Source organism: Robertmurraya siralis (genome assembly GCF_005502275.1).
Taxonomy (GTDB): domain Bacteria; phylum Bacillota; class Bacilli; order Bacillales; family Cytobacillaceae; genus Robertmurraya; species Robertmurraya siralis.
The window spans coordinates 1-57671 of record NZ_SWLZ01000011.1 but is presented as its reverse complement, the minus strand read 5'-3'; the positions used below and the strand labels follow the sequence as shown (position 1 = coordinate 57671).

At 39.3% G+C, this 57671-nt stretch carries 50 protein-coding genes, 1 tRNA gene, 1 riboswitch and 1 other annotated feature (1 of these 53 running past the window's edge); of the genes, 47 read left to right on the top strand and 4 right to left on the bottom strand.

The features are described from left to right. Positions 1–833 carry the 3' portion of a phenylalanine--tRNA ligase subunit alpha gene (pheS, locus tag FCJ93_RS13885; RefSeq protein WP_095307782.1) on the top strand. 202 nt of this gene lie to the left of the window's left edge, so 833 of the gene's 1035 nt are visible here — the last part of the coding sequence; its start codon lies beyond the left edge, outside the window; it ends in the stop codon at positions 831–833. Between the two features lie 166 nt (positions 834–999). Further along, positions 1000–3414 carry a phenylalanine--tRNA ligase subunit beta gene (gene pheT / locus FCJ93_RS13880; protein ID WP_137743962.1) on the top strand — a complete coding sequence of 805 codons (2415 nt, stop codon included), beginning with the start codon at positions 1000–1002 and terminating at the stop codon, positions 3412–3414. Positions 3415–3643: 229 nt separating this feature from the next. On the opposite strand, the gene FCJ93_RS13875 is transcribed toward pheT, so the two are convergent. Continuing rightward, positions 3644–4498: an aldo/keto reductase gene (locus FCJ93_RS13875; RefSeq protein ID WP_137743961.1), complete on the bottom strand. Its 855-nt coding sequence runs from the start codon at positions 4496–4498 to the stop codon at positions 3644–3646. Between the two features lie 57 nt (positions 4499–4555). After that, positions 4556–5479 (bottom strand): ribonuclease HIII, encoded by a 924-nt coding sequence (gene rnhC, locus FCJ93_RS13870; RefSeq protein ID WP_137743960.1) that lies wholly within the window; start codon positions 5477–5479, stop codon positions 4556–4558. Between the two features lie 173 nt (positions 5480–5652). Between rnhC and zapA the strand changes: the two genes are divergently transcribed. The 14 genes from zapA (at position 5653) to FCJ93_RS13805 (ending at position 22157) form a co-directional block, all read left to right on the top strand. Continuing rightward, positions 5653–5913: a cell division protein ZapA gene (gene zapA / locus FCJ93_RS13865; RefSeq protein ID WP_095307774.1), complete on the top strand. Its 261-nt coding sequence runs from the start codon at positions 5653–5655 to the stop codon at positions 5911–5913. A gap of 7 nt (positions 5914–5920) precedes the next feature. Continuing rightward, positions 5921–6463, top strand: coding sequence for a CvpA family protein (locus FCJ93_RS13860; protein WP_095307772.1), 543 nt, complete (start codon positions 5921–5923; stop codon positions 6461–6463). Between the two features lie 283 nt (positions 6464–6746). Then, positions 6747–8462, top strand: a complete 1716-nt coding sequence (gene polX, locus FCJ93_RS13855; RefSeq protein ID WP_137743959.1) for a DNA polymerase/3'-5' exonuclease PolX — start codon at positions 6747–6749, stop codon at positions 8460–8462. Between the two features lie 217 nt (positions 8463–8679). Beyond that, positions 8680–11037, top strand: coding sequence for an endonuclease MutS2 (locus tag FCJ93_RS13850; RefSeq protein ID WP_137743958.1), 2358 nt, complete (start codon positions 8680–8682; stop codon positions 11035–11037). A gap of 47 nt (positions 11038–11084) precedes the next feature. Then, positions 11085–11492 (top strand): DUF350 domain-containing protein, encoded by a 408-nt coding sequence (locus FCJ93_RS13845; protein WP_095307766.1) that lies wholly within the window; start codon positions 11085–11087, stop codon positions 11490–11492. A gap of 491 nt (positions 11493–11983) precedes the next feature. Beyond that, the gene (locus FCJ93_RS25680) at positions 11984–12118 is read left to right on the top strand and encodes a hypothetical protein (protein ID WP_268951593.1); all 135 of its coding nucleotides are present in this window, start codon (positions 11984–11986) and stop codon (positions 12116–12118) included. A gap of 268 nt (positions 12119–12386) precedes the next feature. Continuing rightward, positions 12387–14090, top strand: coding sequence for a long-chain-fatty-acid--CoA ligase (locus FCJ93_RS13840; RefSeq protein WP_095307742.1), 1704 nt, complete (start codon positions 12387–12389; stop codon positions 14088–14090). Positions 14091–14408: 318 nt separating this feature from the next. Then, positions 14409–14996, top strand: a complete 588-nt coding sequence (locus FCJ93_RS13835; RefSeq protein WP_095307740.1) for a TetR/AcrR family transcriptional regulator — start codon at positions 14409–14411, stop codon at positions 14994–14996. Positions 14997–15021: 25 nt separating this feature from the next. Next, positions 15022–15795 (top strand): enoyl-CoA hydratase, encoded by a 774-nt coding sequence (locus FCJ93_RS13830; protein WP_095307737.1) that lies wholly within the window; start codon positions 15022–15024, stop codon positions 15793–15795. Positions 15796–15960: 165 nt separating this feature from the next. Continuing rightward, on the top strand, positions 15961–16734 hold the full coding sequence (locus FCJ93_RS13825; protein ID WP_095307734.1) for an electron transfer flavoprotein subunit beta/FixA family protein: 774 nt from the start codon (positions 15961–15963) through the stop codon (positions 16732–16734). An 87-nt stretch (positions 16735–16821) separates the two neighbouring features. Further along, positions 16822–17799, top strand: coding sequence for an electron transfer flavoprotein subunit alpha/FixB family protein (locus FCJ93_RS13820; protein ID WP_095307728.1), 978 nt, complete (start codon positions 16822–16824; stop codon positions 17797–17799). A 229-nt stretch (positions 17800–18028) separates the two neighbouring features. Next, a complete protein-coding gene (gene trxA / locus FCJ93_RS13815) occupies positions 18029–18343 on the top strand; it encodes a thioredoxin (RefSeq protein WP_095307719.1) in 315 nt (104 codons plus the stop codon). Positions 18344–18646: 303 nt separating this feature from the next. Next, positions 18647–20419: an excinuclease ABC subunit UvrC gene (uvrC, locus tag FCJ93_RS13810; protein ID WP_095307764.1), complete on the top strand. Its 1773-nt coding sequence runs from the start codon at positions 18647–18649 to the stop codon at positions 20417–20419. A gap of 206 nt (positions 20420–20625) precedes the next feature. Next, positions 20626–20805: riboswitch (Lysine riboswitch) on the top strand. Between the two features lie 122 nt (positions 20806–20927). After that, on the top strand, positions 20928–22157 hold the full coding sequence (locus FCJ93_RS13805) for an aspartate kinase (RefSeq protein WP_095307712.1): 1230 nt from the start codon (positions 20928–20930) through the stop codon (positions 22155–22157). A gap of 77 nt (positions 22158–22234) precedes the next feature. Here the strand turns inward: FCJ93_RS13805 and FCJ93_RS13800 are convergent, their stop codons facing one another. Next, positions 22235–22678, bottom strand: a complete 444-nt coding sequence (locus FCJ93_RS13800) for a YslB family protein (protein WP_095307762.1) — start codon at positions 22676–22678, stop codon at positions 22235–22237. A 359-nt stretch (positions 22679–23037) separates the two neighbouring features. On the opposite strand from FCJ93_RS13800, the gene FCJ93_RS13795 reads away from it, so the two are divergent. The 31 genes from FCJ93_RS13795 (at position 23038) to FCJ93_RS13645 (ending at position 56386) form a co-directional block, all read left to right on the top strand. After that, positions 23038–23649 (top strand): succinate dehydrogenase cytochrome b558 subunit, encoded by a 612-nt coding sequence (locus FCJ93_RS13795; RefSeq protein ID WP_095307704.1) that lies wholly within the window; start codon positions 23038–23040, stop codon positions 23647–23649. A 43-nt stretch (positions 23650–23692) separates the two neighbouring features. After that, positions 23693–25453: a succinate dehydrogenase flavoprotein subunit gene (gene sdhA, locus FCJ93_RS13790; protein ID WP_095307697.1), complete on the top strand. Its 1761-nt coding sequence runs from the start codon at positions 23693–23695 to the stop codon at positions 25451–25453. A 3-nt stretch (positions 25454–25456) separates the two neighbouring features. Beyond that, the gene (gene sdhB / locus FCJ93_RS13785) at positions 25457–26218 is read left to right on the top strand and encodes a succinate dehydrogenase iron-sulfur subunit (protein ID WP_095307689.1); all 762 of its coding nucleotides are present in this window, start codon (positions 25457–25459) and stop codon (positions 26216–26218) included. A 190-nt stretch (positions 26219–26408) separates the two neighbouring features. Next, the gene (locus FCJ93_RS13780; RefSeq protein WP_095307683.1) at positions 26409–26870 is read left to right on the top strand and encodes an acyl-CoA thioesterase; all 462 of its coding nucleotides are present in this window, start codon (positions 26409–26411) and stop codon (positions 26868–26870) included. Between the two features lie 146 nt (positions 26871–27016). Beyond that, a complete protein-coding gene (gene gerE / locus FCJ93_RS13775) occupies positions 27017–27241 on the top strand; it encodes a spore germination transcription factor GerE (protein WP_019154738.1) in 225 nt (74 codons plus the stop codon). Between the two features lie 273 nt (positions 27242–27514). Then, positions 27515–27970, top strand: coding sequence for a MarR family winged helix-turn-helix transcriptional regulator (locus tag FCJ93_RS13770; RefSeq protein ID WP_095307760.1), 456 nt, complete (start codon positions 27515–27517; stop codon positions 27968–27970). Positions 27971–27980: 10 nt separating this feature from the next. Continuing rightward, entirely contained in the window at positions 27981–28799 is an 819-nt protein-coding gene (gene racE / locus FCJ93_RS13765) for a glutamate racemase (protein WP_095307674.1), read from the top strand. Positions 28800–29076: 277 nt separating this feature from the next. Beyond that, entirely contained in the window at positions 29077–29277 is a 201-nt protein-coding gene (locus FCJ93_RS13760) for a helix-turn-helix transcriptional regulator (RefSeq protein WP_095307666.1), read from the top strand. Beyond that, positions 29277–29666 carry a hypothetical protein gene (locus FCJ93_RS13755; protein ID WP_137743957.1) on the top strand — a complete coding sequence of 130 codons (390 nt, stop codon included), beginning with the start codon at positions 29277–29279 and terminating at the stop codon, positions 29664–29666. Before FCJ93_RS13760 ends, FCJ93_RS13755 begins: the two co-directional genes overlap by 1 nt. A gap of 378 nt (positions 29667–30044) precedes the next feature. Then, positions 30045–31094 (top strand): GerMN domain-containing protein, encoded by a 1050-nt coding sequence (locus tag FCJ93_RS13750; RefSeq protein ID WP_137743956.1) that lies wholly within the window; start codon positions 30045–30047, stop codon positions 31092–31094. A gap of 133 nt (positions 31095–31227) precedes the next feature. Continuing rightward, positions 31228–31983, top strand: coding sequence for a ribonuclease PH (gene rph / locus FCJ93_RS13745; RefSeq protein ID WP_095307658.1), 756 nt, complete (start codon positions 31228–31230; stop codon positions 31981–31983). After that, positions 31980–32582 carry an XTP/dITP diphosphatase gene (locus FCJ93_RS13740; RefSeq protein ID WP_137743955.1) on the top strand — a complete coding sequence of 201 codons (603 nt, stop codon included), beginning with the start codon at positions 31980–31982 and terminating at the stop codon, positions 32580–32582. The genes rph and FCJ93_RS13740 overlap by 4 nt, the downstream gene beginning before the upstream one ends. Before the next feature lie 18 nt (positions 32583–32600). Then, complete coding sequence (locus tag FCJ93_RS13735) at positions 32601–33119, top strand: metallophosphoesterase family protein (RefSeq protein WP_137743954.1); 519 nt, start codon at positions 32601–32603, stop codon at positions 33117–33119. A 335-nt stretch (positions 33120–33454) separates the two neighbouring features. After that, positions 33455–33531: transfer RNA gene (locus tag FCJ93_RS13730), tRNA-Arg, on the top strand. A 570-nt stretch (positions 33532–34101) separates the two neighbouring features. Beyond that, a complete protein-coding gene (gene ilvE, locus FCJ93_RS13725) occupies positions 34102–35004 on the top strand; it encodes a branched-chain-amino-acid transaminase (RefSeq protein WP_095307655.1) in 903 nt (300 codons plus the stop codon). Positions 35005–35021: 17 nt separating this feature from the next. Then, positions 35022–35271, top strand: a binding site (T-box leader). A 245-nt stretch (positions 35272–35516) separates the two neighbouring features. Continuing rightward, positions 35517–37238 (top strand): acetolactate synthase large subunit, encoded by a 1722-nt coding sequence (ilvB, locus tag FCJ93_RS13720; RefSeq protein ID WP_095307652.1) that lies wholly within the window; start codon positions 35517–35519, stop codon positions 37236–37238. Beyond that, entirely contained in the window at positions 37235–37753 is a 519-nt protein-coding gene (ilvN, locus tag FCJ93_RS13715; RefSeq protein ID WP_095307651.1) for an acetolactate synthase small subunit, read from the top strand. The genes ilvB and ilvN overlap by 4 nt, the downstream gene beginning before the upstream one ends. Before the next feature lie 64 nt (positions 37754–37817). Continuing rightward, positions 37818–38831, top strand: a complete 1014-nt coding sequence (ilvC, locus tag FCJ93_RS13710) for a ketol-acid reductoisomerase (RefSeq protein ID WP_137743953.1) — start codon at positions 37818–37820, stop codon at positions 38829–38831. 38 nt (positions 38832–38869) lie between these two features. Continuing rightward, positions 38870–39982 (top strand): 3-isopropylmalate dehydrogenase, encoded by a 1113-nt coding sequence (leuB, locus tag FCJ93_RS13705; protein ID WP_095307642.1) that lies wholly within the window; start codon positions 38870–38872, stop codon positions 39980–39982. A gap of 119 nt (positions 39983–40101) precedes the next feature. Beyond that, positions 40102–41514, top strand: coding sequence for a 3-isopropylmalate dehydratase large subunit (leuC, locus tag FCJ93_RS13700; RefSeq protein ID WP_137743952.1), 1413 nt, complete (start codon positions 40102–40104; stop codon positions 41512–41514). Positions 41515–41527: 13 nt separating this feature from the next. After that, positions 41528–42115 carry a 3-isopropylmalate dehydratase small subunit gene (leuD, locus tag FCJ93_RS13695; RefSeq protein WP_095307637.1) on the top strand — a complete coding sequence of 196 codons (588 nt, stop codon included), beginning with the start codon at positions 41528–41530 and terminating at the stop codon, positions 42113–42115. A 606-nt stretch (positions 42116–42721) separates the two neighbouring features. Beyond that, positions 42722–43354 carry a DUF1349 domain-containing protein gene (locus FCJ93_RS13690; protein WP_095307636.1) on the top strand — a complete coding sequence of 211 codons (633 nt, stop codon included), beginning with the start codon at positions 42722–42724 and terminating at the stop codon, positions 43352–43354. Positions 43355–43940: 586 nt separating this feature from the next. Further along, the gene (locus tag FCJ93_RS13685; RefSeq protein WP_137743951.1) at positions 43941–44963 is read left to right on the top strand and encodes a tetratricopeptide repeat protein; all 1023 of its coding nucleotides are present in this window, start codon (positions 43941–43943) and stop codon (positions 44961–44963) included. A gap of 296 nt (positions 44964–45259) precedes the next feature. Then, positions 45260–46543 carry a trigger factor gene (gene tig / locus FCJ93_RS13680; protein ID WP_137743950.1) on the top strand — a complete coding sequence of 428 codons (1284 nt, stop codon included), beginning with the start codon at positions 45260–45262 and terminating at the stop codon, positions 46541–46543. Positions 46544–47184: 641 nt separating this feature from the next. Further along, positions 47185–48450 (top strand): ATP-dependent protease ATP-binding subunit ClpX, encoded by a 1266-nt coding sequence (clpX, locus tag FCJ93_RS13675; RefSeq protein ID WP_095307604.1) that lies wholly within the window; start codon positions 47185–47187, stop codon positions 48448–48450. A 499-nt stretch (positions 48451–48949) separates the two neighbouring features. Continuing rightward, the gene (gene lonB / locus FCJ93_RS13670; protein ID WP_095307591.1) at positions 48950–50617 is read left to right on the top strand and encodes an ATP-dependent protease LonB; all 1668 of its coding nucleotides are present in this window, start codon (positions 48950–48952) and stop codon (positions 50615–50617) included. Positions 50618–50978: 361 nt separating this feature from the next. Next, positions 50979–53306 carry an endopeptidase La gene (gene lon / locus FCJ93_RS13665; protein WP_137743949.1) on the top strand — a complete coding sequence of 776 codons (2328 nt, stop codon included), beginning with the start codon at positions 50979–50981 and terminating at the stop codon, positions 53304–53306. Beyond that, the gene (yihA, locus tag FCJ93_RS13660; protein ID WP_137743948.1) at positions 53303–53887 is read left to right on the top strand and encodes a ribosome biogenesis GTP-binding protein YihA/YsxC; all 585 of its coding nucleotides are present in this window, start codon (positions 53303–53305) and stop codon (positions 53885–53887) included. The genes lon and yihA overlap by 4 nt, the downstream gene beginning before the upstream one ends. Before the next feature lie 259 nt (positions 53888–54146). Further along, a complete protein-coding gene (locus tag FCJ93_RS13655; protein WP_095307565.1) occupies positions 54147–54938 on the top strand; it encodes a transporter substrate-binding domain-containing protein in 792 nt (263 codons plus the stop codon). Positions 54939–54992: 54 nt separating this feature from the next. Beyond that, the gene (locus tag FCJ93_RS13650) at positions 54993–55640 is read left to right on the top strand and encodes an amino acid ABC transporter permease (RefSeq protein ID WP_095307557.1); all 648 of its coding nucleotides are present in this window, start codon (positions 54993–54995) and stop codon (positions 55638–55640) included. A gap of 11 nt (positions 55641–55651) precedes the next feature. Next, on the top strand, positions 55652–56386 hold the full coding sequence (locus FCJ93_RS13645) for an amino acid ABC transporter ATP-binding protein (RefSeq protein WP_095307549.1): 735 nt from the start codon (positions 55652–55654) through the stop codon (positions 56384–56386). A 1196-nt stretch (positions 56387–57582) separates the two neighbouring features. Here FCJ93_RS13645 and FCJ93_RS13640 read toward each other — a convergent pair. After that, positions 57583–57671 (bottom strand): IS3 family transposase (locus FCJ93_RS13640; protein WP_137743979.1); only part of this gene is annotated, 89 nt, incomplete at its 5' end.

The following is a 57671-nucleotide window of genomic DNA, read 5'->3' as shown; positions in this document are numbered from 1 at the left end:
TTTCTTCCAAAATAGAGGAAAAACAGCAAGCTTTAGAAGCAGCTGCTGTTGAAGCGAGGCTTGCATTGGAGACAATCGATGTAACTCTTCCGGGAAGACCTGTTCAGACAGGAAATCATCACCCGCTTACTCGTATTGTGGAAGAGATTGAAGACTTATTTATTGGCATGGGCTATACCGTTGCAGAAGGTCCAGAAGTTGAAAAGGATTATTACAATTTTGAGGCACTAAACCTTCCAAAAAGTCATCCGGCTCGAGATGCACAGGATTCCTTTTATATTACAGAGGAAATATTACTTCGTACGCAAACATCTCCTGTTCAAGCGAGAACAATGGAGAAACATGGTGGAAAAGGTCCAGTAAAAATTATATGTCCTGGTAAAGTATACAGACGCGATAGCGACGACGCGACCCATTCTCACCAATTCATGCAAATTGAAGGCCTTGTCGTTGACGAAAATATTCGCATGAGCGATTTAAAAGGGACACTTGAATTATTTGCGAAAAAATTATTCGGTGAAGACCGTGAAATTCGTTTACGTCCAAGCTTTTTCCCGTTCACAGAGCCGTCAGTAGAGGTTGATGTTTCTTGCTTCAAATGCGGTGGCCACGGATGTAATATTTGTAAGCAAACAGGCTGGATTGAAGTATTAGGATCGGGGATGGTTCATCCAAATGTCCTTGAAATGTCTGGCTTTGATTCGAAGAAGTATTCAGGATTTGCTTTTGGGATGGGAGTAGAACGAATTGCGATGTTGAAATACGGCATCGATGATATACGGCATTTCTACACGAATGATACGCGTTTCATAAAGCAATTCAAACTCAACTAATTTAAAATGGTTCGCTTAATACAAAAAGCGATATTTTTATAACTAGTATAATAAATTTTCTTCTGTAAATAGTTGCTTAGCAAATCAAGTTATTTTTGTCGCTTTTTGGATTGTTTTCAAAGGTTGAGCGATTTATTAGATCAAGGAATAAGAAGGAGGATATAACATGTTTGTTTCATATAAATGGCTACAGGAATATGTAAATTTATCAGGAATTACACCTGATGAACTAGCAGAAAAAATTACGCGCAGTGGGATTGAAGTTGAAGGTGTCGAGGTACTGAATGAGGGATTGAAAGGTGTCGTTATCGGTCATGTCCTTGAGCGTGAACAACATCCAAATGCAGATAAGTTAAACAAGTGCTTAGTCGACATTGGGGAAGAGAACCCTGTGCAAATTATTTGCGGTGCACCAAACGTGGATAAAGGACAAAAGGTAGCAGTTGCTACGGTGGGAGCAGTGTTACCCGGAAATTTTAAAATCAAAAAAGCAAAGCTTCGTGGCGAAGAATCAAACGGTATGATCTGTTCCCTATCTGAATTAGGAATAGATGGGAAGTTAGTCGCAAAGGAATTTTCTGAAGGAATCTTTGTTTTTCCCAATGATGTAACGGTGGGGGAAGATGCCTTAGAAAAATTACAACGGGATGATCAAATTTTGGAGCTTGGCTTAACAGCAAATCGTGGAGACTGCTTAAGCATGCTTGGAGTGGCTTACGAAGTAGCGGCTATTTTAAACCGCGAAGTGAAGCTCCCAAATCCAACAGTGAAACCAATTGCGGAAAAGGCAACTGATTACATTTCTATTAAAGTAGAGGCAAACGAAGATAATCCGTTGTATGTAGCGAAAGTCATAAAAAATGTGAAAATTGCTCCATCTCCATTATGGATGCAGGGAAGATTAATGGCAGCAGGTATTCGTCCGCATAATAATGTCGTTGATATTACGAATTATATTTTGCTTGAATATGGTCAGCCACTTCACGCTTTTGACTATGATCGTTTCGGTTCAAAAGAAATTCTTGTACGTCGGGCAAAAGCCGGTGAAAAAATTGTGACTCTTGATGCTGCGGAGAGAATTTTAACGGAAGATCACCTTGTTATTACTAATGGAATTGAACCAGTCGCTCTTGCAGGCGTTATGGGTGGTGCTAATTCAGAGGTCCAAGCAGATACGACTACCGTTTTGCTTGAATCTGCCTACTTTAAAGGAGAAACTGTTCGTAAAGCTTCAAAAGATCATGGGTTAAGAAGTGAAGCGAGCTCTCGTTTTGAAAAAGGTGTCGATCCAAATCGTGTTCGTGCGGCAGCGGAAAGAGCAGCTGAATTATTAGCATTATATGCGAGCGGTGAAGTACTAGAAGGAGAAGCTGTAGTGGATACCCTCCAGATTGATCCAGCTGTTATTTCGATTACGCTAGAAAAAATTAATCGAGTTCTTGGGACAGATATTTCTATTCAAGAGGTCAAAAGTATTTTTACTCGTCTTCAATTTGAAACAAGCGTCGATCATGAAACAATTACGGTGACCGTTCCTACTCGTCGTGGTGATATTACGATTGCAGAGGATTTAATTGAAGAAGTCGCTCGTCTCTATGGATATGATCATTTGCCGTCCACATTGCCGAGCGGTTCATCGACACCGGGTCATTTAACAGCATACCAGCAAAAGAGACGGGCGGTTCGTCGCTATTTAGAAGGAGCAGGATTGTATCAAGCGCTCACTTATTCCTTAACAAGTGAGGAGAAAGCGACTCAATTTGCACTTGAAATACGGGAGCCGATCAAACTTGCTATGCCGATGAGCGAGGACCGCAGCCACCTTCGATTAAGCATTATTCCACAATTATTGGAAGTAGTGAAATATAATGTGGCTCGTCAAAATGATCGTGTTGCTCTGTATGAGGCTGGCCCTGTTTTCTTAGCAAATGGTACGGAAGAACTTCCTGATGAAAAAGAACGTTTAGCAGGAGCGATTACAGGGGTGTGGGAACAGCATCAGTGGCAAGGAGAAAAGAAAGAAGTCGATTTCTTTGTTTTAAAAGGAATTTTAGAAGGATTGTTTGCAAAGCTTGGATTCGAGCAGAAGATTGAATATCGTCAAGCGATAGTTGAAGGGATGCATCCAGGCAGAACGGCTGAAGTTTATTTGGCTGGAGAGAAAATTGGCTTCGTCGGTCAACTTCATCCGACGCTTCAGAAGGAATACGATTTAAAAGAAACGTATGTGTTTGAGCTTTGCTTAGAAGCGATACTCTCTGAAGAGGTAGCTCCTTTACAGTATCAATCGATCCCACGTTACCCATCGATTACAAGGGATATTGCACTTGTTGTTGAAAAGGAAAAGGTAGCTGGTGAATTAGAAAGCATTATCGTTGAAGCTGGTGGAAAGTTGCTAAAGGATGTTCATGTGTTTGACTTATATGAAGGTGAACATATGGAACCTGGCAAGAAATCGATTGCATACTCTTTAAAATACTTTGATCCAGAGAAAACATTAACAGATGAAGAAGTCACAAAGGTACATGACAAAGTCTTAACAGCAGTGAAAGAAAAAGCTGGAGCTGTGTTGAGAGGATAAAAAAAGGTGGGGCATTCGCAAGTGAATGCTCCACTTTTATATGAAGGGGAGTGCCAGTTCCGGAATTATTCGCATTTTTCCGGAATTATCATCAAAAATTCCGGAATTAATCGTATTTTTTCGGAATTACCGTCAAAATTTCCAGAATTACCATTAAAAATTCCGGAATTAATTGATCCCCAGCACGAATTCCTTATAATAATTCTGCTGCTTTCGCGTTTAATGCAACTTATTCCGGAGTTTTACATCCAGGAATGACCGTTGTGACAGCAGGATTTTCTAAACACCAGGCTAATGCCCAAGAAGCCATCGGCACTCCTTTTGGAACCTCTGTTTTTTGGATTTCTTCCACCTGTTTAAGAAGTTTTGTAGTTTCTTCTTCATTGTGTCTGGACCGCACATCGTTAGCAGTAAAGCTAGCACCTGGTTTGTATTTTCCGCTTAAATAGCCGCTTGCAAGTGGTACTCTTGCTAATACACCTAAATTTTGCTCTTCGGCGGATGGGAATACTTTTTCCTCCGGCACCCTGTCTAAACGGTTGTATACGACTTGGATGGCTCTGATGTTGAGATCGCTTGCTTTTGTTGTTTGAAAAATGTTGTCATTTGTTTTTAAGGATAATCCTAGATGTCTAATTTTCCCTGCTTGTACCTGTTTATCAAGCATCGTCCATAATTGATCATTGTCAAATTCATCATCGCCGGGAGAGTGTGCTTGATATAAATCAATATAATCTGTTTTTAACGATTTCAGTGAAGCATCTAGCTGTTGTAAGACTTCGTTGGCGCTCCAATGTCTTGTTCGTTCAAAATTCCTTTGGAAATGATGGCCAAATTTTGTGGCAATCATCCAATCTTCACGATTGTGACGGTTTATGTAATCTCCGATGAAATTTTCTGAAAGATGATCTCCGTAACATTCTGCAGTATCAATGAAATTAATCCCAACTTCTTGAGCCTTGGCTAAAATGTGATCAACTTCCAATTGGTTAAAATTAATGCCCCATTCTCCGCCAAATTGCCATGTTCCAACTCCAATTACTGATACATTTAGGTCTGTTTTTCCTAAAGCTCTATATTTCACTATAATCACCTCTAAAAAATTTTATCTTACTCCCCCATTTTGTGAGGGGCAAAAATCTTAATTGCGAACGATTTTAAGGGCCTTTTCTGTATTAGCGAAGTGCAATTTGACGAACTTTGGTAATGCTTTTTCTCCTTTGTCCTTTATCAATCTTGCTGCGGCTTTGTCGACTGCCGGTCCGGCTCCTTTTGGAATAGTAAAACCTGCTTCTTTTGACAAGTTTTCAAAGTGTCGTACAAAGGCGTATCGGGCAATGATGGATGCAGCTGCAACGGCAAGGTGGACACCTTCAGCCTTTGTGCTAAAGAAGACATTTTCCTTATGGACGACAGACTGTCCTTTTAAATATTGATAATATATTTCTTTTTTAGCAAACTCATCAATAAGAATCGCTTCTGGTTTTTCAGGAGCTATTTTATCAAGAACATGGCCGATCGCTTGGTTATGTAATAGTGCTTTTATTTTCCCTTGGGACATCCCTTTTTGCTGTAATTGATTGTACTTTTTGTTGTGTAAAGTTAATAAGCTAAAGGGAATGATTTCTTTAATTTGCTTTGCAATTACTTCAATTGCATCGTCCTTCAGATTTTTGGAGTCCTTTACGCCCAATTCCTTAAATAATGGAATTTGCTCTTTCCGAACGTAGGCAGCAACGACGGTTATTGGTCCGAAGTAATCGCCAGTTCCAACTTCATCGGATCCGATTACGGATAAGCTTTCAAAATGAGGTGGAAGAATTCCAGAAGTTTTGGGTTTCGAGGAATCCTGTTTTTCAGCGGGGTTTCCCCATTTGCTTGCTTCTCCTTCACTGTTGCTGCCTTGAAAAAGAACTTTTCCTGACTTATAAGCTGTTATCGTGCACTGGGAAGCTTTGGCACAAAAAACGCTGCCTGGTGGATTTGCAGTGCTTAAGTAAGGCTCATAATGTTTCTTCATGGTAGCAATGTCACTTAAAGTTAATTTTAGTACGACCTGACTCATTTCATTTCTCCTAACTATTTTATAAAATTGGTGTAATGCCCATTAATATGAAATTGGTAAACCGCTTATTCAGCCTTCCAAAATCCGCTATCTTTAGACATGCTTAGACTTTTCACTCTAATAGGTTCATGTTATCATAGTGATTAGGATTCTATGAATAGGGGGCAACTAGCTTGTCAGAAGGACAGAAAACGCGCACAATGGTTGATATTTACGGTCAACAATATGTTATTATCGGCACTGAAGATTCACGCCATGTAAAGCTTATCGCTTCAATGGTTGACGAGAAAATGCGTGAAATTAGCTCCAAGAATCCTTCACTCGATATGAGCAAGCTTGCGGTATTAACAGCTGTCAATGCCGTTAACGACTATCTGAAAATGAAAGAACAGCTTGAACGATTAGAAGGTGAATTAAAAAGAGTAAAGGATTGAAGTATTCATGCTAGATCTCGCCATTTTTATTATATTATTATTTGGTTTTTTAGTAGGTTTAAGAAGAGGGTTTATTCTTCAGCTTATCCACGTAATTGGTTTTATCGTTGCTTTTGTCGTTGCTTATATGTATTATGATCAGCTCGCGCCGAAGCTTACCCTTTGGATTCCATACCCTAATTTTGGGAGTGACTCAGCTTTTCAATTATTACTTGACAACGGAAATTTAGAAGTAGCCTATTATCGTGCCATCTCGTTTGTCGGGATTTTTTTTGCGGCAAAAATTGTCATGCAAATTATCGGAAGTATGTTGGATTTTGTTGCTAACCTCCCTATTTTAAAAATGTTGAATGTTTGGGCTGGTGGACTACTGGGTTTTGTCGAAGTTTATCTTGTGCTATTTATTGTTCTTTATATATCAGCTCTCTTGCCGATTGAAGTTGTGCAAAATGCACTGGGGAACTCTGCACTTGCCAATATGATTGTAGAAAATACTCCATATTTTTCTAGTCAAATTAAAGAGCTATGGATTGACTATATCGCATCTTAAAACTTCTCTGTTTTAGAGAAGTTTTTTTAAGTCAGAGGGTGTATGAAAAGTGTTACAATGTAATAATTTGTTCCTATTGACCGCTACAATATGAAAATGTTTCCATCTGCAAAATAAGGTAACAATAATTGTAACGGATTTAACGATACTTGTAAAACAAGGGCGATATTTTTAGGCTTGATTGTTGTTATAACGATATTTTCCTCAATTCGTGTGTAACCAAAATTTCATACACCATTCAGTATGACCAATATATAAAAATCCATTTTTAAGAGGTGATAAGATGACTGTTAGTAAAAAGGATGTCATTCGATTGCTGGAAACGATCGCGGTTTATATGGAGCTAAAGGGAGAAAATCCTTTTAAAGTTTCAGCGTTTCGCAAGGCAGCGGCAGCGCTTGAAGTAGAGGAACAAACGATCGATGAAATAGAAGATTTTACAAAGCTGCAAGGGATCGGGAAGGGCACCGCCTCTGTAATTGAGGAATTTCTGCAGACAGGACAATCCGTCGTCCTGAAAGAATTGCAAGAGCAAGTGCCGAATGGACTTGTTCTCCTTCTGCAACTACCGGGTTTAGGTGGGAAAAAGATCGCTAAGCTTCATAAGGAGTTAGGGATCGAAAATGTTGACGATTTAAGGAAAGCATGCCTCGAGAAAAAGGTGAGAGTTCTAGCTGGTTTTGGACAGAAAACAGAGGAAAAAATATTGGCTGCCATAGCAAGTGTGGGAAACCAGCCAGACCGTCTTCCGCTCGCTTATATGCTGCCAATTGCCCAGCATCTTGAAGAGGAACTGGAAAAAATGCATGACGTGGAACGTTTTTCAAGAGCGGGGAGTATTCGCCGGGTAAGAGAAACGGTCAAAGATTTAGATTTTATTATATCAACTGCCAAACCATCAGCAGTTAAGGAACAACTACTAAAGTTTGAGAATATAAAGGAGATTGTTTCTGCTGGGGAAACAAAAGTATCGCTCATTCTTGATTACAGCTATGATGTTTCGGTTGATTTCCGTTTAGTCAAACCTGAGGAATTTGCCACCACACTCCATCATTTTACGGGCTCTAAGGCTCATAATGTGCGCATGAGACAGCTGGCAAAAGAGCGTGGCGAAAAAATTAGCGAGTATGGTGTTGAAGTGGCTGAAACAGGTGAAATATTAACATTTAAGTCAGAGGCTGATTTTTATCAACATTTCAATCTGCCGCTAATCCCTCCGGAAATGAGGGAAGATGGGAAGGAAATCGAAAACTACTCTGAAGAACTAAATATTATTTCCATAGAGGACATTCAAGGTGATTTACATATGCATTCAACCTGGAGTGATGGGGCACATTCGATTGAGCAAATGATTAACGAGTGCCGTAAGCTCGGCTATAAGTATATGGCCATTACTGATCATTCGAAGTTTTTAAAGGTAGCGAATGGTTTAGATGAAGAGCGTCTAAGACGTCAACGGGAAGAAATTGCGAAATTAAATGAGAAATACGATGATATCACCATACTTGCTGGAGTGGAAATGGATATTCTTCCAGATGGCTCCCTTGACTTTGAAGATGACTTCCTCGAAGAGATGGACCTTGTGATTGCCTCCATTCATTCAGGTTTTTCCCAAACGAAGGAACAAATAATGAAGCGACTGATAAATGCATTAAACAATCAACATGTCGATATTATTGCCCATCCAACAGGGAGAAAAATCGGAATAAGGGAAGGATATTCAGTAGATATCGATTTCTTAGTTGAGCTGGCAAAAGAGACAAATACTGCTTTGGAGCTTAATGCCAACCCAAATCGCCTTGATTTAAGTGCAGAGCACATTAAAAAAGCACAAGAAGCTGGTGTTAAAGTGGTGATTAATACGGACGCCCATAGGATGGAGACGCTGGAGCATATGAGCATTGGAGTTTCGACAGCCAAAAAAGGATGGATTAAACGAAGCAATGTCCTGAATGCATTAAGCTTGGACGAGCTGCTGCAATTTTTACACGAACGTTAAACAATATATTATACTAGCCTACTTGACTTCGATTGCGTAAAATGGAAATCGAGTAAAGGAAAAAGCTAACTTCATTTATATATTTCTTTTGCTTTGCCGCCCCAGACAAGCAAAAAAGGCAGTTATTCATGTTAGCAAAAATAAGAGAAGTTAAAGATTCAATACAAAACATTAAAAAATAAACAGCTTTGTTTAAAGAAAAGGGGGATTGTTCTCCATGCAACAGCGCGTTTTAAAGGTTTTAGAATTTCATAAAGTGAAAGAGCAGGTACTCGAGCTTGCTTCATCGTCTTTAGGAAGGCAGCTCGTGGAAGAGCTAAAGCCTTCAGCTGATTTCGAGACGGTTGTTAGAAGTCAAGAAGAGACGGATGAAGCCACTAATATTTTACGTTTAAAAGGAAATGTACCGTTAGGTGGCATTTATGATATAAGGCCCCATATTAAAAGAGCGGATATCGGTGGAATGCTTAGTCCTCAAGAACTGATGCAAATATCAAGCACGATCCATGCCAGCCGGATGATTAAGAAATTTATCAATGATTTGTTAGAGGAAGAACTATCACTACCATATCTTCATGAATTGACGAATGAGATAGTTGTATTAGCTGAATTAGAAGATGCGATTCGAATGGCTGTTGACGATAACGGAGTGATTTTGGATAGTGCCAGTGAATTGCTACGTTCTTTAAGAAACCAATTAAGGACGAAAGAAAATCGTGTTCGTGAGAGGTTAGAAAGTATGATTCGTTCTTCGAATGCGCAAAAGATGCTTTCTGATGCAATTGTCACCATTCGTAATGACCGTTTTGTTATTCCTGTTAAACAGGAGTATCGCGGCCATTACGGTGGAATTATTCATGATCAAAGTTCTTCCGGTCAAACATTATTTATTGAACCGCAGTCGATTGTTCAACTGAACAATGAGCTTCAAGAAATTCGGATCAAAGAACAGCAGGAAATAGAGCGTATTTTAATCGAATTATCTACCCGCGTTGCTGAATTCAATGTGGAGTTAAGACAGATTGTCGATGTTCTTGCACAAATTGATTTTATGTTTGCGAAGGCACGCTATGGGAACAAAATCAAAGCTTCTAAGCCGAAAATGAATAATGAGGGGCGGATAAATCTTGTTAAAGCAAGGCACCCATTAATTCCTGGAGATGAAGTAGTCGCAAACGATATTTACCTTGGTAAGGACTTTACTACCATTGTGATTACCGGACCAAATACTGGAGGAAAAACCGTTACGTTAAAAACAGTTGGCCTTTGTACGTTAATGGCGCAAGCTGGATTACAAATTCCGGCATTAGATGGTTCGGAAATGGCTGTTTTTGGATCGGTCTTCGCAGATATTGGGGATGAACAATCGATTGAGCAAAGTTTAAGTACTTTTTCCTCACATATGGTCAATATTGTTGATATTTTAAATGAAGTCGATTTTCAAAGCTTAGTTTTGTTTGATGAACTGGGAGCAGGAACAGACCCACAGGAGGGGGCTGCACTTGCCATTTCCATTTTAGATGAAGTGTACAAAAGCGGGGCAAGGGTCATTGCGACAACCCACTATCCTGAATTGAAAGCATATGGCTATAATCGAGAAGGGGTTACAAATGCTAGCGTGGAGTTCGATATTGAGACATTAAGTCCGACGTATAAGCTGCTTATCGGTGTGCCGGGGCGAAGCAATGCTTTTGAAATTTCAAAGCGTTTAGGTTTGAAGGAGGCTGTAATTGCGACGGCTAAATCATATATTAGTGCTGATTCGAATCAAGTGGAAGGGATGATCGCTGCCCTAGAGGAAAATCGTAGGCAGGCTGAGGCTGAACTTGAAGAAGCACATGGCTTATTAAGGGATGCAGAAAAGCTTCATCAAGATCTGCAGAAGCAAATGGCTGAATATTATACTCGAAAAGAAACACTGGAAGAAAAAGCGAAAGAAAAGGCTCAAGAGATCATTGAAAAGGCGAAGGTAGAGTCAGAAGAAGTCATTCGCTCCTTGCGGAAAATGCAAATAGAGAAGCAGGCGGAAGTGAAGGAGCATGAACTGATTGAAGCAAAGAAACGGCTTGAGGAGGCAGTTCCAAAGACGAAACAGTCGAAAAAGGCAGCAGTTCAAAAGAACAGTACACATGTTTTCAAACCAGGCGACGAAGTAAAAGTAGTGAGTTTTGACCAAAAAGGCAATCTGATTGAACAGGTTTCCGATAAAGAATGGCAAGTTCAAATAGGCATTTTAAAAATGAAGGTCAATGAAGCAGATTTGCAATTTATAAAAAGTGAAAAAGCCTTACAGACACAACCAATGGCTACGATTAAAGGCAAGGATTTCCACGTTGGGTTAGAATTAGATTTAAGAGGCGAACGATTTGAGGATGCCCTTGTCCGCGTAGAAAAATATATTGATGATGCCCTTCTTGCAGGATATCCCCGTGTTTCAGTTATTCATGGAAAAGGAACCGGTGCCTTGAGACAGGGGGTCCAAGAATATTTGCGAAATCATCGTTCTGTGAAAAAGATTCGTTTTGGTGATGCTGGAGAAGGAGGAACTGGCGTTACAGTGGTTGAATTTAAATAAAAAATCTCTACTTCTAGTAGAATCTTAAATAATGGGGTGAGTTCAAGATGACCGGTTTTTGGGAGAATATTTATGTAGAAACTGCCGCTTATTTTAGTATTGTTATTTTATGTCTTATTGTGTTTTTAGCCATTTTTGAGCTTGTAACGAGGTATCGAAACTGGGAAGAAATTAAAAATGGGAATTTAGCAGTGGCAATGGCTACAGGAGGAAAAATTTTTGGGATTGTGAACGTATTTAGACATTCTATCTCACAACATGATACGTTATTTACGATGGTTGGCTGGGGAGCCTATGGTTTTTTAATGTTGTTGGTTGGATATTTTATTTTTGAATTTTTCACCCCAAAATTTAAAGTGGATGAAGAAATAGAAAAGGATAATCGAGCTGTCGGATTTATTTCTATGATGATTTCGATTAGTTTATCATTTGTAATTGGTGCGAATATCGCATAAGGAGCGAGTACATTTGGAGAAATTGGCAAAAATTCTTTTTGTTTTATGTGCTGTATTTGTTGTGATCGGGATTATTTATCTTTTATAGTCAACCTCGAGCCTATGGGACTTTCCTTCAAGTATTTCACCTTACCTAATGAGAGTGATCTTTCAACATGAAAACGTATCGCTATTTATATGACATTTTGTGAATTCAAATGGAACTCAATTTAGATCGCGAAGAACATGGGAAGAAGCCTTTTCCTCCTGAGAAATTTGAGAAAGAAGAATGGAAAGAGATTAAGGATGAGTGAGTGCCAAACTCGTTGATTGGAGCGGAAGGCGCTTGACTCCTGGGGGAATAGCGTGACAGCCGAGACCCCGCACGAGCATCCACGAGGAGGAGGCTCGGCGCACGCCCCCCGGAAAGCAAGCGTCTGGAGAGGAAATCAACGTTTTTAGCGCAATTCCAATCCAAAAATGACAAAATCCATCCATAGGGAGCCCTTTCGATGGATTTTGTTTTTTTCGTGATTGCAACTATGAACTTTATTTGTTGCGGCTTAGTTTTTTCACAAGCCTTCCTGCGGAACCAGGTGAAGCGTGAGCAACAGTCGGCCCAATCAGGTGGTTTTATTATCGTTTAAACAGGCATTTGGAAGGCGATGTTGAGTCGGAGAGAAAGCTCTTTCGATAACGCCTTGCAGGAACAAATCAAAACTTAATTGTTCCTGCAAGGTATTGTGCACTTTTGTTTTGCATTAATGGAAGTTATTAATTTCTTAGCGAAAATCAATAAGACACGATTGGCTAAACTGGCAAGCAATATTTGATTGTCACTGAAATGCTCCTATATTATAATTAATGATGAACAATTAGAATGTTCAAAAAATTATAAGAATGGGGGGGGCTACTATGACTGATTTGAAACCGTGGCTAAAGTGCTATCCAGAAGAAATTCCACATACATTGACCTACTCAAATGAACCTGTCCAAAACTATTTAAAGAACACAGCTGAAAAAAATCCAAATAAAATAGCCATTCATTTCATGGGCAAGGAGATGACTTACCAGGAAGTGTACTCTGCATCACTTAAGTTTGCCGCTTATTTGCAAAGCTTAGGTATTGAGAAGGGCGATAGAGTTGCGATCATGCTGCCTAATTGTCCGCAATCTGTGATTAGTTATTATGGAATATTGTTCGCTGGCGGCATTGTTGTACAAACGAATCCGCTTTATATGGAAAGAGAAATTGAGTATCAAATGAATGATTCAGGCTCGAAAATGATTGTGACATTAGATATTCTTTATCCGCGCGTCACTAAGGTGATGCCGAAAACTGCTTTGCAGCATATAATTGTAACCGCTATCAAAGATTATTTGCCGTTTCCGAAAAACTTGGTTTATCCATATATTCAGAAGAAGCAGTACGGTTTTTCTGTCAATGTAAAGCATGAGGGAAACCAGCATCTATTTGCCGAAATATTGAGACAGCCTCAAAAAGCATTGCAGGAGCATGAGTTTGATTTTGAAGAGGATCTTGCTTTATTGCAATATACGGGGGGAACGACCGGTTTTCCGAAAGGGGTTATGCTCACTCATAAAAATCTAGTAGCAAATGCATCAATGTGTGAAGCGTGGCTGTATAAATGTAAAAAGGGTGAGGAAGTTGTTCTAGGATTTCTGCCATTTTTTCATGTGTATGGAATGACAACTGTATTGATTTTATCTGTAATGCAAGGAAATAAAATGGTTCTTTTACCAAAATTTGATATGGAAACTGCTTTAAAAACGATAGAAAAGCAGCGTCCTACTTTATTTCCTGGAGCTCCAACGATGTATATTGGCTTGTTGAATCACCCTGATTTACAAAAATATGATCTTTCATCCATTGATTCCTGTATTTCAGGTTCAGCACCGCTCCCTGTTGAGGTACAACAGAAATTCGAGGAAGTTACTGGAGGAAAGCTTGTTGAAGGATATGGCTTGACGGAAACCTCACCTGTCACCCATGCAAACTTTCTCTGGGATCGTCCACGCATAAAAGGGAGTATTGGTGTGCCATGGCCGGATACGGATGCTGCGATCTTTTCTCTAGAGACAGGGGAAAAGCTGCCAGCGGGAGAAATTGGGGAAATATGTATTAAAGGGCCGCAAGTTATGAAGGGTTACTGGAATCGTCCAGAAGAAACAGCACAAACGTTGAAGGATGGTTGGCTGTTAACAGGTGATCTTGGTTATATGGACGAGGACGGCTACTTTTACGTAGTCGATCGGAAAAAAGATATGATTATTGCAGGTGGTTTTAATATTTATCCAAGGGAAATAGAAGAGGTCTTATATGAACATCCAGATGTTGTAGAAGTAGTGGCAGCAGGAGTTCCAGATCCGTATCGAGGAGAAACGGTTAAAGCTTATGTTGTGTTAAAAGAAGGTGCGGATGTCTCAGAAGAGGAATTAGATCAATTTGCAAGAAAGCATTTAGCCTCATATAAGGTACCGAGAATATACGAATTTAGAAACGAATTGCCGAAAACGGCAGTAGGGAAAATTTTGCGCAGATCCTTAGTGGATGAAGAAAAGAAAAAATGGCAAGATGAAGAACAAATAAAGGCATAATGGAAAGGGAAAAACTTGTCCTTTTTTACTATAATAATCGGAAGATATTTTCTTGACATAAAGCAAATACACGTCTATCATAAAATTATGAATGATTATTCATTCATAATTTTCTTTTTTGAATTGGTAACTGAATCGATTATATCATGTGTTTAGATTATAAAGGTTAGAATCTGTGTGAAAATAAAGGTCAAAGCCCTTGTTCATAACATTTTTCCACTAGATGCTTAAAAAGCAATTTAAAAAATTGCTGCCTTAAGGTAAGGATAGATATCACAATGTTACATATGTCTGTGTTTCTTGGAAGGAGAGATCTCGTTGAAAAAGAATAAACCAAAATACAAACAAATTATAGATGCTGCTGTCATCGTGATTGCCGAGAACGGCTATCATCAGGCCCAAGTGTCCAAAATTGCGAAGCAGGCAGGGGTAGCAGATGGTACGATCTATTTATATTTTAAAAATAAAGAAGATATTCTCATCTCTCTCTTTCAAGAAAAAATGGGAAGCTTTGTCGAAAAAATTGAAGAGCAAATTGCAGGAAAGGCCACAGCGGCAGAGAAATTATTAATGATGGTAGAAACGCATTTTAAGATTCTATCCGAAGATCGCCATTTAGCCATTGTCACACAGCTAGAATTACGGCAATCCAACAAGGAGCTTCGCCTGAGGATTAATCAAGTATTAAAAGGGTATTTAAAAGTTATCGACCAAATATTATTGGAGGGTAAGGAAAATGGAGAGTTTGCTGCGGCCTTAAACTTAAGACTTGCCCGGCAAATGATTTTTGGAACAATGGATGAAACAGCGACAACATGGGTGATGAATGATTTGAAATATGATTTACAAGCGCTCGCAGCACCGGTTCACAAGCTGCTTCTAAATGGTTGTCGTGGGGAGCAATAATGGCAAAATATAAGGGGGAAGGTAAATGAACTATTTAAGCTGGTCAGATGAGCAAAATGTCGCGACGATTAAACTAAATCGTCCACCTGCCAATGCTTTGTCTTCAGAAGTCATTAAGGAACTAGCCGAGGTATTAAATGAATTAGAACAAAACGAAGAGATTCGGGTTGTTTTGATTCATGGTGAAGGGAGGTTTTTCTCTGCTGGAGCAGATATAAAGGAATTTACCTCAGTCCAGTCTGGAGAAGACTTTGCAAGGCTAGGAACAAATGGTCAGGAACTATTTGAACGAATGGAGACTTTTCCGAAGCCGATTATCGCTGCCATTCATGGTGCGGCTCTTGGCGGTGGGTTAGAGTTAGCAATGGCCTGTCATTTCAGGCTTGTGTCTGAAACCGCAAAATTAGGGTTGCCGGAATTACAGCTAGGAATTATTCCAGGGTTTGCAGGCTCTCAACGCCTGACTCGATATGTAGGAGCAGCGATGGCTGCTGAAATGATGTTTACAAGTGACCCGATTACAGGTAAAGAAGCAGTCCAATATGGTTTAGCCAATCATGCTTATCACGAAGATGAACTGTTGGAAAAGGCGCAGGCAATGGCGCAGAAAATTGCGAAGAAAAGTCCATTGTCTTTGAAAGCAACAATTGAACTGTTGAATTATTCGAAAACGAAGGAATTTTATCAAGGGGTTAAAAGAGAAGCTGAATTGTTTGGCGAAGTATTCCGCTCAGAAGATGCAAAAGAAGGAATTGCTGCCTTTCTTGAAAAAAGGAAGCCTGTATTTAAAGGTAGATAACTCATTTTATTTCACACTAAATTTTTTGAAAACATTTTCTATTCTATAATTTGAGAGCGTTAACAATTCGTATTGCGTTTAAGAGCTTGCATTCCAAGCCTCTTTAACATAGGAAAAAAGACTTAAACCGAATCATCTATCCGGAATATATTAGGAGGGAAAATCATGAACATCTTTGTATTAATGAAAAGAACGTTCGATACAGAAGAGAGAATTTCCATTGCTGGTGGCAAAATTAATGAGGATGGTGCCGAGTTCATCATCAATCCTTATGATGAGTATGCAATAGAAGAAGCAATTCAGATTCGCGATTCAAAAGGTGGAGAAGTGACAGTTGTTACGGTTGGGAATGAAGAAGCTGAAAAGCAATTGCGGACTGCATTAGCAATGGGTGCAGACAAGGGAGTACTGATCAATATTGAAGATGAGCTTGAAGATAGCGACCAGTATACAACAGCAAAAATTCTTGCAGAATATTTAAAAGATAAAGAGGCCGATTTAATCATTGGCGGAAATGTTGCGATTGACGGCGGTTCAGGTCAGGTTGGACCGCGTGTTGCAGAACTTCTTCAAATTCCATATGTAACGACCATTACAAAATTAGAAATAGATGGTTCGGAAGTGACTATTGTCCGGGATGTAGAAGGTGATTCAGAGGTCATTCAAACAAGCTTGCCTTTACTTGTCACAGCTCAACAAGGCTTAAATGAACCACGCTACCCATCTTTGCCAGGGATTATGAAGGCAAAGAAGAAACCTTTAGACGAGCTTGAACTGGATGATCTTGATTTGGAAGAGGATGACGTTGAAGCGAAGACTAAAACGATTGAAATTTTCTTACCAGCCGAGAAAGAAGCAGGGAGAGTTCTGGAAGGAGACCTTTCCGCCCAAGTGAAGGAATTAGTGGATCTTCTTCATAATGAGGCAAAAGTAGTTTGAGTTTAAGAAGCGTGTGCGAATTAAATAAAGACCTTGTAAAAAAATTATGATGTTAATCTCTGAATCTATTACACAGGAGGAATCGAAATGGCTAGAAAAGTTTTAGTGTTAGGTGAAGTCCGTGACGGACAATTGCGTAACGTATCGCATGAAGCAATTTCCGCTGCCAAGACAGTCGCTGAAGGCGGCGAAGTGGTCGGTGTTTTACTGGGGGATTCAGTTCAGCCTCTAGCTGAAGAATTAATAAAAAATGGTGCGGACAAAGTCGTTGTCGTTGAAAATGAAAAATTGGCCCATTATACATCAGATGGATATGCTCAAGGGTTATTAGCTGTTATCGAAGAAGAGCAGCCTCAAGGGCTTATTATCGGTCATACATCTTTAGGGAAGGACCTCTCACCGAAAATTGCGAGCAAACTTCATTCGGGATTAATTTCGGACGTCACAAGCATTGAAGTAACAGGTGGAAATATTGTCTTTACTCGTCCAATTTATTCAGGAAAGGCCTTTGAAAAGAAAATTGTGACAGATGGTTTGATATTTGCAACCATTCGTCCGAATAATATTGCTCCAATAGAGAAGGATGAATCGAGAACAGGAGAAGTTTCTACTCTAGCGGTTGATATTAAAGACTTGCGAACAATTATCAAAGAGGTTGTTAGAAAAGCAACTGAAGGGGTTGATCTTTCTGAAGCGAAAGTGGTTGTCGCTGGGGGCCGCGGAGTTAAAAGTGAAGAAGGATTTGAACCGCTAAAAGAACTTGCAAATGTGCTTGGTGGAGCTGTTGGCGCATCTCGAGGTGCATGTGACGCAGAGTATTGCGACTATTCATTGCAAATCGGTCAAACGGGTAAAGTTGTAACACCTGATCTTTATATTGCTTGTGGAATTTCTGGAGCGATTCAACATTTAGCAGGCATGTCCAATTCAAAAGTCATCGTGGCGATTAATAAAGATCCAGAAGCAAATATCTTTAATGTTGCAGATTATGGTATTGTTGGGGACTTGTTTGAAGTTGTTCCAATGCTGACAGAAGAATTCAAGAAATTGAAAGTGAATGCCTAAATAATGAAACGAGCGGTGTATGAAACCGCTCGTTTCATTTATATAGGTGGATGTGAAGGACAGCATGAATAGATGCGAGATTTATGGGAAAATTACTTTCGAACAAATTATTCGCATCATAGCATAAACGGTGATATACTGTCGATAGTATAGCTTTACAGAAAATTGCTATGAAGTTGGGCATGTGATCAAATTCATAGCCAGTTCATTTTTAGGAGGTAAATATATAATGGCAATTACAAATGTAACTGACCAAAATTTTGATACTGAAACAGGCTCTGGTGTAGTACTAGCTGATTTTTGGGCACCTTGGTGCGGTCCTTGTAAAATGATTGCTCCTGTCCTTGAGGAGTTAGATTCAGAACTTGGAGAAAAGTTGAAAATCGTTAAGCTTGACGTCGACGATAATCAAGAAACAGCAGCTAAGTTTGGTGTGATGAGTATTCCTACATTATTGGTATTCAAAGATGGGGAAGTTGTAGACAAAGTGGTTGGCTTCCAGCCAAAAGAGGCTTTAGCTGAACGTTTAAACTCACACTTATAAAAATTAAGGCTTCCGGCAGACCATGTCGGAAGCTTTTTTATCGCTTTCGTTTAATGAGTGCATCTTGTCTTTAGCTACAAATAAAAAATCGGTACTTGGAGTTTCTAGCTTTTGGTGAGTTCACTTTGGATTTTTGCCTTGTAAGTTGACCTTGCCTCGAGAATAGACGGGAAGCTTCATCCCGCTGGAACAAAACGAACGATAATTACTGCGCAGGTACGCCCTGCGCTTTTCTTGCAAGCACTTCATTGCTAGTTATGTTATATTTATCTCAAGAATTGCAAAGTTGGGATGAGATTTATGATGAACGACAATTTAAAAAACAAATTAGCTTTTCTTCCAGACCAGCCGGGATGTTATCTTATGAAGGATCGGCAAGGAACAATTATCTATGTTGGGAAAGCGAAGGTTCTTAAAAATAGGGTGCGATCTTATTTTACTGGCTCCCATAATGGAAAAACGCAAGTGCTCGTTAATGAAATTGAGGATTTTGAATATATCGTAACCTCATCTAATATGGAAGCACTTTTGCTTGAACTAAACTTAATTAAAAAACATGATCCGAAATATAATGTGATGTTAAAGGATGATAAAACATACCCTTTCATTAAACTTACAGCAGAGCGCCACCCCCGCTTAATTACAACGAGAAAGGTTAAAAGGGACAAAGGGAAGTATTTTGGCCCTTACCCCAATGTCGGGGCTGCAAATGAAACGAAGAAATTACTCGATCGTATTTATCCTCTTCGCAAATGTGCGACTCTCCCTGATCGTGTTTGTTTATACTATCATTTAGGTCAGTGCCTAGCACCATGTATCAATGAGGTGCCGGAAACGACATACCGTGAAATGGTTGAAGAAATCACGAGGTTTTTAAATGGTGGCTATCAAGAAATCAAAAAAGAATTAACGGAAAAAATGCTAAAGGCTTCTGAAGAGCTTGATTTTGAACGAGCAAAGGAATTTCGTGATCAAATTGCGCATATTGAGTCGACAATGGAAAAACAAAAAATGACGTCAACTGATTTTACTGATCGAGATGTATTCGGTTATGCAGTAGATAAGGGCTGGATGTGCGTCCAAGTTTTCTTTGTCAGACAGGGGAAGCTGATTGAACGGGATGTTTCACTGTTCCCTTTTTATAATGAACCGGAAGAGGAATTTCTAACCTATCTGGGCCGTTTCTATGATGAGGCAAGCCATTTTAAACCGAAAGAAATTCTTTTGCCAGAAAAGGTCGATGAGGAACTCGCGGAAAAACTTTTAAACGTAAAGATAACAAAGCCAAAACGCGGTCAAAAAAAGAACCTCGTCAAGCTTGCTGAAAAGAATGCAACAATTGCGTTAAAGGAAAAATTCTCTCTTGTGGAACGGGATGAACAGCGCACGATTAAAGCTGTTGAACAATTAGGAAACGAACTGGGCATTTCGATTCCACGGCGTATTGAAGCTTTTGATAATTCAAATATACAAGGGACAGATCCAGTCTCAGCACTTGTTGTTTTTATTGACGGAAAGCCGGCAAAACGGGAGTATCGCAAATATAAAATCAAATCAGTCAAAGGTCCCGATGATTATGAATCAATGAGGGAAGTGGTTAGACGGCGGTATTCGAGAGTATTAAAGGAACATTTGCCGCTACCAGATTTAATTATAATTGATGGTGGAAAAGGACATGTAGAAGCAGTTCGGGATGTGCTTGAAAATGAACTGGGATTAGATATTCCTCTATCGGGTTTAGTAAAGGATGACAAGCACCGGACGTCACAGCTTTTATATGGCAACCCTCTTGAAATCATTCCTTTGGCAAGGAACAGTCAAGAGTTTTATCTTCTGCAAAGAATTCAGGATGAGGTACATCGATTTGCGATTACCTTCCATCGTCAATTACGGGGAAAAACCGCTTTCCAATCCATTTTGGACGGCATACCAGGAATTGGAGAGAAGAGAAAAAAGCAGTTATTGAAGTATTTTGGATCTGTGAAAAAAATGAAAGAAGCACCGGTTGAACAGTTCAGAGAACTGGGAATTCCAGCGAATATAGCAGAGAACCTATATAAAAAACTACAGGAATGAGTTTGTTTTCATAAAATAGCTGTGCTATAATTAGGACAATTTTATATCGCTATCACTTGTTAATTGCTGATCTCTAAAATTTTTTTGTAAATGTCCAAAATCGACATTTACATCTAAGAGGTAGTTCAGTAATACAAATTTATTTGTACGGTACTTTTCAAATTTTTTAGAAGTGATCTAAAAGCAAGGAAAGGCCGAATTAATAAAGTGAAGGTAGAGGTGCGGACACGAAGAGTAAGGGCTTGGAGAAAGATGAGTTTCGAAGAAAAGTCTTGAAAGGGGTGGGCGCCGAAGTGAAGAAAGGCTCATTCCTTTTTTTGCTGGTTCTGTGACTGAATAGGTGCAGAATTGTCAAGACTTGTTTGTCTTGGAGAGCTATCTTACTTTGCGAAGACGTAATACCTTGTTTTTTTACGTTATTACAGCGCAGCAGTGAGATAATATCTCACTGCTTTTTTATTGCCTGTTCAACTATGATGGACATACTGGGAAGAAAGAAGGGAACGGCATGGGATTAATTGTACAAAAGTTTGGGGGAACCTCTGTAGGAAATTCAGAAAGAATTCTCAATGTGGCAGAAAGAGTCATTGAGGAAAAGAATCGTGGCAATGATGTTGTCGTAGTAGTCTCTGCTATGGGCAAAACAACAGATCAGCTTGTGTCGCTTGCAGGGGAAGTTACATCTAGTCCAAGCAAAAGGGAAATGGATATGCTTTTAACAACCGGGGAACAAATTACAATTTCGCTGTTAGCAATGGCATTACAACATAAAGGCTATGATGCGATCTCATTTACAGGCTGGCAAGCGGGGATTGAAACAGAACCAGTATTTGGGAATGCTCGTGTCCTAAATATTGAAAGCACCCGCTTACAAGCTGAACTTGCAAAAGGAAAAGTTGTCATTGTCGCTGGCTTTCAAGGGGCTACGGCCGATGGAGAGATAGCTACATTAGGGCGTGGAGGGTCTGATACGACAGCGGTTGCGCTTGCGGCAGCATTAAAAGCGGATAAATGTGATATTTATACGGATGTTACAGGGGTTTTTACGACTGATCCTCGCTATGTAAAAGGAGCTCGAAAATTACTCTCGATCTCCTATGATGAGATGCTAGAGCTTGCTAATTTAGGTGCTGGAGTTTTGCATCCGAGAGCGGTTGAGTTTGCTAAAAATTATCATGTTCCTTTAGAAGTACGCTCCAGTATGGAAAGGGAATCAGGAACAATCATCGAGGAGGAAGGAAAAATGGAGCAAAATTTAGTAGTACGGGGGATTGCCTTTGAAGATAAAATTACAAAGGTTACCGTATTAGGTTTATCCAATACATTATCAAGCTTATCAACGATTTTTACGACATTGGCGAATAATCACCTTAATGTTGATATAATTATCCAAAGTACAACGAACAAAAATACAACAGATTTATCATTTTCTATCCATTCAGAGGATCTAAAGGATACGCTGCAGGTTTTAGCGGACAATAAGGAAAGTCTAAAATATGAGAATGTGCAATTCGAATCAGATCTAGCAAAAGTATCAATTGTTGGTTCAGGTATGGTTTCAAATCCAGGTGTTGCTGCGAAAATGTTTGAAGTGCTGGCAAATGAGTCTATTGAAGTAAAGATGGTCAGTACATCTGAAATAAAGGTTTCAACTGTTGTAGAAGAGGGAAATATGATCCGTGCTGTAGATTCATTACATCAAGCTTTTGAATTAGCAGGTACAACAGTGAAATCATAAAAGAAAAAAGCCAAAAAGCATGCTAGTGCTTTTTGGCTCCATTTATGAACAACTGGTTATCGATTAATAGAGGTATGCTATTCGATCGTATCTTTATTGTCCCACTTTATCGTGAACACAACTTTTTTGGCTCGTCTCTTTGGATGTTCATATGCTTCAGCAACGACATTTTTTTGAGCTTCAACCTGTTGAGCTAAAAATCCTGCTTCCAGTTGAAAGGTAGAGATTTCTTTTTTTCGAAGTCTTTCGGAGATTAAAGGGCTTGTCAATTCTACTAGAAGCTCATTTTTTGACTCTTCTTTAATGGTTAAGTATCCCCATCCAGCTTTTTCGAAGAAATCGACTGTTTCATCGAAACTATTTAGTGGGAATTTACGCGCCAAATCTTTACCGGCCCAATAAAGAATGGCGGAAGTTTCTTTTCCGAGAAGACTTGGTATTAAAATTTCTCGAATCAGTTCATACCCAAATGCTGGAACATTTTTGGGTTCTGATGGATGTGTATTTTCAGAAGTAATCATTTCAGTCAATGCTCTCCCCTCTTTCTATGATTCTATTATATACATTTTTGACTGTTTTACGCACGAAATATAAAAAAACAATCGTCAGTATATTAGCAAATTTTGTTATTCTAATATATCGAAAAAAAGTGACACAAATGCGGGGATATTTTGTTTATATAGTCGAAAGATTTTGTTTTTATAGGGTATTTTGTGTATACGTTTTCTTGACGGTCTTAGAGGGAGAGAGTAAAATGGACTTGTCACATAATTGTAAAAAATTATTCGACATTTTTTCAATTTAGCTGATACATATTCTCTTTAAGGGGAATAGGGAGAAGTGACCGCTAGAGCTTTCAAAATTTAAAGGGGGTAAATTTATGGCGGGTAATCGAGAGTATTTTTATCGCAGATTGCATTCATTGCTAGGGGTTATTCCAGTTGGACTGTTTCTTATCCAACATCTTGTAGTGAATCATTTTGCTACAAAGGGAGCAGATTCCTTCAATAAAGCAGCACACTTTATGGAATCATTGCCATTCCGTTATGTTCTTGAAATTTTTGTTATTTTCCTACCGTTATTGTTCCATGCTATCTATGGCATTTATATTGCTTTTACAGCAAAAAATAATGCGAGTAGATATAATTTTTTCCGGAATTGGATGTTTGTTCTTCAACGTTTTACCGGAATTGTCACGTTAATCTTTGTTGTGTGGCATGTTTGGGAAACAAGAATAGCGGCTGCTTTTGGAGCTGAAGTCAACTTCAATATGATGGAGAATATTTTATCGAATCCATTTATGCTGTGGTTCTACATAATTGGGGTAGTTTCAACTATTTTTCACTTTGCCAATGGACTATGGTCCTTTGCTGTAAGTTGGGGGATTACAGTGACACCGAGATCACAACTTATTTCAACATATGTCACAATCGGTATCTTCATTGCCCTTTCAATCGTAGGAATTCGCGCAATATTCGCATTCGTTTCATAGATTAGTAGACATGTAGCAAGAGGAAATAAAGGAGTGAAAACGCATGGGTAAAGGTAAGATTATTGTAGTCGGCGGAGGACTTGCCGGCTTAATGGCAACAGTTAAAGCAGCAGAAAATGGAACACCTGTGGAGTTATTTTCATTGGTGCCGGTAAAACGTTCTCACTCTGTTTGTGCCCAAGGCGGTATTAATGGAGCTGTAAATACAAAAGGTGAAGGGGATTCTCCTTGGATTCACTTTGATGATACGATTTATGGCGGTGACTTTTTAGCAAATCAGGCGCCAGTAAAAGCAATGTGTGAGGCAGCACCTGGCATTATTCATTTATTTGATCGTATGGGGGTTATGTTTAATCGTACATCTGAAGGTTTGCTTGATTTCCGTCGCTTCGGTGGGACACAGCATCACCGTACAGCATTTGCTGGGGCAACGACAGGACAACAGCTACTTTATGCATTGGATGAACAAGTTCGTCGCCATGAGGTTGCCGGTTTAGTAAATAAGTTTGAAGGCTGGGAATTTTTAGGGACGATTATCGATGATGAAGGAATTTGTCGTGGAATCGTTGCTCAAAACCTCACTTCAATGGAAATTAAATCCTTCCCCGCAGATGCAGTGATTTTGGCAACAGGTGGTCCCGGAATTATTTTCGGTAAGTCGACTAATTCAGTCATTAATACAGGCTCTGCTGCGGCCATTGCTTATCAGCAGGGAGTATATTATGCAAACGGTGAATTCATTCAGATCCACCCTACTGCAATTCCGGGAGATGATAAGCTTCGCCTGATGAGTGAGTCTGCTCGTGGTGAAGGTGGCCGAGTTTGGACATACAAAGATGGAAAGCCATGGTATTTCTTAGAGGAGAAGTATCCTGCTTATGGAAACCTTGTTCCGCGTGATATCGCAACCCGTGAAATTTTCGATGTTTGCGTGAATCAGAAATTAGGAATTAATGGCGAGAATATGGTATACCTCGATCTTTCTCATAAAGATCCTAAGGAGCTTGATATTAAGCTCGGTGGAATTATTGAGATTTATGAGAAATTTACCGGTGAGGACCCTCGTAAATTACCAATGAAAATCTTCCCTGCCGTTCATTATTCTATGGGTGGTTTATGGGTTGATTATGACCAAATGACGAATATTCCTGGATTATTCGCTGCTGGTGAGTGTGATTATTCACAGCATGGAGCGAATCGTTTAGGGGCTAATTCTTTGCTGTCTGCTATTTATGGTGGAATGGTAGCTGGTCCAAATGCAGTGAAGTATATTAACGGACTTGAAAAGAGTGCTGATTCTCTTTCTTCTTCACTATTTGAAGGCTATGTCCAACAAGAAGAAGAAAAATGGAATCAAATTATGTCCATGAACGGAACAGAAAATGCATATGTTCTCCATAAAGAGCTTGGCGAATGGATGACAGATAATGTAACGGTTGTTCGCTACAATGATAAACTGTTAAAAACAGACGAGAAGATTCAAGAGCTGTTAGAGCGTTTTGAAAATATTAATATTAATGACACGGCAAAATGGAGTAATCAGGGAGCGACTTTTACTCGTCAACTTCAAAATATGCTCCAACTTGCTCGTGTGATTACACTCGGTGCTTATAACCGCAACGAAAGTCGTGGAGCTCATTACAAGCCGGAATTTCCGGAGAGAAATGATGAGGATTTCTTAAAAACAACAATGGCAAAATTTGTTGATGCGAAAACTGCGCCTGAGTTTCACTATGAAGAAGTTGATACTTCCCTTATCGCACCTCGTAAGCGCGATTACTCTAAGAAAAAGGAGGAGAAATAAGAGATGGCAGAAAACAGCACCGTCCATTTCATAATCTCTAGACAGGATTCTCCTGATTCTGAACCATATCAGGAAGAATTTCATGTACCGTACCGTCCCAACATGAACGTGATTTCTGCACTGATGGAAATCAGACGTAATCCTGTAAATGCGGAAGGAAAAGAAACTTCTCCGATAACTTGGGATATGAACTGTCTAGAAGAGGTTTGTGGAGCATGTTCAATGATTATCAACGGGAAGCCTCGACAATCTTGTTCCGCAATCGTTGATCAACTGGAACAGCCGATAAGGCTTGAACCAATGCGTACTTTCCCGGTAGTCCGTGATTTACAAGTAGATAGAAGTAGAATGTTTGACTCCTTGAAAAAAGTGAAGGCTTGGATTCCAATCGATGGGACATACGACTTGGGACCAGGACCGCGTATGCCTGAGGTAAAGCGCCAATGGGCATATGAACTATCAAAATGTATGACGTGCGGAGTTTGTCTCGAAGCATGTCCGAATGTAAACAGCAAATCAAATTTCATTGGTCCTGCACCACTTTCACAAGTGCGCCTATTTAATGCTCACCCAACTGGTGAAATGAATAAAGCAGAACGTTTAAATGCCATTATGGAAGATGGCGGTCTTACAAACTGTGGGAATTCTCAAAACTGTGTTCAGTCCTGCCCTAAAGGAATTCCACTTACAACATCCATTGCTGCATTAAACAGGGATACTACATTGCAATCATTTAAGAACTTCTTCGGTAGCGACCAAGTATAATTTGAAAAAAGGGTGTTCCATATGTTTGGAATACTCTTTTTTGCGTTATTCATTGCGAATTTCTCATCGATAGTACTGTAAAGTGCACTGTCCAAAAATAAAGAGCTCCGAGCTTAAATATTTTCAAAATTTCGATCATGCAGTATAATGAATGAATAGTCATTCATTTCTTGACGGAAGGAAAGATAAGATGAGTAGAATAAGCTATATTGAAGATTTGGCAACTTGGGAACATCGCTTCGATTTTTATTATCCAGTGAAAGTGCGATTTTCTGAAACTGATATGTTTGGACATTTGAACAATACTGTGCCTTTTACATATTATGAAGAAGCAAGAATTGAATATTTTAAAAGCAAGGGCATGATGACAGATTGGCTTGATGGAAAACGTGAGGCGATCATTGTTGTCGCCGATCTGCAATGTGATTTCCTCAAACAAGTGTACTTTGATGAACAGCTACGGATATATGTTAGGGCTCATAGTGTTGGAACTTCTTCAGTTGATATTCACTATATGGGAAAAAGAGAAAATGAAGAGATTTGTTTTGTTGGAAGAGGAACGATTGTTCAAGTCTCTAAGAAAACGGGTAAAAGTATTCCTTGGTCAAGTGAAGTGAAGGCAGCAATGTTGGAGGGCGAATTGATTCAATAACTCCGCATCCGCACATTTTTTTTAAATATAAAACTCCTTTAAAGGATTGTTGTCACTCAGATAGTTCCCTTCACATATGATATGGTGACTAAATATATACCCATCCCGCTGTTCATAGCTGGCGAAGGCAAGGAGGGTTACAATACTTGAAGGAGAATGAATATACTCACAAGCCATTACTCACCAAACGTGAAAGAGAAGTATTCGAGCTATTAGTACAAGATAAAACAACGAAAGAAATCGCTAGTGAACTGTTTATCAGCGAAAAAACGGTTCGGAATCATATTTCGAATGCCATGCAAAAACTCGGTGTTAAGGGGCGTTCACAAGCAGTTGTAGAACTCCTTCGAATGGGAGAGCTAGAACTTTAAATGCAAACCGGCTATCCATTTTTGGAAGCCGGTTTACTCGTAAAATCGCTTCAGTCAAAAATCGATTTCAACAACGGTTTTGGTTTAGTGAAAATTGTTTTGTTCGACATACTTCGACATTCTCGCTGCGAATTTTGCTTGAAATTTATGTGAAAAAAGTAGAAAATAAAAGAAAAAGCATGTTTGAACGGGTTTAATCAATCATTACACATTTGATTTTAAATATGGAAATAAAACTTGTGTAGTATTTTAAAAGTAGGGAGTTGTGGAATGATGGAGCGTGAGGAAATACAAGAGAACAACGGCTTAGATATTGTTGCGGAAATTGAAAAAGACTTGCGATACATAGCTGGAATTATTAAGCAAAAAGGTAGAGAGATATTGAGTAACTATACGATTACTCCTCCTCAATTTGTCGCATTGCAATGGCTCTTTGAGGAAGGAGACATGACAATCGGGGAGTTATCGAATAAAATGTATTTAGCATTCAGCACGACAACAGATTTGGTTGATCGGATGGAAAAAAATGAGCTTGTCAAGCGTGTGAAAGATCCGAATGATCGAAGAGTTGTGCGAATACACCTTTTGGAGGAAGGTGAACGAATTATTGATGAAGTAATCAAAAAACGTCAAGCGTACCTTCAAGAGGTATTGCGAAATTTTTCTGCGGAAGAGGTTATTGCGCTTAAAGATAATTTAATGCGATTACATCAAGATATGCGAGAATGAGGCGAGTTATTTGGAACAACCAATTGGAGTTATTGATTCTGGTATTGGCGGATTAACAGTTGCGAAAGAAATTATGCGCCAATTACCGTATGAAAAAATTCTTTATTTGGGCGATACAGCCCGCTGTCCATATGGTCCACGGACGGGCGAAGAAGTGAAGAAATTTACATGGCAGCTGACCAATTTTTTATTGGGGAAGAATATAAAAATGCTTGTCATTGCTTGTAATACAGCAACGGCTGTTGCTTTGGAAGAAATTAGACAGACATTGCCAATTCCTGTGCTTGGTGTTATTTATCCAGGAGCAATTTCTGCATTAAAGGTGACAGAGAATTATAAAATTGGCGTCATTGGCACAGAGGGAACGATAAAGAGTAGAGCATACGAAACAGCCTTAAAGTCTATCAACGGATCTGTTTCAGTCAGCGGATTAGCCTGCCCCAAATTTGTTCCATTAGTAGAAAGTGGAGAATACGATGGGCCTGTTGCCAGACGGGTAGTGGCAGAAACCCTTGCTCCGTTAAAGAATCAAGGGCTGGATACTCTTATTCTCGGCTGCACTCATTATCCTTTACTAGAACCGATTATTAAATCGATGATGGGCGAAAGTGTAAAAGTAATAAGCTCAGGTGAAGAAACTGCACGAGAGGTGAGCAGTATTCTTTATTATAAAGGTCTTTTAACAACTAATAGCGCCGTTCCTGCTCATGAGTATTACACGACCGGATCAAGCAGCATTTTTTCTAAAATAGCATGCCAATGGTTAGGGAAAAGCATCCTTCATGTGCAAACAATCAAAATTGAAAGCAAGACTGAAAGCCTCCTGTAAGGGGGCTTTTTTTTATGTCAGGAAATTTATGGCTCATGTTTGCTTTGACTCAAAGAAAAAAATTTTCTTCGAGTCAAAGCTATTTTTTGGTTATAGCTAAAAAATGTGAGGGACTAAGATTTCTCACGAAATGAGCTAATATCAATAGAATCATAAAACACATAAATATTAAAAGGAGAACACATGTAAAAGATCTTTGACATCCTGTTTCGTCTTATTTTATAATATGGGTGTAAAATATGTTTTACATTCACTTTGATTTGAAGGTGCTGTTCATATGAAAAATAGAATAAAAGAATGCCGGGAAAAGAAAGGCATTTCCCAAGGGAAGTTAGCTGATTTATGTAATGTGAGTAGGCAAACAATTAATGCGATTGAAAATAACAAATATGACCCAAGTTTACAATTAGCTTTTAAGCTTGCGAAAACTTTGGAGATGACAGTTGATCATTTATTTTGTGATGAGGGGGAAATTTAATGAAGACACGAAAAATAGGTGCTGTAGTAATTGGTACAGCTACTCTAATTGTAATAGGCTACACAATTTTTAATATTATTACGGGAAAAGCAGTTGGCTTCCAAGAAGTTATCGTAATTGGCACGTTATTAATGATGTTTTTATCGACAATCACATGGGGAAATAAAGAAGAGAAAGACGGAATACTAATCGAGGAGGAACTTGGTCAACGAATTACAGAAAAAAGCTCAAAAATCAGCTATTTCATTCTATTATTCTTAATTCTGATTGCTGTGGCAGCTGACGAAATAGTAAATGGTACAATCAATGTCTTTCTGTTAGCAATATTAGGTTTAGCGATGATTCTACTACCTTTAGTCGAATTCTTTGTCGCTAAAAAGTTTCAGTAAATAAAGATGAATGATGAATGCTTTGAGTTGTCTTGATAGTCATTTTCATATTATGAATAGGTGAAAATGTTGCTCAATTTTCTTAACCTATCTGAAAATTTTCGATAGGAAAGAAATTGAGTACGATTACAGGCTTTTGGTAGAATCCAGTATTAAAACTTGTTTTGTGGGTCCGTTTAGGCCGAGATTGGTAAGAGGGGCTTTAAATCTTAATGCAAATCATTCATTGAGACTGGAAGTGTTGATTGAAAAAATAACAGTAGACTTGGCAATGATTCAGAATGATTTTCGATTGTCCAATTTTTTTGTTGCGAAACGGTCTAATTTAAAATTAAGCTCGTATATATGTTAGTACAAACTGTCTTTGGAGGGATATGCATGTCCATTAATAAAAGAACAATTGTACTAACATCAATGATTACTTTATCTGTTCTCTTGTCTGGCTGTGGCTTGCTGGAGGGGAAGGAAAAGGAGAAAATCGATCCGCCACAAACGGTTACATACACGGATGATGGCCAGGTAATAGAGGGAACGGAAGGAGAGGAAAATACAGAAGAGGCAAGTGAAGGTAGTGTGAAGACGGAACTGTATTTATTCGATAAGAACGGCTATGTAGTACCACAGACTTTTTCATTACCGAAAACGGAGTCGGTTGCGAAGCAAGCTCTTGAGTATTTAGTTGAAGGAGGGCCAGTTACGGATATGCTTCCGAATGGCTTTACAGCTGTACTGCCTGCTGAAACGGAGGTAAGCGTCGATATTACAGACAATACTGCAGTTGTAGACTTTTCTAATGAATTTAAAAATTATAAACCTGAGGATGAATTGAAGATTTTAGAGGCGGTTACATGGACTGTAACCCAGTTTGACTCAGTGGAGAATGTTAAATTGAAATTAAATGGCCATGAACTAACTGAAATGCCGGTTGCAGGAACTCCGATTGGAAAAACGGTTAGCAGGGAAAATGGGATTAATCTTGATACGACAGACGTTGTTGATATTACCAATACGAAAGCAGCCACTGTATACTATGTTTCAGGCGAAGAAGGTTCTTATTATTACGTGCCAGTTACACGCCGAGTTGAGGAAAACAATGTAGAAGGTGTTGTTGCTGAACTGGTTAAAGGGCCGAGCTACTCATCGACATTAATCAATGACTTCTCACCTGATGTCGAATTGCTTGAGGAGCCGAAAATTGAAGAAGGGAAAGTGACATTGAACTTCAATGAATCTATTTATGGGAGCTTTGAGGAAAAAATTATTTCTGAACATGTTTTAAACATGCTTGTCTTATCCTTAACAGAGCAGGACGGAATTGAAAGTGTGGAAGTAATGGTTGATGGAGAAGCCGAGCTTGTAAAGGAAAATGGAGAAAAGCTTGTAGAACCTGTGACAAGACCTGAAAAAGTAAATACAATTAGTTTTTAAAAACTCTTTTTTGATATACTATAAATAGGACAGCAGAAGAAGGTGGCTTGATTCATAGCCACCTCTTCTTTATTGTTCCTTTCATTATGGTGCTTTTTTGATGGGAACAATTGGGAAAAGGAGGAAAATGAGTATGCGAGCAGATGAAAGACAACCGTACCAGATGCGCCCTATTGAGATTGATACAAATTATTTGATGCATCCTGAAGGCTCTGTACTAATTACTGTGGGAAAGACAAAAGTAATTTGCACAGCCAGTATTGAAGAAAAAGTACCGCCTTTTATGAGAGGTCAAGGGAAAGGGTGGATTACTGCTGAATACTCCATGCTGCCGCGTGCTACAGGACAGCGTAATATAAGAGAAGCAGCGAAAGGAAAGATAACTGGACGAACAATGGAAATTCAACGTCTGATCGGAAGAGCGCTAAGGGCAGTCGTCGATTTGGATGCTCTCGGCGAAAGAACGATTTGGATTGATTGCGATGTTATTCAAGCGGATGGAGGGACTAGAACGGCTTCTATCACGGGTGCTTTCGTTGCGATGACTGAAGCGGTACATAAGCTCTATCTTGAAAAAAAGCTCTCTAAATACCCGATCAAGGATTTCTTAGCAGCGACGAGCGTTGGCATTCTTGAAGATGGTAATGTTGTTTTAGATTTAAATTATATAGAAGATTCTAATGCGAATGTGGATATGAATGTTGTGATGACGGGGAATGGTGAGTTTGTTGAAGTTCAAGGTACTGGAGAAGAATCCACCTTTTCCTACGGGCAATTACAGCAATTGTTAAAGGCTGCCCAAGAGGGAATAAGCGCAATATTTGAGCACCAAAGGGAAGCAATTGGCGAAGAAGCCACTGCAAAAATCGAGGAGAATGGAACAAAATGAAAACGATTATTATAGCTACAAAAAATCGTGGTAAAGCACTGGAATTTGTAAGAATGTTTCAGCCTCTCGGTTATGAGGTAAAAACATTATTAGATTTTGATGAAATCGAAGATATTGAGGAAACGGGCCAAACCTTTGAGGAAAATGCCATAATAAAAGCAAAAGCAGTCGCTGAAAGAACTGGCCAGGTTGTTATTGCTGATGATTCTGGGCTGGTCATAGATGCGCTTAATGGAGCGCCGGGTATTTACTCTGCACGCTATGCCGGTTTGGCAAAAGATGATGAAGCGAATATTGATAAAGTACTTGAGCAATTAAAAGAAGTCCCGGATGAGGAAAGGACAGCGAGGTTTTATTGCGCTTTAGCGGTTGCTGAACCAGATGGAAAGACATTTACAGTAAATGGCACTTGTGAAGGCGTGATTTTGAGAACTAGAAGAGGAGTCAATGGCTTCGGCTATGATCCAATATTTTTTGTCAATGAATTAGGAAAAGCGATGGCAGAGCTTGAACCAAGCGAAAAAAATCAGATCAGCCATCGGGCCAATGCGTTGAAAAAATTAGAAGAAATCATCCAATCAGGGAAATTTAATGCATGATATAGAAGGTGCGGGAATATGGCAAAAGTGTTAATCGTTAGTGACAGCCACGGTCAGCGAAAAGAGTTGACTGAATTGAAAGCTAGACATGAAAAAGACATCGACTTAATGATTCACTGTGGGGATTCTGAGCTCTCAAAGCAGGATAAGGAGCTTCAAGGTTTTCATGTAGTAAGGGGAAATTGCGATTTTGGCAATGACTTTGAAAAGGAGATAATAAAAGATCTTGATCGGTTTCGTCTTTTCGTTGCACACGGTCATTTGTTTTCTGTGAAGTCATCGCTCATACAGCTCCAATATCGTGCTGAAGAAGTAAATGCGGATATTGTTTGTTTTGGTCATTCCCATCTACTAGGAGCGGAAATGGTGCGAAATAAGTTATTTATTAATCCTGGCAGTCTCCGGCTTCCGAGGGGAAGAAGAGAGAGAACTTATGTGATTCTGAACATTCAAGGTACAACAGTCGACCTTCATGTGTATGACTATGATTCAGGAGAAATGACGGACTTGCATCAAAGATTTTTGTTAGAGCGCTAGCGGTTTTTTTAGTATTTACGATTATAATTGTAATTGTAATATCGCTAATAAATCTTAAATTTCGCCGATATAACAAAATTATCGCTAATATATTATTAAATGCTCCGTGCTTGCGACCTAAATATGAAAAGTAAGAGCTATATAACCTATGGGGGAGAGCATTTCCCCCCCTTTCCGTCAAAAAGAAAACGTAAAAAACTTAATTTTCCTGTTGACTTTTAATTATTAGCACAATATAATAAAAAATGTCCTTGCAGAAAGAAGCCGCACTTTTCGTAGTATGGCGAACGAAATATTTTTTGAGTGCACAAAATTAAATAATGATTATATGATTTGTCCCAGTAGCTCAGCTGGATAGAGCAACGGCCTTCTAAGCCGTCGGTCGGGAGTTCGAATCTCTCCTGGGACGCCATTTACACACACCAATTTTGTACATATTCGTTAAGTTGCATCTCATGTGACTTAACGTTTTTTTATTTTCAGCCTTTGTTAAGCAATGTTGATAAAATGAGCCAAAAACAATACCGATAAATATCAAAAACTAATGATATAACTTTTTTCAATTTCATTAAACTTCAGCAATTATTTAAGCGCTTTCTTTCATGTTAGATTTTCTTACATAAAATCCATCTTTCTTCTATTATACTTACATCAAAAAAATAAGCCTTTTTCTAAGTGGAAAAAATCAATTTGAATTATCAAAAAAATATAAAAATTTTCTCAGACAGGAATATCGTCACATCAATAATGTAAGCGTATCCAATTAGACAGATAAATATAAATAATCGCACAATTCGCAAAAATACTGTTGACGAAGGCGGAAAATGCGAGTAAGATAGTCCTCAAATAAATATTCACGGAGAAATGAACTAGCTAAAAAACATAGGTGCTGAAAATTTTTTGAATCTTAAGATATATCTTTTTTTAACATTAAATTTCAGTCGTTTAAAGCGGTTTTATATTAAAGCGAAGAGGTGGTTTCGTGTCAGAGCAATGGATTTTTTTAAATGATCAATATGTCACGAAAGAAAATGCCAAGGTATCTGTTTATGACCATGGTTTCCTCTATGGGGATGGGGTATTCGAAGGAATTCGAGTATATAGTGGCAATATTTTTAGGATGAAAGAGCATATGAAGCGCTTGTACAACTCTGCAAAATCGATTCTGCTTACGATTCCTTATACGGAAGATGAGTTAACAGAAATCATTGCGAATACGGTTGAAAAGAACAATGTTGAAGATGCTTATATAAGAGTCGTCGTTTCTAGGGGAGTCGGCGATCTTGGGTTGGACCCTTATAAGTGTGCAAAAGCAAGTGTTATCGTCATTGTGGAGCCATTATCCATTTTTCCAAAGGAACTCTATGAAACAGGGCTTGAAATTATTACCGTGGCAACAAGAAGAAATCGTCCTGATGTATTAAGTCCAAAGGTAAAATCACTTAATTATTTGAACAATGTATTAGTTAGAATAGAAGCTCATTTAGCGAATGTGAGTGAAGCGCTCATGTTAAATGATCAAGGCTATGTCGCAGAAGGATCGGCTGATAACGTCTTTATTTTCAAAGACGGCAGCTTTTTAACTCCTCCAGGTTATGTTGGTGCACTTGATGGAATTACTAGAAATGCTGTCATTGATATCGCAAAAGAACTTGGATACGAGGTTAAAGAAGAACCATTTACACGACACGATGTGTATACAGCAGATGAAGTTTTTCTTACTGGTACAGCTGCAGAAGTAATTGCGGTTGTGAAAGTGGATGGGAGAGTAATTGGTGATGGTGCTCCTGGAGTACACACAAACCGATTATTAGCGAAATTTAGAGAACGAGTTGTCATGGATGGTGTTAAGGTATATAGCGAAACGACACCACGTGTAAGTTAGGGATAAAAAAATTATATGGAAAAGCGACGAAGAGGATAAGTAGTTTTATGTTATGTGGATCGACAGAGAGCCGGAAATGCTGAGAACCGGTGGTCACAGCATAAAATGAACTCACCTCAGAGTGCTGTCTTGAAAGAGTTTCTAGTAGGGACAGTCGAGTGGCAACACTCGTTATCAAAACGGCTAGATAATAGCCATAAGTGCATGCCAGAGAGCATGAACAAGGGTGGTACCGTGGAAATGCTACAAAGCCTTTTCATCCCTTTTGCCTAGATTTAACTGGGCTTACGAGGGGTGGAAGGGTTTTTTATATTGTCAATTTTTTTAATGGATCAACTGCTTACGCAAATGGTCAGAAATAGACATTTGCACTTCTTGCAAAATTCAAAGCATGATTATCGGTTTTGCACGGCGCTTGCGATGCTATCCATCGTTTATGCAAGTCGCAATATTGCCTGCGAAAAGCGCCTTAATTTTTGAAAAAAATAGCTAAGGAAAGAGGAGGGCAAGGAATGTTACAGGAAACCGCCTTAACAAATACTAAGGCTGAGAACAAATCATTAAACGGATCGGAGCTTTTGCTGCAAGCGTTAGAAAAGGAAAAAGTAGAAGTCATTTTTGGATATCCAGGTGGTGCAGTACTGCCAATTTACGACAAAATCTATGATTCTAAAATTCTTCACGTATTACCCAGACATGAGCAAGGTGGTATCCATGCTGCCGAAGGGTATGCTCGAATTACGGGGAAGCCTGGTGTCGTCATTGTAACTTCTGGACCAGGCGCCACAAATATTGTTACTGGATTAACGGATGCTATGATCGATTCTCTACCACTTGTTGTCTTTACAGGTCAAGTTGCAACAGGTGTGATTGGGACGGATGCTTTTCAGGAAGCTGATATTTTAGGGATTACGACACCTATTACAAAATACAATTACCAAGTTCGAAATATTGAGGATATTCCCCATATCATAAAGGAAGCATTCTATATTGCTACCTCTGGTAGACCAGGACCCGTTCTAATTGATATTCCGAGGGACATTGCAACAGCGGTGACAGAAGTTCCGGAGGAGAGGGAAATCTATTTGCCAGGCTATCAGCCAACTTTAAAGCCGAATTATTTGCAAATCCGCAAACTGACAGAGGCAGTCAGTCGGGCGAAAAAACCGGTCATTTTAGCAGGTGCCGGAGTTCTCCATAGCAAGGCTTCTTGTCAATTAAAAGAATATGCGGAACAGCAAAATATTCCAGTTGTCCATACTCTTCTGGGGTTAGGAGGATTTCCTGCTGAACATGAACTTTCCTTAGGGATGGCCGGGATGCATGGCTGTTATACGGCTAATATGGCATTATACGAGTCAGATCTACTTATCAATATTGGAGCCAGATTCGATGATCGTTTGACAGGAAACTTAAAACATTTTGCTCCTAATGCCACAGTGGCGCATATTGATATTGACCCTGCTGAAATCGGCAAGAATGTTCCGACGGAAATTCCAGTTGTAGCAGATGCGAAAGAAGCTTTAATCGAGTTAATTGCTCAAGAAGGAAAGCCGCCTTCACATCATGAATGGCTAAAAACATTAGCAGGCTGGAAAATCGAATATCCTTATGTTTATGAAAATAACGCCAATACGCTTAAGCCTCAAAAAGTGTTAGAAATGCTCTATCAAAAAACCAATGGTGAAGCCATTGTCGTAACAGATGTCGGTCAGCATCAGATGTGGGCTGCGCAATACTATCGGTTCGGGAAGGCGAATCGCTGGGTTACTTCAGGCGGTTTAGGCACGATGGGATTTGGGTTGCCGGCTAGCATTGGTGCTGCACTTGCAGATAAAGATGCCACTGTGTTAGCGGTTCTTGGAGATGGTGGATTTCAAATGTGTACGCAAGAGCTCGCCGTTATTCGTGAACTGAATTTACCGATTAAAATCGTTATTCTCAATAATGTTGCTTTAGGTATGGTTCGACAATGGCAAGAACTATTTTACGAAGAGCGTTACTCCCATAGTAAAAATCCGGTGCAGCCTTCTTTTGTGAAACTAGCTGAAGCATACAACATTAAAGGGTATGTCATTGAATCGGAAGCGAAGGCAGAAGAAGTGTTGGCTGAAGTTCTTCAAAACCGTGAACCAGTGCTATTAGATTTCCGCATTGACGCTAATGAAAATGTCTACCCTATGATCGCCCCGGGAAAAGGAATAAATGAAATGGTAGGGGTGAAGCAAAAATGAAAAGAATCATTACGTTGACTGTAAATAATCGACCGGGGGTACTGAATCGAATCACCAATCTTTTTTCAAAAAGAAATTACAATATCGAAAGTATTACAGTTGGCCATTCAGAAATCGAAGATGTATCGAGAATAACTTGTGTCGTCAATGTTGAGAACGATCAAGTGATTGAACAAATTACGAAACAATTAAATAAGCAAATTGATGTTTTAAAAGTCACTGATATTAGTGAACAATCGATTGTTGCAAGAGAATTAGCATTAATCAAAGTGCTGTCAACCCCGAACACAAGAAGTGAAATGAATGCGTTAATAGAGCCATTCAGAGCATCAATTGTTGATGTTGGCAAAGACACTCTTGTCATTCAAATAACTGGAGAATCTGATAAAATCGAAGCTTTTATCGAACTGATGAAGCCATATGGAATTAAAGAACTCGCAAGAACAGGAGCGACAGCGTTCTTAAGAGGCACTCAACGTTCAAGCAATCAGGTGAAAAATATTTCTATCGTTTAAACTAAGCGAATCCGTAAATAAAACATAAATAAAATAATATTTATTTTCGAAAGGAAGAGGACAAATGGCAAAAATGTACTATAACGGAGATGCAAATCCAAATTATTTAGAAGGAAAAAAAGTAGCGGTTATTGGCTATGGTTCTCAAGGGCATGCCCACGCTTTAAATATGCGCGATAGCGGAGTAAATGTAATTGTTGGACTTCGAAAAGGGAAATCCTGGGATAAGGCCGCCGAAGACGGATTAGAAGTATATACAGTAGCGGAAGCAACTGCCCAAGCAGATGTCGTAATGATTCTTTTACCAGACGAATTGCAACCAAAAGTATACAAAGAAGAAATTGAACCAAACTTAACGAATCAGGCACTAATGTTTGCCCATGGGTTTAACGTTCATTTTCATCAAATCGTACCACCGCAATCCTGTGATGTCCTTTTAGTAGCTCCAAAAGGCCCGGGACATTTAGTAAGAAGGACATATGAAGAGGATGCAGGTGTTCCAGCATTGTTCGCTATCTATCAGGATGTGACAGGAGAGGCAAAAGAGCTAGCTCTTGCCTATGCGAGAGCAATTGGTGCATTAAGAGCCGGAGCGCTGGAAACGACGTTTAAAGAAGAAACGGAAACAGATTTATTTGGAGAGCAAGCAGTGCTCTGTGGAGGAACAACAGCGTTGGTAAAAGCCGGTTTTGAAACACTTGTAGAAGCAGGCTACCAGCCGGAGTTAGCTTACTTTGAAACGCTTCATGAATTAAAGCTTATTGTTGACCTCATGTATGAAGGCGGTTTGGCAGGAATGCGTTATTCCATCTCAGACACAGCTCAATGGGGTGATTTTGTCACAGGTCCAAGGATCGTAACAGATGAAGTGAAAAAAGAAATGAAGGCAGTGTTAAAGGATATTCAAGACGGTCAGTTTGCGAAAGGATGGATTCTTGAGAATCAAGCGAATCGTCCAGTATTCAATGCAATTAATGCTAGTGAGAAAGATCATCTCATTGAAAAAGTCGGAGAAGAACTTCGTGCTATGATGCCATTTGTTAATAAGAATCGTAAAAAAGAAGTGGTGACGAAATAACATTTTTCACATCATAAGGAAAGGATGGAGGGGTAATGATGAAAAAACGGATCGCAGTACTACCGGGAGATGGGATTGGAAAAGAGGTTACGAGAGGTGCCGTAGAAATACTCCGTGCCGTTGGAGAGAGATTTGGACATCAGTTCTCCTACTCTTATGGACAAATTGGTGGTGGTTCTGTAGATGAGTTAGGGACACCATTACCAGATGAAACGATTGAGCTTTGCAAAGGAAGCGATGCAGTCCTGTTGGGAGCAGTTGGGGGTCCGAAATGGGATCGATTACCTGTCCATCTTCGTCCAGAAAAAGGGTTATTAAAGATTCGTAAAGAGTTAGGATTGTATGCGAATTTACGGCCGACACTCTATTATTCTAGCCTTGCTGATTCATCACCATTAAAAAGAGAAGTGATTGAAGAAGTCGATTTGCTGATGGTTCGGGAGTTAACGGGTGGTTTGTATTTTGGCAAACCTAGTGAACGAATGAAGCAGGATGGTCGTGACGTAGTCGTTGATACGCTATTTTATCAAAAATCAGAGATGACAAGGGTGATCAAGCTTGCTTTTGAGTTAGCGAAGAACCGTAAAGGTCGTGTTACATCTGTAGATAAGGCCAATGTATTGGAGTCAAGCAGACTTTGGAGAGAAGTTGCTGAAGAGGTAGCTAAAGATTATCCTGAGGTAATAGTTGAACATATGCTAGTCGATAATGCAGCAATGCAGATGGTTCGTAATCCAAAACAATTCGATGTTGTCGTAACGGAAAATATGTTTGGCGATATATTGAGTGATGAAGCATCTGTTTTGACTGGCTCGCTGGGAATGCTGCCATCGGCGAGTATTTCTGAAAGTGGCCCATATTTATATGAACCAATTCATGGCTCTGCACCTGATATTGAAGGGCAAAATATTGCCAATCCACTTGCTACTATATTATCCGTTGCCATGATGCTTCGTCTATCCTTCGGTCTCGAGGAAGAGGCAAAAGCAGTTGAAGCTGCCGTAAATGAAGTGTTAAAAAGTGGTTTCCGAACTAAAGATATCGTGTCAGTAGGAACAAAGCTTGTGACAACGACAAAAATGGTCGAAGAGGTCAAGGCGACCATTCTCGATAATGAAACGATTCAAAGCATTATGGGCTGCTACGTATAAGTGCCATGGTTAATGAGTAGGTCTTTTTATATTTTACCTAGTATGACACGAACACGACCTATACGGTCGTGTTTATCTATAAAGCTCTAATTTAGAAATATTTTTGTAGGAGGGATAAGATGGGGAAATCGATTGTTGATAAGATTTGGGAACGCCATATAGTTCATAAGGAAGCGGGAAAACCGGATTTGCTTTACATTGATTTACATCTTGTGCACGAAGTAACATCTCCACAGGCCTTTTCTGGCTTAAGGATGAAAAATCGCAAAGTGCGTAGACCGGATAAAACATTTGCGACGATGGATCATAATGTTCCAACGATTAATCGCCAACAAATAGATGATCAAGTAGCCTTAAATCAAATGACTACATTGGAGAAAAATTGTCGTGAATTTGGGATTGAACTGGCTGGGATTAACAGTCCAGAGCAAGGGATTGTTCATGTCATCGGTCCAGAATTAGGTTTGACTCAGCCGGGGAAAACAATCGTATGCGGAGACAGCCATACTTCTACTCATGGCGCGTTTGGAGCGCTAGCCTTTGGAATTGGAACCAGTGAAGTGGAGCATGTATTGGCTACGCAGACGCTATGGCAATCAAAGCCAAAAACAATGAAGCTTGAGATTAATGGTGCTTTAGCAAATGGCGTCACGGCCAAGGATGTCATTTTATATGTTCTAGCAAACTATGGGATTAAGTTTGGGACAGGATATGTAATTGAATATTGTGGGGATGTCATTAAGAACTTGTCGATGGAAGAACGGATGACGATCTGCAATATGTCGATTGAAGGTGGAGCAAGAGCTGGCTTGGTGAGCCCGGATGAGACGACTTTCTCCTATTTAAGAGGAAGAAAGCATGTGCCAAAGGGAGAGATTTTTGATCAGTATGTTGAGAACTGGAAAGCCCTTGCTTCAGATGAGGACGCCGAATATGATAAAGTCATTGAAATTGATGGTAGTGATATTGCTCCGATGGTAAGCTGGGGAACAAATCCTTCGATGACAGCTAAAGTAGATGGTTCAATTCCAACCGAAGCTGAGTGTACTACTGAATTGGAAAAAGAATCGCTGGCAAGAGCGTTAGCTTATATGGGGTTAAAGGAAGGTCAAAAAATTCAGGATATCAGAATCCAACACGTGTTCATCGGTTCTTGCACAAATTCACGGATTGAAGATATTCGGGCTGCGGCAGAAATTGTAAAAGGAAAGCGAGTTCATCCGGGGGTTCGTGCTTTAGTGGTTCCAGGCTCTCAATTTGTGAAGAGGACAGCTGAAGAGGAAGGATTGAACCGGATTTTTGAAGAGGCAGGATTCGAATGGCGCGATGCAGGATGCAGCATGTGTTTAAGCATGAATGCAGATGTTGTGCCAAGTGGTGAGCATTGTGCATCAACCTCAAATCGAAATTTTGAAGGACGGCAAGGTGCCGGTGCCAGAACGCATTTAGTCAGCCCGCAAATGGCAGCAGCAGCAGCGTTAAATGGCCATTTTGTCGACATTCGTAATCTTAACAAAGTAGAAGCGCTATAAGGAGGGTGAGAGAATGACTGGATTTCAAGAGCTTGGGGGAAAAGCCGTAGTGCTTGATCGTGCCAATGTGGATACTGATCAGATTATTCCGAAGCAATTTTTAAAACGAATTGAGAAAACAGGCTTTGGGAAGTTTCTATTTTATGATTGGAGATATAAGGCGGAAGGAGTTCCAAATGAAGAGTTTGTATTGAACAAGCCGGAGAATCAAGGAGCGACGATTTTAATTGCAAATGAAAACTTTGGCTGTGGCTCTTCGAGGGAGCATGCTCCGTGGGCATTGCTTGACTATGGATTTAAAGCCGTGATTGCACCATCTTTCGCAGATATTTTTAAGCAAAACTGTTTAAAAAATGGCATCCTGCCAATTGTGCTGCAGGAAGAGGAAGTGAAGCTTCTGATTGCAAAAGGCAAGGAAAAGGCCGTGATTCTTCACATTGATTTAGTTGAACAAAAAGTGACAGATCATGAAGGCTTTAAAGCAACCTTTCCTATTTCAGACTATTGGAAAACGATGCTCGTTAATGGTTGGGATGAGATTGAAATTACCCTCCAGCTAGACGCTAAAATCTCAGCATATGAACAAGCGAACAATTTATAGATTTATAAGGTATTAAACTACGGGCAAGCACACTGTAAAAATAATGGATTTTGACTCCGAGAACAACTAAGTTAGACTTTGTCACTTTGTTTAGCATTTGAAACGAATCAAGTGTATAAATCGATGTTTAATAAAAAAACTTTTTTATGATGTTCAAGAAGGGTTTTAGTATGGTTTACGAAGATACGAACTAAATCGAGAAATAAAATATTGAGTGTGTTTAGAGAATGAGCAGTTAAAATGCTCGTTCTTTTTTATGTTTTCAGATATCGTAAAAATTTAATCAATTTTGAATGATTGTGATAAATTCTTTTAACTTATATGTTTTATATGTCGATAAATTCTATATGAAACAAAAAAATGAAACCTACTAACAATCTTTGCTGGAGAGAAATGATTTATGCTCAACGTTGGAAAATTGCATTAGCCATTAGAAAAAGGAAGAATGTTTTCGTAAACTTTGTTATCTATGTGTAAGATTTAAAAAAAAAATTTTAATAATATAATAATGGTAAAAAGTAGTCATAGCGTTCTATAAATTTTGCTAGTAAGAGCCAAGTGAGTCTATGTCAGAGTGAAAGAAATAACTTAACAGGAGGTTATGGCATGAAAAAGGGTTTGATTCTATATGAGGATTTTGGTGGAGAAAGATTAAATGACAAATTAGAGTGGCGTTGTGAGCCAAAAAAATGGGAAATCAGCTCATCTAAACTTGTGTTAGAAACGGATGAAAGAACGGATTATTGGCAACGAACACATTATGGCTTTCAGGCAGACAATGGACATTTCCTCTATGCAAAAACAATAAAGAATTTTAGAATGACAACAAAAGTTGAAGCTTCCCCAAGTTCAAGGTATGACCAAGCGGGACTTATGATACGATTATCGGAAGATACATGGGTGAAAACGTCTTTAGAGTATATACCAGATGGTTTAAGTAAGTTAGGAGCAGTAGTTACAAATAGAGGATACTCTGATTGGTCGACACAATATGTGGATTGTAATAATGTTCAAATTTACTATAGAATATCTAAAATTGAACAAAACTGCTATGTTGATTTTTCATGGGATGGCGAGGTTTGGAATCAAATAAGAATTGCCCATTTACATATTTCCAAGAATGCAACGATTCAAGCGGGAGTATACGCATGTAGTCCTCAAGGAAAAGAACAAGTCGTTCGTTTTGATTATCTTACCATCGAAGAACTTGGTAATGATCCGAAAGAAGCTTATTTATAAGATTACATCAATGATTAAAACGTTAGCGAATTCAGGCTCATAGAATTTTAAAGAATTATTGTGGGAGTAAGAAATGGTTGGGCACACACAACTTTAATTGCCTGTCAGTTGTATTGAGGTCTGACTAATCCTTATTTACTTGATCGTACTTGAGATACGATTAATAAATGATGTAATGTATCAACATCATAGATAGACTAAAAAATTTATTTAGCAATCGTAATGGAGCACCCCACAATATCGAAGCTTAGACTATGTCTATGCTTTCGGTTTGTGGGATTTTTTATTTGAAAGGATAGGCTAGTCATGTATTATGATTAGCCGTTGCTCTTTATTCAACGGGCTGCATGCCGTACATTTTCGGTACAGTATTGCGTAGTAAATAAGGAAAAAATGTTCATTTGTTTTGATTCTAGCTTGCACTCCTGCAGGGTTTCTTTATGGTACACGATTAAGGTGCATAAGCTTCAAAAAGTATGGTGACTTTTACTGAAAAGGATGTATTATTCATTACTTTACTCCACGCTTGCAGACATGTTTTAGAACATGCTAAACTTACCTCAACTTATTTGAAGGGGTATTTTATATGAACAAAAAGGGGCGAAAGAGAATAAAAGGCAATGTTATTCAATTTCCTGACCTTGAAAAACGGCTTTTAGACAAAGGCTTAGAACAACTTCAGCAGAAGAATTTTACAGAAGCTGTGAAATGGTTTGAAGAAGCGAAGAGCCTTGCGCCCAAGGATGGCGATGTTTATGTTGGCTTGGTTTTAGCCTATTATGAAGCAGGGGTTTTTGAGAAAGCAAAACAGCTCGCTGAAGACATGCTGAAAGAAGGAATTGGCGAGTATTTCCAAACGGTCGATCTTTATTTAATGATCCTCGTTCAGCTTCATGAATATGAAAAAATTATGACAACGATCGAAGTTCTTCAGGATGAGAAGGAAATTCCGTTTGAAAAACAGGAGCATTTTTCCAAACTTTTGGCATTTTGCAAGCGAATGATTGAGAATAAAGTGGAGCAGGATGAACGAAGTCAATATGCTGATGATGAGAACAAAAACACAAATTTGTTGGCGAATAAAGACCCTAATCAATTAGTATTAGCGATAGCCGAATTGGCACATAAAAATGTTCGACAATACATAACGGAAGTAAAACAATATCTTGAAAGCGAAGAAGGTCATCCGTTTCTTAAAACGATGCTCCTCAATATATTGCAAGAACAGGAATATGAAAAAGAGATTCAGGTTGAGAAATTTGGCAAGGTGAAGCTTGTTGTTCCAAGCCTACTCATCCCTTCCACTGAAATGAAACAAATGAAGGATGTACAAAAGGAGCTATTTCATCTTGAGAATGAAGATCCTGTTCTCTATCAACATATTATGAGCCTCATTGAACGACATTTATATCTTCTTTATCCATTTGAATGGTCGCCCGTTGCTCCGGTTTTATGGGCAGCAGCATATCATCTTACGGGTCTGAGGTTCAACGGAGTCGACGCTCATATAGAAGATATAGCAGCACAGTATCAGGTTGTTATTGAGGAAGTTGAAAGGGCCTATTTCTTTATTCAAAAATTAGAAAAAATTTCTTATCCCATTATTTAGCTTCAATGTTGAAAGAGACAAATCGTATGTTATAATGTAGTGGTTGTAATGTGTAATCATTGGTATTTACATATTAAATTGGATATGGCTATAGGATGCATATTCATTATGGTTGTTTTCAAATTACTGATTGTTATTGCCAATTGCAAAGCCGTAGTTCATTTTAGCAAATTGCTTTCCTGCTATGAATGGAGTGAATGGCGTTATTTTTTTGCTTTAGCGTGATTCTTTAGGACAGCAATAGCAAATCGTGTGGAAAAGAACCAATGATAATAGATTTTGGAGGGAATATAAGTATGTCTGCAAAATGGGAAAAACAAGAAGGGAACCAAGGAGTTCTTACATTTGAAGTAGATGCAGAGAAGTTTAATGAGGGTTTGGACGCTGCATTCAAAAAAGTTGTTAAAACAGTAAGTGTACCTGGTTTCCGTAAAGGGAAAATGCCTCGTGCAATGTTTGAAAAGCGTTTTGGAGTAGAATCTTTGTACCAAGATGCGATTGATATCCTTCTTCCAGAAGCTTATACAAATGCGATTGAGGAAGCTGGAATTGAGCCGGTGGATCGTCCGGAAATTGATGTTGAACAAGTAGAAAAAGGAAAAGCTCTTATTTTCAAAGCGACAGTTACTGTTAAACCGGAAGTAAAGCTTGGGCAATACAAAGGGATAGAAGTAGAAAAGATTAATACTGAAGTAACAGAAGAAGATGTTAATCAAGAATTAACCTCACTTCAAGAGCGTCATGCTGAGTTAGTAATAAAAGAAACTGCTGCTGAAAATGGCGATACAGTCGTAATGGATTTCGAAGGATTTGTTGACGGAGAAGCGTTCGAAGGTGGACAGGCAGATAACTATTCCCTTGAGCTTGGTTCAGGTCAATTTATCCCTGGTTTTGAAGAGCAGCTAGTTGGAACTGCTGCTGGTGAAGAAAAGGCTGTAGAAGTTACATTCCCAGAAGATTACCATGCGGCTGAGCTTGCTGGCAAAAAGGCAGTATTTAAAGTGAAAGTTCATGAAGTAAAAGGAAAAGAACTTCCTGAGCTTGACGATGAATTCGCTAAAGATGCAGATGATGAAGTAGAAACTTTAGATGCATTAAAAGAAAAAATTAAAACGCGCCTTGAAGAAAGCAAGAAGCATGAAGCTGAGCATACTGTACGCGATACAGTTGTAGAAAAAGCGGCTGAAAATGCTGAGATTGACTTGCCGGCTATCATGATCGATAACGAAGTAGATCGCATGATGCAAGAGTTTGAGCAACGTCTACAAATGCAAGGAATGAATCTTGAACTTTACTTCCAATTCTCAGGTCAAGACGAAAGTGCTTTACGCGAGCAAATGAAAGAAGAGGCTGAAAAGCGTGTTCGTATGAACCTTACTCTCGAAGCGATTGCAAAGGCGGAAAACATTGAAGTTTCACCTGAAGAAATGGATGCAGAGTTAAACAAGATGTCCGAAATGTACAATATGCCTGTAGAGAATATCACTGCTGCTTTAGGTAGCCTCGAAGGCCTAAAAGCGGATGTGCAAGTTCGCAAAGCTTTAGATTTCCTTGTTGAAAATAGCAAAACGGTTGAATAATATAAAACAAACTTAATAAAACAAGGCACGATTTATTCGTGCCTTGTTTTATAAAATATAAAATATAATATTTATACTGGCGTTATTCAATTATTGTCAGTTTTGTACATATACATATAATCAAAAGTATCTGCAAATTTAAAAAATAAGTTTAAGGAAAACTACCGACTTAATTTGACCGTTTTTGGTTAAGCTTAACTGTACACCAGTTAAAAGGTCTTTCTTCCGTTTTCGTGAATCTAGCCCTGCTCAAGGTCTGGAAAAACAGCTTCTGTGTATAAGAGTTATTATTTCCTGTCCGTACATAAAATGTGGTACAATGCAATACATAACTATTGAAATTGTTTGTAAAGAAGAACCATTTTGCGTTCATTTTTACCAAAAACTAAAGCAGTATTTTGTTTAAAATAACTTAAGATAGAGAAATAATTTGCAGTAGTGAACGAGCAGGGAGCAGATGTTCTAGTTGGCGTGTAGCGACAAAGAAAGTCCAGCGGAGCCTCTGGTGAAATGTAAATAACTTTATATGTAAAAATTTTTCCAAGTGGATATTCTTTCGTGAAATCGGCTCAAATTTTTACATAAAGAAAAGTTCTACGTAAACAAGAGACGATACTAGACGTTTTCAAGGGGTGAAAAAATTGTTTAAATTTAATGATGAAAAAGGACAATTAAAATGTTCTTTCTGTGGTAAAACACAGGACCAAGTTCGTAAGTTAGTTGCCGGACCAGGTGTATATATATGTGATGAATGTATTGAGCTTTGCACAGAAATTGTGGAAGAAGAGCTTGGAACAGAGGAAGAAGTGGAATTTAAGGATGTACCGAAGCCGAAAGAAATTCGGGATATTCTAGACGAATATGTAATCGGTCAGGACCAGGCAAAGAAAAATTTGTCAGTGGCTGTTTACAACCATTACAAACGCATTAATTCAAATAGTAAAATTGATGATGTTGAGTTGGCTAAGAGTAATATTGCTATGATTGGTCCAACTGGTAGTGGGAAAACATTGCTGGCTCAGACGCTTGCGCGAATTTTAAATGTTCCCTTTGCTATCGCTGATGCTACATCACTTACAGAGGCTGGATATGTAGGGGAAGATGTTGAAAACATTTTACTTAAATTAATCCAAGCTGCTGACTATGATGTGGAAAAGGCAGAAAAAGGCATTATTTACATCGATGAAATTGATAAAGTGGCCCGTAAATCAGAGAATCCTTCGATTACAAGAGATGTATCAGGCGAAGGTGTTCAGCAGGCATTGTTAAAAATTTTAGAAGGTACAGTAGCAAGTGTACCTCCACAGGGTGGAAGAAAACATCCTCATCAGGAATTTATTCAAATTGATACAACAAATATTTTATTTATTTGCGGTGGTGCTTTCGACGGCATCGAACCGATTATTAAACGCCGTTTAGGTCAGAAAGTTATTGGCTTTGGCGCCGATGTTAAACAGCAAGAAGTGGAAGACAAAGACTTATTGTCAAAAGTATTACCAGAGGATCTATTAAGATTCGGGCTTATCCCTGAATTTATTGGCCGTCTTCCAGTCATTGCGAGCTTGAACTCACTTGATGAAGAAGCATTAATTCAGATTTTAACGAAGCCTAAAAATGCTTTAGTTAAACAATTCCAAAAGATGCTTGAAATTGATGATGTTGAGCTAGAATTTGAGGAAGAGGCTCTTAAAGAAATTGCTAAAAAAGCAATTGAACGCAAAACGGGAGCTCGTGGATTAAGATCGATTATCGAAGCGATTATGCTTGATGTTATGTATGAATTACCTTCCCGCGATGATATTTCAAAATGCATCATCACGAAGGAAACTGTTATTGAGAACAGTGCACCGAAGCTTCTTCTAAAAGATGGAACTGTGATTGACGAAGAAACGAAAACATCAGCATGAGATGATGATTAAGGCTGCCTTAACTGGCTAATGTTATGCGGTCCGTTGGCAATGTAATAAAGCTTTTAAAAAGTCAAACCAGCTATTGGTTTGACTTTTTATCGTTTCGGGAAACTATAGATTTCGTTTTTAGCCATGTGTGTATAACAAACTTCAGGATTCGCTTTCCTTCGAAAAGTTACAGAAGAAGTGCTATCGTTCCTTCATCACAGGAATAAGCTCACTATCGCATGGACGACGATAGATGAGGAATAACGCCGCTCCTCGCAATAAAAAAACGAATTGATAACTTTTGAAGATCCACTTTTTTTTCCTTTCCTCTCTTTCAAAGATTTCTATAAAATTGTTGTTTATTCCATTCTTGAAGAGGAGATACTAAACGTATGCAAATAACTTAAATGCAAGTTATTTAAATGATGAGATGGAGGCAGAAACGAAAGAGGCATCCATATAAAATGCAACCCATTATACAAGCTAGAGAGGTACAGGAGGGAAGACCATGAGTTGGACAGGGATAGCCTTATTTATCCAGCTTTTTTTCGGTATTGTAATAGGGCTTTATTTTTGGAATTTATTAAGAAATCAGCGTACACAAAAAGTATCGATAGATAGGGAATCAAGAAAGGAAATGGACCAGCTAAAAAAAATGCGGTCCATCTCTTTAACTGAGCCACTTTCAGAACGGGTTCGCCCCTCAAGTTTTGAGGATATTGTCGGTCAAGAGGATGGAATAAAGGCGCTTAAAGCAGCTTTATGCGGTCCTAATCCACAGCATGTAATCATTTATGGACCGCCTGGTGTTGGGAAAACAGCCGCAGCAAGATTAGTTCTTGAAGAGGCGAAAAAAAATCCTAAATCCCCGTTTAAGCCCAACTCTGTCTTTGTAGAGCTAGATGCAACTACAGCCCGCTTTGATGAACGGGGAATTGCCGATCCTCTCATCGGCTCCGTCCATGATCCGATTTATCAGGGAGCTGGAGCGATGGGGCAGGCTGGTATTCCTCAGCCAAAGCAGGGTGCCGTAACAAATGCCCATGGGGGAGTTTTGTTTATTGATGAGATAGGTGAACTTCATCCCATTCAAATGAATAAGCTCTTGAAAGTGTTAGAGGATCGAAAAGTCTTCTTGGAAAGCGCCTATTATAACGAAGAGAACACGCAAATCCCGAATCATATACATGATATTTTTAAAAATGGATTGCCGGCGGATTTTCGCTTAATTGGTGCAACAACAAGGACACCGAGTGAAATCCCTCCAGCGATCCGCTCCCGGTGCATGGAGGTGTTTTTCCGAGAGCTGACTGAGGAAGAAATTGAAAAGGTCGGCAAGAAGGCAGCGGATAAGGTGAAGCTGAAGATCGGTGAAACGGGGTTGAAAACCCTTGCTAATTACGCTCGCAATGGTCGTGAAGCCGTTAATTTAATCCAAACCTCCGCTGGTCTAGCGATTCAGGAAGAACGTAATTATATTAAAGATGAAGATATTGAATGGGTCGTCCATTCAAGCCAGCTTTCTCCACGGATGGAAAGAAAGATCATGAAATTTTCCTCAGTTGGACTCGTTAACGGGTTAGCAGTCTATGGTCCCAATACAGGAGCATTATTGGAAATAGAAGTGATGGCCATCCCTGCCAGAGAAAAAGGCACAATCAATATTACTGGAATTGTCGAAGAAGAAAGTATTGGCGATAGAAGTAAATCGATTCGAAGAAAGAGTTTGGCAAAAGGTTCTATTGAAAATGTTATTACTGTTCTTCGCTCTATGGGGGTTCCTGCAGATGAGTTTGATATTCACGTAAACTTTCCAGGTGGGGTTCCGATAGATGGACCTTCAGCTGGTATTGCCATGGCTACAGGAATTTACTCTGCCATTTATAAGCTTCCGATCGATCATACGGTTGCAATGACAGGAGAAATTAGTATTCATGGGAATGTAAAGCCAATTGGCGGAGTTCTTCCAAAGATAAAGGCAGCGAAAAAAGCAGGGGCAGAAACGGTCATCATTCCGAAAGAAAACGTCCAATCTATTTTGAACGAAGTGAAGGGAATCACCATTGTTCCTGTCACGCACCTATCAGAAGTATTTGATGTGGCCTTATTAAAAGAAAAGCCTGAGGAAAGAGTGATTACGGCTTCTGTCGAATTAAAGAAGAAAGAAAGTATTTAACTTTCACTCAAAAAAAACTTCGGTTTGTACAAAAAGCCGAAGTTTTTTATTGGGTTTCTTCCCCTCTCTCTTTAGAAATTGCGGTGAATGCTCTTGTTTAAATGGAAAATTCCCACGGTTCAGGAGCATAGGGAGCAAATTTCTTATTTGTCAAAGAAATTCTCCAGATTCATGCATTGTCGTCAGAAAATGATTGATACTAAAGAATGTTCCCCAATCGTTTGTTCAAAGTTTTCCTTTGGTTATTGTGAAATTGAATCGAAAGCCTTAAAATAGACTATTATTCGTAAATACGATAGAATTGTACAATGAATTATTCTCATTTTTATGAAGATAGATATGCATTTGGAGGTGCTAGTAAATGGCGAATAAGAAGGAAGTAATCGTCCCCCTCCTACCGCTTCGAGGCTTACTTGTATATCCTACTATGGTCTTGCATCTAGATGTGGGCCGGGATAAGTCTGTTCAAGCTTTAGAGAAGGCAATGGTAGATGATAGTCTCATTTTTTTAACAACGCAAAAAGACATGTCCATAGATGATCCTGGGGAAGAGGATTTATACAGAATGGGAACTTTGACAAAGGTAAAGCAAATGTTAAAGCTCCCGAACGGAACGATTCGCGTTCTTGTGGAAGGCTTAAAAAGAGCTGAAATTATTAGCTTTTTTGATGAAAATGATCATTTTGCTGTAAGTGTGAAAACGTATGTGGATTCAACCGAAAAGGATGTTGAAGACGAAGCGTTTATGCGCACGCTACTGGAATATTTTGAACAGTACATAAAAATGTCAAAAAAGATTTCAGCCGAAACTTACTCAAGCTTAACAGATATTGAAGAACCAGGAAGAATGGCAGATATTATTGCCTCACATTTGCCGCTTAAGCTAAAAGAGAAGCAAGAAATTTTAGAGACGATCAATGTTAAGGATAGGGTCAATCGATTAATTGAAATTATTCATAATGAGAAAGAAGTTCTCAATTTAGAAAAGAAAATCGGCCAACGTGTCAAGAAGTCAATGGAAAGAACGCAAAAGGAATATTATTTGCGTGAACAAATGAAGGCGATCCAAAAGGAGCTTGGCGATAAAGATGGAAAAACAGGCGAGATTGCTGAACTAGCTGAGAAGATCGAGAAAGCTAATATGGTCGAACACGTGAAGAAGGCAGCTTTAAAAGAGCTAGACCGCTACGAGAAGGTCCCTTCAACTTCAGCCGAAAGCTCCGTCATTCGGAACTATATTGATTGGCTTATTTCGTTACCTTGGACGAATGCGACGGAAGATGATCTCAATATTTTAAAAGCGGAACGAATTTTAGATGAAGATCATTACGGCTTAGAAAAAGTAAAAGAACGGGTTCTTGAATATTTGGCTGTTCAAAAGATGACGAACTCCTTAAAAGGACCGATTTTATGTCTTGCCGGCCCTCCCGGTGTCGGAAAAACGAGTTTAGCCCGATCGATTGCTCGTTCGTTAAATCGTAATTTCGTCCGTATTTCACTCGGTGGTGTCCGGGATGAGTCGGAAATTCGCGGTCATAGACGGACCTATGTTGGCGCAATGCCAGGGCGCATTATTCAAGGCATGAAAAAGGCCGGAACGATTAATCCAGTATTCTTGCTTGATGAAATTGATAAGATGTCAAGTGATTTTAGAGGTGATCCTTCTTCTGCTATGCTCGAAGTATTGGATCCAGAGCAAAATCATAATTTCAGTGATCACTATATTGAAGAAACATATGATTTATCGAAGGTCATGTTTATTGCAACGGCAAATGATTTAAGCTCGATCCCTGGGCCGTTAAGAGATCGAATGGAGATCATTTCGATCGCTGGCTATACAGAGCTTGAAAAAATTCATATTGCGAAGGATCATTTATTGCCTAAGCAAATTAAAGAGCATGGGATGACGAAGTCCCAATTGCAAATTCGAGAGGATGGCATCCAAAAAATTGTCCGTTATTATACGAGAGAAGCGGGTGTGCGCAGCTTAGAACGTCAGCTTGCAGCGATTTGCCGCAAAACGGCAAGAATTATCGTTTCAAACGAAAAGAAGCGTGTTGTCGTTACGGAAAAGAATGTGGAAGAATTTTTAGGAAAAACGATTTTCCGTTATGGTCAGGCAGAGCTTGAGGATCAAGTCGGTGTGGCAACAGGACTAGCATATACAACAGTCGGCGGAGATACACTGCAAATTGAAGTATCGCTATCACCTGGAAAAGGTAAGCTTGTATTGACAGGAAAGCTCGGAGATGTGATGAAGGAATCAGCCCAGGCTGCGTTTAGCTATGTTCGCTCAAAAGCAGCAGAGCTTGGGATAGAAGAGGATTTTTATGAGAAGAATGATATTCATATTCATGTCCCTGAAGGTGCGGTACCGAAGGATGGTCCATCTGCAGGAATCACAATGGCGACAGCTCTCGTCTCTGCATTAACAGGAAAACCAATTAAAAAAGAAGTCGGAATGACTGGTGAGATTACGTTAAGAGGACGGGTTCTTCCAATCGGAGGCTTGAAAGAAAAAACATTAAGTGCTCATCGTGCTGGTCTTTCTGTCATTATCCTTCCAAAGGATAATGAAAAGGATATAGATGATATTCCAGAGAGTGTTAGAGATCAACTTAAGTTTTTCCCGGTAACCCATGTTGATGAGGTCCTATCGATTGCTCTTAATGGCGGTGCACCATCGTGAAGGTAGTGAGTTCAGATATCGTCATAAGTGCTGTGAAGCCTGAGCAGTATCCCGATACAAATTTACCTGAATTTGCATTAGCCGGTCGCTCGAATGTAGGGAAATCCTCTTTTATTAATAAAATGCTTAACCGTAAAGGGTTGGCGAGAATATCTTCGAAGCCAGGAAAAACGCAAACTTTGAACTTTTATTTAATCAATGAAATTCTTCACTTTGTTGATGTTCCAGGCTATGGCTATGCGAAGGTTTCCAAAAAAGAACGGGAAGCATGGGGAAAAATGATTGAAACTTATTTAACTTCTCGCGAACAGCTTCGTGCCGTACTGTTAATTGTGGATTTACGTCATCCTCCCACAAGCGATGACATTATGATGTATAACTTTTTAAAGCATTATGATATACCTTGTATTGTTATTGCGACAAAGGCGGATAAGATTTCGAAGTCAAAATGGCAAAAGCATTTGAAAGTAACAACGGAAACATTGGATTTAGATCAAAAAGATACAATCATTCTTTTTTCTTCAGAAACGGGAAAGGGAAAAGATGAAGCGTGGACTGCGATTGAAAATTATATGGCATAAAATACCAGTCACTGAAAGAACTTGATGGATCATAATCATCAAGTTCTTTTTTTTACTTTTAGTTCATACAAATATAAAAACCAGTCCAAGCTTAGGAAAATCTCAAGTTAAACGTCTTTTTTCCGTAATGAATTAAATTTAGTTAAAATAAACTGAAAATTCGGTAAAAACGGGGTTTTGTTACAAAAAAATACTTTTTGCCGCGATTTCATCCTTTTGCAAAAGTTGAAATCACTCACGAAATAAAGGAGTTGTTGTTATGAAACGATTCACACAAGGAGCAGTTGGGGTTCTTTTGTTGCTTCTCCTCACAGCTTGTGGCTCAGGCGGGGCATCCTCAGAAAATGCAGATGGATTTAAGTTGATAAAAGATGGAGAACTAGTCTTCGCATCTTCAGGCGAATTTAAGCCCTTCAGTGTCACGGCTGCAGATGGTAAGATGACGGGGTTTGATATCGAAGTAGGTGAGGCGATAGCACAGGAATTAGGGCTTGAACCAGTGCAGAAAAAGATGAAGTTCGGTAGCATTGTCGAAAGTGTGAAGGCAGGTCGTGTCGATGCAGCCATTGCCAGTCATACAATTACAGAAGAGCGCTTAGAGCATGTAAGCTTTTCAACGCCATATTATTATTCTGGTCCACAAATTTTTGTCCGTCCGGATAGCTCGGTGGAGAAGCTGGCAGATTTAGAGGGATTAGAAATTGCCGTATCGAAAGGTTCTACTTATGAGGAAAATGCAGCAAGTATTTCAACGAATATCATATTTTATGACAGTGATGTCACAGCACTTGAGGCACTTAACCGCGGAAAGCATGATGCGGTTATTACGGACTTTGTAACGGGCAAAGAAGCGATTGGGGCCGGAATGGAAATCGAAGGGAAAGAATTGCTGGGAAAAAGTGAACAGGCAATTGCTGTTGCGAAAGACAATGAAGCCCTTTTAAAAAAAATCAACGAAGCTCTTCAAACATTAAAAGAAAATGGCACATTAGCAGAAATTAGTAAGAAATATATTGGCGAGGATATTACAGTACTCCCTGAAGAATCTTAAGCAAATGGCGAATGTGCATAGCTGCATTCGCCATCGCTGTTAGGAGGTATCTTTTTGGAATTATTATCTTTATTTATAGAGACATCTCCAATTTTTTTGCGGGGGATGCTCCTTACTTTTCAATTAACGATTGTTTCTATTTTGATTGCTATATTTATTGGTTTGTTCTTTGCGTTTTTAAAAATATCAACTGTCAAAATACTTGAGTGGATTGCGAATTTATATATCTTTCTCGTACGCGGAACCCCGCTCGTCGTACAAATATTCATCTTTTACTTCGGATTGACAGCTTTAAATATTTCTCAGTTTTGGTCTGTTGTACTAGGGCTTGCTTTTCATAATGGGGCATATATTGCAGAAATCTTTCGCGGTGCGATCCAGTCAGTGGATAAAGGGCAAATGGAGGCAGCTCGGTCTCTTGGGATGTCAAGTGGATTATCGATGCGAAGAATCATCTTGCCACAGGCGTTTCGGAGGGCGTTACCACCATTGGGAAATCAATTTATTATTGCTTTAAAGGATTCTTCCCTCGCATCGTTTATTGGCATGTATGAGCTCTTTAACGTAGCTACAACACTCGGCTCAAGTGATTTTGACTACATGAGCTATTTATTGATTGTAGCAGTTTATTATTTAGTGCTTGTTCTATTCTTTTCAGTCCTTGTTGGAAAGGTAGAAAAGAAAATGGCAAGCAGTGATTAAGGAGAGATATAATGTCTGTGTTGAAGATTGAAGTGGAAAAATTAAACAAATCTTTTGGTCAATTACATGTTTTAAAGGATATAAATTTGACAGTGAGAGAAAGCGAAGTCGTCTGTTTAATCGGTGCAAGTGGTTCTGGTAAAAGTACGTTATTGCGCTGTTTAAACTTTTTAGAAATAAAGGATAGCGGGAGGATCATTATTGAAGGAGAGCAAATTGAAGAGACCACCCATGATTTAAATCAGGTTAGAGCTCGAGTAGGCATGGTGTTTCAACATTTCCATTTATTTCCCCATAAAACTGTATTAGAAAATGTGATGGAGGCGCCGTTATTTGTGAAAAAGATGCCGAAGGAGGAAGTAAGAGTGGAAGCGATGCGCTTGCTTGAAAAAGTAGGCTTATCAGAAAAAGCGAACGTTTTTCCTTCTAAGTTATCAGGTGGACAAAAGCAGCGAGTTGCGATTGCTAGAGCGTTAGCCATGAAGCCGGATATTATGCTTTTTGATGAACCAACATCAGCATTGGACCCCGAGCTCGTTGGTGAAGTATTGGCTACTATGAAAGAGCTTGCATTAGAAGGAATGACAATGATTGTCGTAACACATGAAATGGGGTTTGCCCGCGAAGTCGCAGATTGGGTTATTTACATGCATGATGGAAAAATAGTTGAAGTAGGTCATCCAAAGGAATTGTTTCAGCACCCGCAAGAACAGAGAACAAAGGATTTTTTAGATTCGGTTTTATAATGGCTATATCAGTCACTAAAAAGGTGCATGCCGACAAAAAATAGTAGAATTCAAGGAACCGTGTCCGCATGAAGGGCTCATGAGGACAGAGAAAGGTATAAAAGAGCACCGCGTGTTCTCATAAAGGGTTCATGAGGACAAAGAAAGCCAAAAAAGAGCACCGCGTGTCCGCATAAAGGGTTCATGAGGACAGAGAAAGCCAAAAAGAAGGAAACCGTGTCCACATGAAGGGCTCATGAGGACAAAAAAATCCCAAAAAGAGCAAACCGTGTCCGCATGAAGGGCTCAAGAGGACAAAGAAAAGCCAAAAAGAAGGAAACCGTGTCCGCATAAAGGGTTCATGAGGACAAAGAAAGCTAAAAAAGAGCACGTCGTGTCCGCATGAAGGGCTCAAGAGGACAAAGAAAGCCAAAAAAGAGCACGTCGTGTCCGCATAAAGGGCTCAAGAGGACAGAGATCGCCAAAAAGAAGGAAACCGTGTCCGCATAAAGCTCAAGAGGACAGAGATCGCCAAAAAGAAGGAAACCGTGTCCGCATAAAGGGTTCATGAGGACAAAGAAAGCCAAAAAAGAGCAAACCGTGTCCGCATAAAGGGCTCAAGAGGACAGAGATCGCCAAAAAGAAGGAAACCGTGTCCACATGAAGGGCTCAAGAGGACAAAGAAAGCCAAAAAAGAGCACCGCGTGTCCGCATAAAGGGTTCATGAGGACAGAGAAAGCCAAAAAGAAGGAAACCGTGTCCACATGAAGGGCTCATGAGGACAAAAAAATCCCAAAAAGAGCAAACCGTGTCCACATGAAGGGCTCATGAGGACAAAAAAATCCCAAAAAGAGCAAACCGTGTCCGCATGAAGGGCTCAAGAGGACAGAGAAAGCCAAAAAGAAGGAAACCGTGTCCACATGAAGGGCTCATGAGGACAGAGATCGCCAAAAAGAAGGAAACCGTGTTCACATAGAGAGCTCATGAGGACAAAGGTGAGCAGATTTTGAGCAAAAAAAGTTCGTTTTCAAGGAGGGTCTTTGAAAAAGGAATTTTATCCTCATAACATGCCAAGGGGGGAGAAATTCAACCGTATATTGTCCAAATGAGAGTCTATCAGCCTATATCGGTTTACATCAACGACATGGTGGGAAAAATGGAAAGAAGAAAGCAAGTGACGCGAGATGAACTGACCCAATAAAGTTAGACAAATATTTTTATGCAACTTTTAAGACTTGAGTTCGGTATTCCACCGGGCTTAGGTCTTTTAATTTTGCCTTCATTCGTTTGTGATTGTAATAGTATA

What these genes read in the sequence shown, in the direction of transcription:
- FCJ93_RS13645 (WP_095307549.1), top strand. Translation starts at nt 55,652, where the DNA reads ATGTCTGTGTTGAAGATTGAAGTGGAAAAATTAAACAAATCTTTTGGT.
- FCJ93_RS13690 (WP_095307636.1), top strand. Translation starts at nt 42,722, where the DNA reads ATGAAAAAGGGTTTGATTCTATATGAGGATTTTGGTGGAGAAAGATTA.
- rnhC (WP_137743960.1), bottom strand. Translation starts at nt 5,479, where the DNA reads ATGAGTCAGGTCGTACTAAAATTAACTTTAAGTGACATTGCTACCATG.
- FCJ93_RS13760 (WP_095307666.1), top strand. Translation starts at nt 29,077, where the DNA reads ATGAAAAATAGAATAAAAGAATGCCGGGAAAAGAAAGGCATTTCCCAA.
- FCJ93_RS25680 (WP_268951593.1), top strand. Translation starts at nt 11,984, where the DNA reads ATGGATTTTGTTTTTTTCGTGATTGCAACTATGAACTTTATTTGTTGC.
- uvrC (WP_095307764.1), top strand. Translation starts at nt 18,647, where the DNA reads ATGAACGACAATTTAAAAAACAAATTAGCTTTTCTTCCAGACCAGCCG.
- FCJ93_RS13845 (WP_095307766.1), top strand. Translation starts at nt 11,085, where the DNA reads ATGACCGGTTTTTGGGAGAATATTTATGTAGAAACTGCCGCTTATTTT.
- FCJ93_RS13820 (WP_095307728.1), top strand. Translation starts at nt 16,822, where the DNA reads ATGGCTAGAAAAGTTTTAGTGTTAGGTGAAGTCCGTGACGGACAATTG.
- FCJ93_RS13780 (WP_095307683.1), top strand. Translation starts at nt 26,409, where the DNA reads ATGAGTAGAATAAGCTATATTGAAGATTTGGCAACTTGGGAACATCGC.
- ilvN (WP_095307651.1), top strand. Translation starts at nt 37,235, where the DNA reads ATGAAAAGAATCATTACGTTGACTGTAAATAATCGACCGGGGGTACTG.
- FCJ93_RS13860 (WP_095307772.1), top strand. Translation starts at nt 5,921, where the DNA reads ATGCTAGATCTCGCCATTTTTATTATATTATTATTTGGTTTTTTAGTA.
- leuC (WP_137743952.1), top strand. Translation starts at nt 40,102, where the DNA reads ATGGGGAAATCGATTGTTGATAAGATTTGGGAACGCCATATAGTTCAT.
- FCJ93_RS13685 (WP_137743951.1), top strand. Translation starts at nt 43,941, where the DNA reads ATGAACAAAAAGGGGCGAAAGAGAATAAAAGGCAATGTTATTCAATTT.
- FCJ93_RS13750 (WP_137743956.1), top strand. Translation starts at nt 30,045, where the DNA reads ATGTCCATTAATAAAAGAACAATTGTACTAACATCAATGATTACTTTA.
- FCJ93_RS13740 (WP_137743955.1), top strand. Translation starts at nt 31,980, where the DNA reads ATGAAAACGATTATTATAGCTACAAAAAATCGTGGTAAAGCACTGGAA.
- sdhA (WP_095307697.1), top strand. Translation starts at nt 23,693, where the DNA reads ATGGGTAAAGGTAAGATTATTGTAGTCGGCGGAGGACTTGCCGGCTTA.
- leuB (WP_095307642.1), top strand. Translation starts at nt 38,870, where the DNA reads ATGAAAAAACGGATCGCAGTACTACCGGGAGATGGGATTGGAAAAGAG.
- leuD (WP_095307637.1), top strand. Translation starts at nt 41,528, where the DNA reads ATGACTGGATTTCAAGAGCTTGGGGGAAAAGCCGTAGTGCTTGATCGT.
- ilvC (WP_137743953.1), top strand. Translation starts at nt 37,818, where the DNA reads ATGGCAAAAATGTACTATAACGGAGATGCAAATCCAAATTATTTAGAA.
- FCJ93_RS13755 (WP_137743957.1), top strand. Translation starts at nt 29,277, where the DNA reads ATGAAGACACGAAAAATAGGTGCTGTAGTAATTGGTACAGCTACTCTA.
- FCJ93_RS13805 (WP_095307712.1), top strand. Translation starts at nt 20,928, where the DNA reads ATGGGATTAATTGTACAAAAGTTTGGGGGAACCTCTGTAGGAAATTCA.
- FCJ93_RS13850 (WP_137743958.1), top strand. Translation starts at nt 8,680, where the DNA reads ATGCAACAGCGCGTTTTAAAGGTTTTAGAATTTCATAAAGTGAAAGAG.
- trxA (WP_095307719.1), top strand. Translation starts at nt 18,029, where the DNA reads ATGGCAATTACAAATGTAACTGACCAAAATTTTGATACTGAAACAGGC.
- FCJ93_RS13840 (WP_095307742.1), top strand. Translation starts at nt 12,387, where the DNA reads ATGACTGATTTGAAACCGTGGCTAAAGTGCTATCCAGAAGAAATTCCA.
- lon (WP_137743949.1), top strand. Translation starts at nt 50,979, where the DNA reads ATGGCGAATAAGAAGGAAGTAATCGTCCCCCTCCTACCGCTTCGAGGC.
- ilvB (WP_095307652.1), top strand. Translation starts at nt 35,517, where the DNA reads ATGTTACAGGAAACCGCCTTAACAAATACTAAGGCTGAGAACAAATCA.
- FCJ93_RS13800 (WP_095307762.1), bottom strand. Translation starts at nt 22,678, where the DNA reads ATGATTACTTCTGAAAATACACATCCATCAGAACCCAAAAATGTTCCA.
- FCJ93_RS13735 (WP_137743954.1), top strand. Translation starts at nt 32,601, where the DNA reads ATGGCAAAAGTGTTAATCGTTAGTGACAGCCACGGTCAGCGAAAAGAG.
- rph (WP_095307658.1), top strand. Translation starts at nt 31,228, where the DNA reads ATGCGAGCAGATGAAAGACAACCGTACCAGATGCGCCCTATTGAGATT.
- sdhB (WP_095307689.1), top strand. Translation starts at nt 25,457, where the DNA reads ATGGCAGAAAACAGCACCGTCCATTTCATAATCTCTAGACAGGATTCT.
- FCJ93_RS13770 (WP_095307760.1), top strand. Translation starts at nt 27,515, where the DNA reads ATGGAGCGTGAGGAAATACAAGAGAACAACGGCTTAGATATTGTTGCG.
- polX (WP_137743959.1), top strand. Translation starts at nt 6,747, where the DNA reads ATGACTGTTAGTAAAAAGGATGTCATTCGATTGCTGGAAACGATCGCG.
- pheT (WP_137743962.1), top strand. Translation starts at nt 1,000, where the DNA reads ATGTTTGTTTCATATAAATGGCTACAGGAATATGTAAATTTATCAGGA.
- lonB (WP_095307591.1), top strand. Translation starts at nt 48,950, where the DNA reads ATGAGTTGGACAGGGATAGCCTTATTTATCCAGCTTTTTTTCGGTATT.
- tig (WP_137743950.1), top strand. Translation starts at nt 45,260, where the DNA reads ATGTCTGCAAAATGGGAAAAACAAGAAGGGAACCAAGGAGTTCTTACA.
- FCJ93_RS13830 (WP_095307737.1), top strand. Translation starts at nt 15,022, where the DNA reads ATGAACTATTTAAGCTGGTCAGATGAGCAAAATGTCGCGACGATTAAA.
- FCJ93_RS13795 (WP_095307704.1), top strand. Translation starts at nt 23,038, where the DNA reads ATGGCGGGTAATCGAGAGTATTTTTATCGCAGATTGCATTCATTGCTA.
- FCJ93_RS13655 (WP_095307565.1), top strand. Translation starts at nt 54,147, where the DNA reads ATGAAACGATTCACACAAGGAGCAGTTGGGGTTCTTTTGTTGCTTCTC.
- FCJ93_RS13825 (WP_095307734.1), top strand. Translation starts at nt 15,961, where the DNA reads ATGAACATCTTTGTATTAATGAAAAGAACGTTCGATACAGAAGAGAGA.